Genomic DNA, 57,671 nt, shown 5'->3' on the forward strand with positions numbered 1-57,671 from the left:
TCAGAAGAAGAATTCCCTTATACGATCCGTTTAGTGGCAGAAGTACTGGAATCGAATGGTTCATCTTCTCAAGCAAGTATCTGTGCCGGAACATTGGCATTGATGGATGCAGGTGTGCCGATCAAAGCACCAGTTGCCGGTATTGCTATGGGATTAGTCTCTGATGGCGAAAACTATACGATCTTAACTGATATCCAAGGCCTAGAGGATCATCTTGGCGACATGGACTTTAAAGTTGCTGGTACGAAAGATGGAATCACAGCTCTTCAAATGGATATCAAGATCCAAGGAATCACCGAACAAATCTTGACTGAAGCATTGACTCAAGCAAAACAAGCACGTATGGAAATCTTGGAAGAGCTGACATCAACGATCGCAGCTCCTCGTGAAGAATTGAGTCCTTACGCACCGAAAATCGAAATGATCCAGATCGAACCTGCCAAGATCAAAGATGTGATCGGTAAAGGGGGAGATACGATCAACGGGATCATCGAAGAAACAGGTGTGAAAATCGATATCGATCAAGATGGAAAAGTAAGTATTGCTTCAGCAGATGCAGAAATGATCAAAAAAGCAATCAAGATCATCGAAGATTTGACGAAGGAAATCAAAGTCGGCGAAGTATATCTAGGGAAAGTCGTTCGTATCGAAAAATTCGGTGCATTCGTCAACTTGATCAAAGGAAAAGACGGACTTGTCCATATCTCACAACTAGCGAACGAACGTGTGAACAAAGTAGAAGATGTTGTGAAGCTAGGCGATGAGATCCTTGTCAAAGTGACAGAAATCGACAAACAAGGTCGAGTAAACCTATCTAGAAAAGCAATGCTGAACGAAGATGGTTCAACAAAAAGTGAAACAAAATAAACAGTGATTCGTTCGATCCAGTAGAAGCAATAGCTTCTGCTGGATTTTTTTGTTTGGATACGTTGATGCAATTCTTTGGAGTACACCTGAATAAAGCGTAAAATGAAAAGAGAGGGATCAGCAAGGAGGGGAAAAAGATGCTTCATTTTTTATTCTCGTTGATTGTTGGAGGCGTGATTGGACTGATTGCCGGTCTGGTCTTAGGAAAAGAAGTACCGGGTGGTGTCACCGGCAACATCGCGATCGGTTTCTTAGGGAGCTGGCTAGGTGAGTTCATCCTTGGCGATCTAGGGCCGGAGATTGCAGGATTTTACTTGATACCTGCACTGTTAGGCGCCATTTCTTGTTTAGGTATCTATTCCTATGCCGCAAGGAGATTTCGAGAAAAATAGGTGCAAGAATTTAGTATTTAAAAGAGTTGACAGGTGCAGTAGTTACTTGGATAATAAGAAGCAATTTAGGGGAAAGACGGGAATCTTTGACACGGAAAAAAGCGTTTTTCCCCTAAATTTTATACAGAAAGGAAATGAGGGGGAAATTTGACTACGAAACACAATACCAAAAAAATCTCGATGGCTGGTCTTTTAGTAGCCATGGGTGTGGTTTACGGAGATATCGGGACAAGCCCGCTTTATGTGATGAAATCGATCGTGGAGGACAACGGCGGACTCAGAGGCATCAATCCTGACTTTGTGATCGGCTCTGTTTCATTGATTTTTTGGACGTTGACTTTATTGACCACGATCAAATATGTCGTCATTGCATTGAATGCCGACAATCATGGAGAAGGCGGGATCTTTTCGCTTTATACGCTTGTGCGAAAAGGCGGGAAATATTTGATCATCCCTGCCATGATCGGAGGAGCTGCATTACTCGCAGATGGCGTTTTGACACCAGCGGTCACAGTGACGACTGCGATCGAGGGTTTGCGTGGCATCCCGCAGTTTTTTGACCGATTCGGCAATAACCAGAACGTGATTGTGATCATTACTTTAGTTATTATCTTAGTGTTATTCATGGTCCAGCGTTTCGGGACAGAGATCGTCGGGAAAGCTTTCGGGCCGATCATGTTCGCGTGGTTCACTTTTTTGGGGGTCATGGGGCTAGTGAATTTCAGTCAAGACTGGACGGTGATCCGCGCGCTGAATCCTTATTATGCGGTACAATTGTTATTTAGCCCGGATAACAAATTAGGTTTGTTTATTTTGGGCAATATCTTCTTAGCCACCACAGGAGCAGAAGCACTGTATTCTGATTTGGGGCATGTCGGAAAACGGAATATACGTCTGAGCTGGCCCTATGTTAAAGCTTGCCTAGTCATCAATTATTTCGGACAAGCGGCTTGGTTGCTGAATGTGTATCAAAATCCGACTGTACAAGAAATGGAAAATCTCAATCCATTTTTCCAAATGATGCCAAAAGGCTGGATCGTGATTGGTGTCGCTTTTGCAACAGTGGCTGCGGTAATTGCTTCTCAAGCTTTGATCACTGGCTCATTTACGCTAGTCTCTGAAGCAATCAAATTGAAGTTGCTTCCTCGATTGAAAATCATGTATCCAGGAAACAGTATCGGACAGATGTATATCCCAGCGGTCAATCTGATCTTATGGATCGCTTGTTCGTTAGTGGTCGTAACGTTCAGGACTTCTCACCATATGGAAGCGGCTTATGGTCTATCCATTACAGTGACGATGCTGATGACGACGGCATTGCTTTACTTTTATCTTATCCAAAATGGGCATTCTCGTTGGTTTGCTTATATAGTGACAGCTTTCTTTGGCGCAGTCGAGGTGGTCTTTTTCATCTCCAGTGTCGTCAAATTCTTCCGTGGCGGTTTTGTTGCTGTACTGATCGGTCTGGTTATCTTAGCAGTCATGTTTATTTGGGAACAAGGAAATATCATCAGAGAATCAGTAGCAGAAGATGTCTCTTTGAAAGAATATATCCCTCAATTAGCTCAGTTGCGAGAAGATACGACCCTTCCTATCTATCAAACGAATGTCGTCTTTTTAGTTCCGGATATGGCGGATGGAAAAGTCGGCAGACAATTTGTCTATTCGATCTTGGACAAACGTCCTAAACGTGCCAAAGTTTACTGGTTTGTCCATGTAGAAGTCACGGACGAACCATATACGAAAGAATATCAGATCGATATGATGGATACCGATTTTGTCGTTCAAGTGAATTTGTTCTTAGGATTTCGCGTGCAGCAAGAGATCAATGTCTATATCCGTCAAATCATCCATGATTTGATGAAACAGGGACGGCTGCCCAAACAGTCACAAAAATATTCATTGACACCAGGACGTGAAATCGGGGACTTCCAGTTCGTTCTGATCGACGAAGTGGTTTCAAATGTGACAACGCTTGGCAAATGGAAACGTCAGATCATGCAGGCTAAACTAGCCATCAAAAAAATCGCTACGACGCCAGAGACTTGGTTTGGGTTAGAATACAGCGAAGTCAAACATGAAACCGTGCCTTTGCTGATCGGGGATACGAGGAAAACTTGGTTGAAAGAGAGGTTGTGATCCTGCCGTTTAACTCTGAGGCACAAGGAACGATTTCAACAAACAGCTTCTCATGTTTTCCATCTGTTTGGACTTAGTGCCGCAGATGCAAGCTTTTGAACACCGTATATCAGAGGTCATGAAAAAGCTGTTCTGCTTCTAGCAGCAAAACGATTCTTGGAAAAAGCACCCCGCTTTTTCGAACAACGAAGATCCTGATTCCAAGGAGCTGCGCCTGAAAAGAGGTCGCAGCTCTTTTTTTGTTTGAACGGCTAGTGCGCTTTATTCACGATTTTTTACAGAAAAAGGGTACAATAAAAGAGAAAAGGAAGGCGGGAAATTATGCTGTTGAATTTTGTGATTTTATTTTTGATGATTGCAATCACTTCATTTTTTGTAGCGAGTGAATTTGCATTGGTAAAAATACGGCGTTCGCGATTAGAACAGCTGGAAAAAGAAGAGGTGAAGAATGCCAAGCTTGCTCTTCATGTCACGCACCATCTGGATAACTATTTGTCTGCGAGCCAATTAGGAATCACTTTGACTGGACTGATCATCGGGTGGGTCGGCGAAGGATCCGTTGCTGCACTATTAGAACCAGTAATCGGTAAATTACCATTCAGCTCAGCAATCAGCGGGACGATTTCTGTAGCGCTTGGGTTTATTTTAGTGACTTATGTCGATGTGGTGATTGGTGAACTTCTGCCTAAAAGTTACAGTATCGTGAATACTGAAAAAGTCGTGCTGTTCGTTGTGAAACCTCTGCACTATTTCTATAAGCTGATGTTTCCTTTTATCTGGGTACTGAATCACTCAGCGGCTTCATTGGGAAAGCTTTTAGGCGTGCGCCTAGTTTCTGAAGGTGAAGAAACCTTGTCCCAAGAAGAGCTGACTTTAGTCGCATTGAATTCGTATGAAAAAGGGGAACTGACAAAAGAAGAGTATCATTATCTAGAAAATGTCTTCGAGTTCGATGATACTCTTGCTAAAGATATCCAAGTCGATCGTACTTCGATGCAAGTCTTTGAAGCATCAGATACCGTGAAAGAGGCGATTCAAGCATCGATCAAACAAGGACATACTCGTTACCCTGTGATTCTGGAATCGAAAGACAATATTCTGGGCTATGTGACTTTACCAGATTTGATCAAGCAGTCCTTTGTCGATGATCAGCTGACTGTCGAGCATTTGATCGAAGAACCGATCGTGACAGGGGAGACGATCCCAATCAAGAAATTATTGACGATCATGCGAAAAAAAGGAAAGCATATCGCAATTTTGAAAGATGAATATGGCGGTACAAGCGGGTTAGTGACGATCGAAGACATCTTAGAAGAAATCGTCGGTGAAATACGAGATGAAACAGATCTGGATGAAGCTTTGGTAGCTAAGCAGACAGATGGCAGTTACATTGTCTCAGGAAAATTGACCTTGGATGATTTTCAGCGTTATTTCGATGCGGAGATACCGGAATTTGAAGAGACGAATTTCACCACACTTGCCGGATTCATCTCTAGTCAGTATCGGGAAATAACTACAGGATCAGTCATTGAGATCGACCGCTTTCGTTTGACAGTCGTTGAGTACCAACATGCGCATATCGATTATTTCAAAGTAGAGATCTTGGCAGAAAAAGATCATAAAAAGAGGTCGTGAACCTACCGTTTATTCGAAAAAAGGAGCTACGACAAGACGTTTGTCATAGCTCCTTCATTATCTGCAAAACAATTTTTTCGGTAAAAAGGTAAATAATTTTCATACATCTCTTTCATTTTTTTCCAAAAGAAATTTCCTTTTATTTATAAGCTTTGTTATCTTGCTTCGATCTGCTCAAGCGTGTAATGCTGTTCTGCATCCAACTGCTTCAATTGTTTCATCGAACGCATATAAGAGTAAAGTAAGACAGCGACAGATCCAGCCCATGCAAGCGGAGAAGCAGCAGCGGCTCCTGTATAGCCCCACAAACCGGTCAAGATGATCGCGGCAAAGGAACGCATCAGCAATTCCATCATCCCGGCAATCGTCGGCACCTTGCTTTGTCCAAGACCTTGAAGCGTATAGCGCAAGATGAACAAGGCTGCTAAGATCCAGTAAAGGGAACCATTGATATTGAAATAAGTCTGTGCCAAATCAAATACTTTCGATTCTGTTGGGCTGACGAAAAGCTGGACGAATGAGTGTCCGAAGAAAATCACGACTGCACCCGCCAAAAGACTGAATCCGCCACTCATCAGTAGAGTTTGACGTACACCTTGCAAGATCCGGCCATATTCTTTTGCACCATAGTTTTGTGCCGTGAAAGTTGCCATTGCAATACCAAAGGACATCATCGGCTGTGTAGCAAATTGGTCGATACGACCAGCAGCAGCTTGTGCAGCAACGACATCGGTACCTAGACTATTCAAGGCAGCTTGGAGAACGATAGCACCTACTGCGATGATGGAAGATTGAAAAGCCATTGGCAAAGCGACATTTAGATGTACACGAAATTCTTCTTTTTCAAATTTGAAATCTTTTTTACGTAACTGCAGCAATGGGATTTTTTTCTTGATATAAAACAAGCAGAGCACGCTAGAAGAGATTTGCGCAATCACTGTAGCGAAAGCTGCTCCTTCAACGCCCATACCGAAGTAGAGAATAAAAATCAAATCCAGCACGACATTGATGATCACTGCGATAATCAAAAAGAATAACGGTGTGCGACTGTCGCCAAGCGCACGAATAACATTAGAAAGCAGATTGAAACTGACGGATGCAAAAATCCCTACCAAGATGATCGAGATAAAGGTTTGTGCCTGATCCAGGATTTCTGGAGGAGTTTGCATCAACTGAAGCATCGGACGAATAAATACAAGACTAAGGACAGTTAGAATCAAAGTGACAACAAGACTGATCAATACACTAGTGGCAAAACTTTTCTTTAAACCCCGATAGTCTTTCGCGCCATAACGCTGAGCAGTGATGATTGACAAACCAGCTGTTAACCCTTGGGCAAATCCAATGATGAGGAAGGTCAGACTTCCTGTAGATCCCACGGCAGCTAGCGCATTCTTCCCTAACGTCTGGCCCACGATGATCATGTCGACCATGTTGTAAAACTGCTGAAAAACATTTCCGATCAGTAAAGGAACAGTGAACATCAGAATCAGTTTAGCGGGGCTTCCTTTTGTTAAATCGCGCATCTTTTGAACTCCTTATTTCTTTAAAATTTAGTTAGTAGTATATAGTGTTTACCCTGAGAATACCAATTAGAAATTGATGATAACACATAAAAAGAAGCCAAGAATTGAATCAAAGAATCAACAACTTGGCCTTATATAAAAACAAAGGGTATCCATAGAAAGAAAGATTACCTTAGTACTGTTTGATCTCACTAGGCAAAAGGATCGTTTCTCGCGTGCCGTCATCGTAGGCGTACACTTGCGCAGGAAATTGAGTAGAATAGGTAAACGGCAGATCAATGGCCATCTCTACGCTGCTTCCTGCTTGAGAAAAATGCATCGTCACTTTTCCGTGATTATCAATCAGGTCAAAGGCTAAAATATTATCTAATGGAATAACTCCCTTAAGGTCTAAGTCAATAATAAACCAGATACTGTCGATCAACTCATCTGGCAAACTCGATACAACGCCAACTGAGGCATACCGGTTGCGACTGCTATCAAAACTTTCAAACATCTGTTTTTACCTCCTTCGTTTTACCGAATGTTTTTTTCCTGCGAATCATGTCATAGGATAAACTAAAATACTTACTTCAACGAGGGTTCATTCTAATAAAGAAATAGAAAAAATGCAACAATAATCGCATACTTTTTTTCAAATTATAAATTTTTATAAAGGTACGATAAAAAGTAAACGCAAGAACCGCATGACACCAATGTTTCAGCTTGTTCGTACGATAGAAGCATCGTTAGAAATCACTCGTCAAAAACAAAAAAGGCATGTCAAAATCAGCTGAATCTGCTTCTTTTGACACACCTCCTTAAGTGAAAGATTATTCTTCGGTTGAACCGATTACTTCTGGCTCGCTTCCTTCACCTGTACTTGCTTCTTCTTCGCTTTGAGCGACAACTGCAGCAATTTGTTCTTCGCTGTCTGTGACGATCGTATAGTCGCTGTTTTCTGGAAGATCCGCAACAGTGATGGAATCACCCAATTCCATGTTTGTGATATCTACTTCGATACGTTCAGGCAATTTGTCTGGCGTAGCGGAAACGATCACTGTATACAGGTTTTGAGCCAATACACCGCCGGATTTCACACCAGCAGATTCACCAACAAGAACAACTTCTGTTTCAACTTCTGTTTGTTCTGTCATATTCACGGATAAGAATTCAACATGTTCAAAATGCTTAGTGAAAGTGTTTGTTTGGACTTTGTGAACCAATGTGTTGACTTTTGTTCCGTCGATATCCATTGTGATAACTGTGTTTGCACCGTTGTCACGCAAGATTTTGCTAAGGATTTGTCCGTCAAATGAGATTGGTGTGCTTTCTACATTGTATCCATAAACGATAGCAGGGACCTTTCCTTCATGACGCAACTTGTTTCTTAACGAACGGGGACGTACTTCTCTTTTACTTACTTCTAATGATACTGACATAACCAAAATTCCTCCTTAAAATGTGACTGTCTGCTTTGGTGTCAGACAGATTTTTTTTAAGTGAATTTTCGATGGCTATTCTCTTGCACATTATTGGGCAGGGCGCTTAAAAAAACGCAAAAGGGCAGATTTGCGCATCTGCCCTTAGAAAGTCAGGATTCAACTTTTCTCCACCAGGTCATTACGCTGTGTATGAGAAATCCAATTCACTTTACTCTTTAACCCTAGCGCTAATTCCAGCTTAAGTCAAGGAATAACGATGGTATTCTTATTTTCAATAGAAGTGATTCGGGTTATAATTCTTTTAGTGTAGGAAAGGAACCAATGATGCGTTTAGATAAATTGATTGAAGAACGAATGAAAACCACTAGAAAAGAAATGAAGCGTCTCTTCGCCTCAAAGCAAGTCACAGTTGATGGCAAAGTAGAGTTTCAGCAGAATCGAAATGTCGACAGTCTGCTGCATGTGATCGAAGTAGCTGGCCAGCGTCTCGAAACGAATGAGTCTTATTTTCTTCTCAACAAACCGAAAAAATCAGTCACCGCTGTGAAAGATGGAGAAAAAATGACGGTGATCGATCTGATCGCTTCAGGAGACCGCCTGAAGCCGCTTTATCCTGTCGGACGTCTTGATCGGGATACCACAGGACTACTTTTGATTACTTCTAATGGGCAATTGGGTTATGAGATGCTGCTTCCAGAAAAAAAGGTCTCGAAAACCTATCAGGCCGTCATCAACGAGGAAGTGACGATGGAAGACGTCACTGCTTTTGACGAGGGAATCGTGTTCGAAGATGGCTATCGCTGCCGTCCTGCTGACCTGGAGATCCTTTGTGCAGGAAAAAAAGAAAGCCTCGTTTCACTGACGATCCAAGAAGGCAAATTCCATCAAGTCAAAAAAATGTTTCTTGCTCGAGGGAAAAAAGTGACCGCCTTGAAACGAACAGGGATGGGCCCCTTGCAGCTAGACGAACGTTTGGCTACCGGAGCGTACCGGTCATTGACGCTGACAGAATTGAAAAAACTGAAGAACTATTTCAAATAGGAGGGAAAAGATGAAGTATAAAACATTGTTGTTTGACGTAGATGATACATTACTAGATTTTCAAATAACCGAAGCAAAAGCCTTAAACGCCCTATTCGCTGAACAAGGGATCGATCTGACCCCAGAAGTAAAAACAAGCTACAAAGCGTTGAACCATCATTTATGGCGTGAATTCGAGAACGGGAAGATGACAAGAGAAGAAGTCACAGGAAGCAGATTCGGACGACTGTTCCAGCAGTTCGGTCAAACAGTGGATAGCTTGGAAATGGAGAAACGCTACCGTCATTACTTGAATCAGGGGCATGATCTGATTCCAGGAAGTCGTGAGCTATTAGAAACTTTAGCACCAGAAGCAGATCTGTATATCGTGACGAACGGGGTCTCACAGACACAGCACCAGCGCTTGACTGATTCCGGCTTGCTACCTTATTTCAAAGAGGTTTTCGTCTCAGAAGAGGTAGGAGCGCAAAAACCGATGAAAGAATTTTTTGATTACGTATTTGCCCGGATACCTGAGATAGAAAAAAGTAAGACCGTGATCATCGGAGATTCATTGACTTCTGACATCAAAGGCGGGAATTCAGCTGGGATAGACACTGTCTGGTTCAATAAAAACCAGTTGCCTGAGATATCGGAGATACAACCTACTTATCGTATCGATTCACTGAATGAGCTTCTTCGTGTTTTGGAAATCGAAAAAGACTAATTTTCAGAAAAATATAGCATTTTCGCGTTTTTTCGCTATAATAGATTAGAATGAAAAAACGGATATGAAAGAGGTTTTAGTCAATGACAAAAAGCAAGCCAATTATCATTGGTGTGACGGGTGGATCAGGAAGCGGGAAAACAAGTGTCAGCCGCGCCATTTTTAATAACTTTCCAGACCATTCCATCATGATGCTTGAACAGGATTCTTATTATAAGGATCAAAGCCATTTGAGTTTTGAAGAACGATTGAATACAAACTATGATCATCCCTTTGCCTTTGATAATGATCTGCTGATTCAGCATGTGGAAGAACTACTGAACTATCAAGCCATTGAAAAACCAGTGTATGATTATGTCGAACATACAAGAAGTCAAGCAACGATTATCCAAGAGCCAAAAGAAGTCATTATTTTAGAAGGAATCTTGATTCTGGAGGACGAGAGGCTTCGTGATTTGATGGATATCAAAGTATATGTGGATACAGATGATGACATTCGCATTATCCGACGAATCAAGCGAGATATGGAAGAGCGGGGACGGACATTGGATTCAGTGATCGAACAGTATCTTACGGTCGTCAAACCGATGTATCATCAATTTATCGAACCGACAAAACGCTACGCAGATATCATCGTTCCAGAAGGCGGAGAAAACCACGTCGCCATCGATTTGATCACGACGAAGGTTGCTAGCTTTTTAAACCATGATTGATAGATAACCGTTTCATTGCAAACAGTTGAATGGACTGCAGCGGTCTAAAGAATTTTTAGCCAGCACGTCAGTCAACTGTTTTTTTGTTTCTGTTCGATCTGCGAAAAAAAGACGAGGAGTTGCCATGATTAAACACACATCCAGTTTACAAAAGTACATACGGCTGATACCGATCATCGGACTGCTTTTCTTTTTGGCACTGATTATTTATGCGTATAGGCACGGGATCTTCCAATCGACTGAGTCGCTGCAAGCCTTTATCCAGCAGTTTGGACAGTATGCAGTGGTCATTTTCATCCTTCTGCAGATCATTCAAGTGATCATCCCGATATTGCCGGGAGGGATTTCTTCTGTAGTTGGGATGTTGATGTTCGGTAATGGATTTGGTCTGTTTTACAGTTGTATCGGTCTGGTGATCGGTGAAGCGATCGGTTTTTTGCTTGTGAGGTATTACGGAGTCGGTTTCGTCCAGCTGATCCTATCACCAAAAAAATATCAGAAATTCGATCAGCTGCTGACTCGAAAAACAAAGGACATCAAAAAAGTACTGGTGGTGACACTGCTTCTTCCTTTTGCGCCGGATGACTTGATCTGTCTGGTCGCAGGGCTTACGAAGCTCACCTTCAAAGAATACATGCAGATCGTCATTTTGCTGAAGCCATGGTCTGTAGGAGCATATAGTATGATCATGCTCTTTTTGTTCCACAAAGCACAAGGACATTTATAACTTGGTGAAAGAAAGGGATGCAGAGACATGGAAAAAATCAACGTAACAGAAAATGAGCTGGATGAGCTGATCGCTATCATACAAGAAGTATGGCCAGAAGCGTTCGTACCGATCATCGGGCAAGCACAAGTTGCGTATATGCTGGCAACGTATCAATCAAAAGAACAGATCAAAAAAGAACTGGCAGAAGGTGTCGCTTATTTTTTATTGAAACAAGAGGGTGAGACTGTCGGCTATACAGCCTATGAACATATTGACGGAAAGATCTATCTGAGCAAATTGTACCTACTGGATCGCGTACGCGGGCAAGGATTGACGTCTTCTGTGTTTCGCTGGTATGAAGAACTGGCTGCACAGACTGAGAAGAAAGAAATCTTTCTGCGGGTGAACCAAGGAAACAAACAAGCGATCGAGGTCTACAAGCATGAAGGCTTCATCATAACAGGAGAATTGATTTCAGCTATTGGCCAAGGATTTCAGATGGTTGATTATAAAATGGAAAAATCACTCGCATAAACGGGCAAACTATGTTAAAGTAGCTTTATGCGACGGGTCGAGAAGGCCTCTGGTTTACAGAGCGCCTAATTGATTTTGGAGGCACATGATAATGCATGTTATCACCTGCCGGATGCAGGGGTGTCGGGTGAAGACTTTTGTGGAAAAGAGCTTGCCTGCTTGAGTGATCAAGTACCAGTTAGAGGTTGGAACATAGCTTTTTAAGTTATGGTTCAGCCTCTTTTTTTCGCTTAAGTGCCAAATCTTGCACTTCAAAAATGTAGTTTTTCTTTCTTTAATGGTAAAATCGACGTTAAGCTGGATGGTTCAGCTAACTTGTTAAGGAGCTTTTTGTTATGTTTGGAAAACTGAAACAATTTGGGCGTCAATTTACAGAGACAACGCCTTTTATATTAAGTAACACAGTGATTTTTATTCCCTATCTTTTGTTTATGGGATTGAGTAACGGGTTTGGCTGGCAGTTGATCCTGCCTTTCACGTTGTTTTACACCTTTCGGATGACCGGGTTGTTTTTAATCAGCGGGATTCGTTTTGGATTAGATAGTTATACACTGCTGATGATCTCTCTTTTGATCGGCGGAGCAGGATCGCTTGTCGGGATCTTCGGGATGTTTTATTTCCCGCTCTTTTATTTTTCCAGTGTCTTGCTAGGATTGAGTGCTGCTTGGCTAGTTCCGGCAAATGTCACTGTCAATAGGCATGAGAAGCAGCAAGGGTATGTCAACATGAAAGGCAGCAAGTATTTCTTTGCTTTGTTTTTGCTGTTCATTTTATTTCGAGCGATCGAATTGCCTTATCCGCTCCAAGCGGGTGTGACACTTTCTCTTTATACGGTGTTTTATATCATGGCGTATCACACAGTGAGTCATTATCCGAGATACGAGCTGGATTTCAAAGACATCAAAAAGAATCTAGTCGTGACAAAAGAGCTCGTTTTGTTTGCGGTTTTCTTTGTTTTGTTGTTTGTCTTGCGAAATGCGCGGCTATTGGTGGATACAAAGCTGTTTGACTTTGCGATATTCGGATTTCTTCTTTTGTTCATCGTTCTCACTTTTTATCTCGGTCGTGCGAGAAAAAACTGGAAACTGCCTGATTGGTTGAATCTATTGACCTTTTTGAATGGAATGATCGGAAATTTCCTTTTCTTGTTCAGTACGATCTATATAGGAAGGGTCTATGGATTTGATAAGATCGCGATGCATATGTATGTCCCTTATATCACAGGGATGCTTCTTGCGAAGATTCTCGGTCAGTCAGTGCTGCGACGAGTGTCTAGTTCCCCTGTTGTACTGCAATTAGCCGGTATGCTGTTTTCTCTATTTGTTTTGCTGATTCCACATGGCTTTATCGTGGGATTGTTCTTGCTGAGTTTCTGGCATGCGGTGACCGGTAGCTGGCTGAATCAGGAATATTACGCGATCGAGACAGCTATACCTGCAGACCGTCGAGTGATCACGAAATATACCACACAAAACAAAGGGAGCGTGATCCATCAGTTCCTGTTGATGACGATGCTGTTCGGTACGGCATATCTGATGGATGAACCTCTTAATCTTTTGCTTCGACTGACTGGAAAAGGAAATGTCCCAGCTTCTGGTCTCGAGCTTTTGATCTATGTCAAATGGCTGAATATCGGTTTATTGATCTTGGGCGTCATTTCAGTTTATGTTTTATGGAAAAGAGGAGAGAAACATGCGTCTATTCGTTGATGGAGATGGATCGCCAGTAAAAGACGATGTGATTCGGATTGCACAGCGCTACGGGCTTGAGGTGGTCATTGTCACGAGCGTCGATCATTATACGACAAAAGAATATCCGGCAAATGTCCAACTGGTCTACGTCGATCGGGGAGCTGACAGTGCTGATTACAAGATCGTTGGGTTGATCCGGGAAAAAGATATTCTAGTCACACAAGACTATGGATTGGCTTCACTGGTCTTGCCGAAAGGGGTCAGAGTATTGCATCAAACGGGAAAAGAGTTTGATGAGAGCAATATTGGCACGCTTTTAGAACAGCGTTATTACAGTGGGAAACTGCGAAAAGCCGGGATGCGGACAAAAGGACCTAAAGCATTTACGGAAAAAGATCATATGACTTTTTCGCAAGCGCTGAAAACAGCGATCGAACAGGAATTGGCACGCAAAAAAGAATGGGAAGAGGGCTAGTCTGCCTCATCCCATTCTTTTTGTTTTTAGTTGAAGAAAAACAGTTTTTCAAGGGGTCGCTCATTTTCTTTTCTTATACATCTGGATCAATGCGTCGATCGCAAGGATAATGATGACAAGTGCGGCTATGGCGTAAGTGAAAATCCCAAGCAAGGAAACGACTTGCAAGTTCTCAACAGGCGCTGCTTGGACCAACAAAGAAGAACCCACGATCAAAGCAGCTAAAACGAGGCCGAACACCAGCCGATTGACCATATTTTCGATTCGATTCAACAGACTGTCCTGTTTTTTTAGTTCTAAATTCACTTTTCCTTGTCCAGATGCCCAGAGTTCCAGTAAATGGTGGAGTTGCTGCGGGATTTTCGGTGCGGCTTTTAACCCTTCCAGTAAATCCAGACCACTTTGCTTCAACGAATCCTCTATGTCCAAGTGCGAAAGGAAGTAGCGCTGTGCAAAAGGAGAAGCGACTTCCATCAAAGAAATTTCAGGGGCGAGAACTCGTATGACGCCTTCCAAAGTTCCGAATGCCTTCAACAATAAGGTGATATCTCTGTCAAACTGGAGATTGTTCTGGTGGCAGATCACAACGACTTGGGTAAAGACTTCCTGCAAATCGATTTCTTCAATGGGGGAGTCATAATATTGCTCAAGAAACGTAGTCAATTCTTCATGAAAATGACTTTCATCAAAAGGACCTTCTTGCTGACACAGCCGAAGAACTGCTTTTTCGATACGATAGGCATCTTTTGTGTATAAAGCAAGAACGGCTTCGGTCAGCTTTTGACGTAAAGTGACAGATAGACTGCCCATCATTCCAAAATCAATGTAACTGATCACGTAAGGCTGTGAAGCTGTTACCTGTTGCGTCGTTGCTTGCAAAGTGATCGGGCCGATCTCTTTTTGATATTCAGAAGCAGTGGTTGTTTGTGCGTGTTCCTGCTCTTGTGTCGACAAAGGATGAAACAGCAGGTTCCCAGGATGCGGGTCAGCGTGGAAAAACCCATCATCAAATACTTGTTTCATGAAATTCTCGATCAGAAGGTGTGCGATCTCCTGTTTTAGCTGCTTGTTGTTTTTTTCTGGAATCGGTGAAGGCTTGTCGTTTTCCAGCATCATCAACTGATTGAGATTCTCTCCTGGCATGTCTTCCATCACGATCATTTTTTCAGAGCAGAAGGCTTCATAGATTTTAGGGCTTCGGATCTCATGCCAGTGATTGTTTTTTTGATAGAAGGCTTCGCCGTTCTTACTTTCTTTCAAGAAATCCAGTTCATTACCCAATGATCGTTTTACTTCTTGCAAGACCCCTTTCAGGTCAACGACACTCGTCTCAGGAATATATTTGATCAAAGGGATCGCACGTTCAAACAATTGAAGATCGAGCGTGATCTCTTCTGCGATATTGGGATGCTGGACTTTGACGACTACAGCTTCACCATTCTTCAGTTTTGCCCGATGTGCTTGTCCCATGGATGCAGAAGCAAAAGGTGTTTTTGAAAAATCCTCGAAAATATCAGGAATAGACAATCCGAGCTCTGCTTCGATCGTTTGCTTCACGGTTGCAAAGGTATCGCTAGGCACGCTGTCTTGAAGCGTCTTGAATGTTTGAGTGAAGGAAGTCGTGAGCAGATCTTCTCTGACAGAAAGCATCTGTCCGATTTTGATGAAAGTAGGACCTAGTTCTTCAAATGCTTTTTTCACTTGTTCGGGATTCTTTTGTTGCACAAGATTGGGGACCACGCTATATTTGACGAAGATACGGACGATCTCTGCCAACCGACTGCGGGAAGTTGTTTTCGGCATGTATATCCCTCCTTTTCTTTATCATAACTTTTAATAGGGAATGCGACAACTATTCTGTTGAGAGGAGATGGAAGCGGCTGTAAGCTGTTTTTTAGGAGAAGGCTGTTTTTTTATAAATAAGGTGGTCGCTTAATTTTATTTTGTGCTAAAATATGAGAGTAAATCACTGAACGATTTAGAATACAGGAGGACAATCTTTTGAAGATTACTTTATTATACGGAGGACGCAGCGCGGAACATGATGTTTCCATCCTTTCAGCGTTTTCAGTCTTAAATGCGATTTATTATGCCTATTACCAAGTTCAGCTCGTATTTATCAGTAAAGATGGACAATGGGTCAAAGGTCCGTTATTAACAGAAAAACCTGCCAGCAAAGAAGAGCTGCATTTGACATGGGATCCAAGTGGCCGGATCACGGAAGGATTTACTGGAAGAGTCATCAATCCAGGGGAGATCAAAGAAGAAGGTTCGATCGTTTTCCCTGTGCTCCATGGGCCGAATGGCGAGGATGGTACGATCCAAGGATTCCTTGAAACGTTGAATATGCCTTACGTCGGGGCAGGTGTACTGACAAGTGCCTCTGCGATGGATAAGATCATGACGAAATATATCCTGCAAGCGGCAGGTGTACCTCAAGTGCCTTACGTGCCTGTATTGAAGAACCAATGGAAAGAAAATCCAAAAAAAGTGTTCGATCAATGCGAAGGTTCACTGCTTTACCCAATGTTTGTCAAACCAGCGAATATGGGTTCTAGTGTAGGGATCTCAAAAGCAGAAAATCGAGAAGAACTGCAAAATGCTCTAGCAACAGCTTACCGCTATGATTCACGTGCGATTGTAGAGCAGGGGATCGAAGCGCGGGAAATCGAAGTTGCAGTGCTGGGAAATGAAGATGTTCGGACGACCTTACCTGGTGAAGTCGTGAAAGATGTCGCTTTTTATGATTATGAAGCAAAATACATCAACAACAAAATAGAGATGCAGATCCCGGCCGAAGTACCAGAAGAAGTCCATCAAAAAGCGCAGGAATACGCAAAAATCGCGTACACGATGCTAGGCGGAAGCGGATTGAGCCGTTGCGACTTTTTCTTGACGAATAAAAATGAATTATTCTTGAATGAATTGAATACAATGCCAGGTTTTACAGAATTCAGTATGTATCCATTATTATGGGAAAATATGGGATTGAAATACGGCGATCTGATCGAAGAACTGATTCAGTTAGGGATCAACCGGTTCAACCAAAGACAAGAATTTTTTGAAAATGAATAAAGAATAAACATAATGGCAAGGAAGCCGGAGCAAAAGTTGAAAGACGATTGTTCTGGCTTCTAAATGTGAACAGGGACTATTTGATAGGATAGTCATGTGGTTTCTTATCACGACTGCACGTGAAGATGATCATACCGCTTTGTTCACAACCTTATCCACGGTGTTCAAGAAGCTGACTTTCGGCACTAAGTCAAAAACGAGCAGAACATGGGGAGCTGTTTCACTCATTTCTTCCTTACTGCTCAAGTCAAAACGCTTCTTTCACAACCTTTTCTTAGGAGAGATCTCAATGAATCTAACAATACAAGAAATTGCTCTGGCTACGGGCACACGTTGCACCTCACAGACAGAGATCACGAATGTAGAATTCGACAGCAGAAAAATCACTAAAGGCAGTTTATTCGTACCACTTGCTGGTGCGCGAGATGGACATGAATTTATCCAGCAGGCCATCGATAATGGGGCTGTGGCTTCTTTTTGGAGCTGGGATTTAGAGAAGGCACCAGAAGGGATCGAGATCATTTCTGTCCCTGATCCGTTAAAAGCGATGCAAGATGTCGCCAAATATTATCTGGAGAAAACAGGAGCAGAAGTCGTCGCCGTTACTGGAAGCAACGGAAAAACTACAACGAAAGATCTGACCGCTTCTGTCCTGGCTCAAAAATACAAGACATACAAAACACAAGGGAATTACAACAACAATATCGGGCTTCCTTACACGATTTTACACATGCCGCAAGATACGGAGAAAATCGTTTTAGAAATGGGGATGGATCACGCCGGGGAAATCAGTGAGCTTTCACGAATGGCTCCTCCTCAAGCAGCTGCGATCACTATGATCGGCGAGGCTCATATCGAAAATCTAGGCTCGCGAGAAGGAATCGCAAAAGCAAAAATGGAAATTACAGAAGGCATGTCTTCTAAGGGCTTGCTCGTGATCCCAGCTGATGAACCCTTGCTGACGCCACTGACAGAATCACTTGAACAAAGAATAACAACCTTTGGCATCGGTACAGGTGATGTAGAGGCAGTTTTACGATTAGAAAGCAAAACACGAACTGATTTCGAAGTGGAAGGCGAACGATTTATGATCCCATTGCCTGGAAGCTATAATGTGACCAACGCACTTATTGCTTACACGATCGGACGGTTCTTCGAGGTCTCGATCCCAGAGATCCGCCACGGTCTAGCCAATGTCTCTGTGACGCAAAACCGGACAGAATGGCTGCAAGCCGGCAATGGCGCTTCGATTTTGAGCGATGTCTATAATGCAAATCCAACGGCGATGGGCTTAGTACTAGATACTTTTGCGAATTTGCCCACTGACGGCAGACGATTAGCTGTACTTGCAGATATGCTGGAACTAGGGGAAGATTCTTTGCAGATGCACGCAGCGATGGCTGAACATATAGACCCAGACAAGTTTTCAATCGTCTTTTTATATGGCTCTCAGATGAAAGCCTTGAGAGATACACTGGCTGAGATGCATCCTAGATTAACTGTTTTTTATTTCGAGAATGAAAAAGAACAGCTGATCAATACAGTCAAAAGCTATTTGGAGCCTGAAGATAGCATCGTGCTGAAGGGCAGCAACAGTATGGGACTTGTTGAAGTCGTCGAGCATTTACTGCAAATGAAATGAAAATCTGTAAACTTGCAGAAAATGATAGAATATGTTAGAATAACCTATTGCCGAAAGATGAAGAGAAATTGGACTGGTTTTGTAATTGGTTGCAATTGCTAAAGCCAGATGTCATAACAATGATAAAGCTGAACGCGACCCGTTTGGCTTTTCTAATGCCTAAACTTCGCAAAGTGATTTTTCGGTGGTGCCACAGGGGCTAGGAATGAGATAACGTACGTGGCCACTGTCAAAAAAAGAAACAACACACTTTGACCGAACAAATCGACGGGGTAGCAAAAAAAGCTACATCCTCAGTTAACAACCACATAGGAGGATTCATTTGAAATTTAAAGAACTAGAATTATCACCAGAATTGTTGAAATCAGTCGAACGCGCTGGTTTTGAAGAAGCAACGCCAATCCAATCGGAAACGATCCCGTTAGCATTGGATGGAAAAGACGTTATTGGACAAGCACAGACAGGGACAGGTAAAACAGCAGCATTTGGTTTGCCAATGTTAGAAAAAATCGATCCGCAGCGTAATGAACTTCAAGGATTAGTCATCTCACCGACACGTGAGCTAGCAATCCAGACGCAAGAAGAACTTTACCGTTTAGGACGCGATAAAAAAGTCCGCGTACAAGCTGTTTACGGTGGCGCAGATATCGGTCGCCAGATCCGTGGATTAAAAGATCGTCCACATATCGTTGTCGGAACACCAGGACGTATGCTTGACCATATCAACCGTCACACATTGAAACTTGGCACAGTCCAAACATTAGTATTGGATGAAGCAGATGAAATGCTGAATATGGGCTTCTTGGAAGATATTGAAAAAATCATCTCTCAAGTACCTAGCGAACGTCAAACCTTGCTGTTTTCAGCAACTATGCCACCAGCTATCAAAAACATCGGTGTCAAATTCATGAAAGATCCGCATCACGTGAAGATCAAGACAAAAGAAATGACAGCTGATCTGATCGACCAATATTACGTACGTGCTAAAGAATACGAAAAATTCGATATCATGACTCGTCTGTTCGACGTGCAATCACCAGAATTGACGATCGTGTTCGGTCGTACAAAACGCCGTGTCGATGAACTAGCACGCGGATTAGAAGCGCGTGGCTATCGTGCAGAAGGAATCCATGGTGATTTATCTCAGCAAAAACGGATGAGCGTATTGCGTTCATTCAAGAGTGGACACTTAGATATCCTTGTTGCGACAGACGTTGCAGCACGTGGGCTTGATATTTCAGGAGTCACACATGTTTACAACTACGATATCCCTCAAGATCCAGAAAGCTATGTTCACCGTATCGGACGTACAGGCCGTGCCGGAAAAGGCGGAATGTCAGTTACATTTGTGACACCGAATGAAATGAACTACCTGCATGTTATTGAAAACTTGACGAAAAAACGGATGACGACATTACGTCCACCAACCGAAAAAGAAGCTTTCAAAGGACAATTAGGTGCTGCGGTCGAACAGATCGAAGCAAAACTTGAAGAAAACGGGTTAGATAAATATCTGCAAACTGCGGATAAATTACTGGAAGAATATTCTGCACAAGACCTAGTTGCTTTGTTATTGAAAACAACAGCAAAAGATCCATCTGATGCAGTACCAGTGAAAATCACCCCAGAACGTCCATTGCCAATGCAGAAAAAAGGGTACAACAAAAATGGCAAGCGCGGAGGCGGGAACAACCGTAACCGTCGTGACGGTGGAAGCTACCGAGGCAACAAATCAAAAGGCAGCTACAACAAAAACAACAGCAGCCAAAAAGAAGGCGGAAAACGTCACAATGACAAGAAACGTGGATTTGTGATCCGTACGAATAACGACTAAAAATCGCGATAGTATGATTTCGCTTCTCGAATCGTCCATCTTATCGGGTGTAGTGCCCTAGATGTGACTTTTGAGCTGAATCTCTTAATAGGACAAGACTGATAGAGTCTTGTCCTATTTTTTTATTCCGGAAACAAGTCGCTATTGTGTTTTGTAAAACTTTTTCTTTATGATGAGATGGGGCAAAAAACGAGGAGACAGACCGATTATTTGTCTTGTTGTCTTCTTTTTTTGGAAGGCTGTTGGAACGGCAGTAGTTTATGTTTTTTATAAATAGAAGCTATCATTTTTGTTATTTGTGTACTTATTTGTGGCAAAATGCCCAGAATTTGGTAGAATGAGAGTGTTCTAAATTTGTTGAAGAGAGAAAATCAGATGATAAAAGGAATTGGAATTGACGCAGTAGAGCTACCTAGGATCGCCAGGATCATCAAAGAAAAGCCGCATTTTGTCGACCGGGTACTGACCCCAAAAGAGATCGAATTGTTCCATATATTGCCTTTTCATCGGCAAGTGGAATTTTTAGGGGGACGCTATGCATGTAAAGAAGCTTTTTCAAAAGCATGGGGGACAGGTATCGGAAAAGTCACTTTTCAGGAAATCGAGATTTTGAAAAACGAGGCTGGTCAGCCCGTTGTCACGCAATCCCCTCACACTGGAACGGTTTGGGTCAGTATCACGCATACCGATGAAGTCGCTTTTGCACAGATTATTCTAGAAGAATAGAAAGAAGGAAGAATGATGGTAGTCGCTTGGCATCGTCCAACAAAAGCAGTTATACATACACAGGCTATTACAGAAAACGTAGCAAATGAGCTTGCAAGGCTCCCTGAAGGAAAAGAACTATTTGCTGTGGTAAAAGCAAATGGCTATGGCCACGGTGCTGTTGAAGCAGCACAAGCGGCAGTGGCAGGAGGTGCGACCGGTTTTTGTGTGGCGAATTTGGATGAAGGGGTTGAATTGCGAGAAGCTGGTTTTACACAGCCGATCCTCGTATTGAATATGATCCCATATGATGCCTTGACTTTAGCAGTTGCACACGATCTTTCGATAACTGCCGGTACATGGGAATGGCTGCAAAAAACGGCTGCTGTTTTAGAAGAAAGCAAAATGGATCATCCGCTTCGCCTTCATCTGAAAGTAGATACTGGGATGGGGAGAATCGGTTTCCTGACGCCTAACGGAGTAAAAGAAGCTGCGGAGTTTATCCAGAAAAATCCGTATCTATATTGGGAAGGTCTGTTCACTCATTTTTCGACAGCGGATCAGGCGGATGATACTTACTGGAATCTTCAAAAACAGCGATTTGAAGACGCAGTTGCGGTGCTTCCTGAATTGCCTCGCTATGTCCATGTCAGTAACAGTGCGACTGCGTTGTGGCATTCAGAGATTATCGGTAACATGATACGATACGGTGCAGCAATGTACGGATTGAATCCTTCTGGACATGCGTTGCCCGAGGTCTATCCATTGAAGCCGGCACTTGAGCTTGTTTCCGAGCTGATTCAAGTCAAACAGCTAGCTGCAGGAGAAGGGATCGGATATGGTGAAACATATGTCACCTCGCAACCAGAATGGATCGGTACAGTCCCAATCGGCTATGCAGACGGCTGGTTACGGAAAATGCAGGGTTTTTCACTATTGATTGACGGAAATTACTGTGAAACTGTAGGACGTGTATGTATGGATCAGCTGATGGTGCGCCTGCCTCATGAAATGCCTGTAGGAACAAAAGTGACACTGATCGGAAAGAATCAGAACGAAGAAATCACGATGCAAGATGTAGCAGATCAACTGGGAACGATCCACTATGAAGTAGCTTGTATACTAGGTTTGCGTATACCAAGAGAATATCAAGATTAAGGAGGATCCTATGGTAAAAAGAGGAGATATATACTTTGCTGATCTTTCTCCAGTCGTGGGATCAGAACAAGGCGGGACACGTCCTGTCTTGGTGATTCAAAATAACTTGGGTAACCATTTTAGTCCAACGATCATTGTTGCTGCGATCACAGCGAAAATGGCGAAACCGAAACTGCCGACGCATATCGGGATCAAAGCAACTGGGACTGGGATCGAACGTGACTCGGTTATTTTACTGGAGCAGATTCGAACGATCGATAAATCGAGATTGAAAGAAAAAGTCTGTCATCTCGAACGGTCGATCATGATGGAAGTAGATAAAGCATTAAAAATCAGTGTCGGGATCGAAGCGCTGACACCAGTGACAAAAAACTGCTGAGACTGCCAACAGCCTTTACATATAAAAGGATCAGTTAAATGGATAAAAAAAGATACGTCCTATCCAACGAATGTTTGGATGACGTATCTTTTTTGCGGCTGAAAGGAGTAATCCATAAAACTTCCTCCTTTGTCTGCTTTACTATTTTCTTACCAGCTTGCTTTTTTGACTCCAGGAATCAGCCCTTGATGTGCCAGTTCACGGAATTTCACGCGAGACATACCGAATTTACGCATGTAGCCGCGAGGTCTTCCGTCGATTAGATCACGATTTTTCAATCGTTCTGGTCGTGCATCCAAAGGCAGTTTGCGCAAGCCTTCGTAATCTTTTTGCGCTTTTAATTCTTGACGCAAAGCTGCATAGCGTTCAATCGTTTCTTGCTGTTTCTTTGCTTTTGCGATTTTTGATTTTTTAGCCATAAACAAATTCCTCCAGTTGATTGTATTGGTTGTCTAAAAACGTAAATCGTAATCATTACGCTTTTAGATACATAATTTACCACATTTCGAAAGAAAAGACAACTATTTTGTTTCTTGTGTAAACGATTCGAACGAAGACGATTTTTTTGTCAAAACAAGCCGATACTCGTAAACTGAAAGAAAAAAGGAGCGTGAAGATCATGCGCAGATTCGCAATGACAGATTACGGAGAAGCACCAGCTGTTTTTAAAGAAATCTCTGCCGAGCCCCGAGAAGTTACTGCAGGACATATCCGAGTAGCAATCAAAGCATTCGGGATCAATCCTTACGATGTGGCACTCCGTTCAGGAAAAATGAAAGAAGTACGTACCTTGAAATTTCCGTATGTTCCCGGAAACGATGGAGCCGGCATCGTCACAGAAACGTCAGCGGATGTGGATTCAGTCAAGATCGGTGATCGAGTCGTCATCCATACCGTAGGAGGAACCTATGGAGAAGAAGTGGTCATGCCTGCTGCAAAGGCGGCGAAAATACCAGAAAAGATGAGTTGGGCAGAAGCGGCAGGTATGGTAACAACGGGATTGACCGCTTATAATCTCCTCAATCACTTGCTGGATCTCCAACCGACAGATACAGTGATGGTACAAGGTGCATCAGGCGGCGTAGGAGCAAGTTTACTGCAATTGCTACATGAAAAAGGAATCAGAGTACTTGCCAGCGCATCGAAGAAAAATGAAGAAAAAGTACGGAAACTCGGTGTATCAGAGTTTACAGCTTATGACGAAACTGATCCAGCCGAGAAATTCGAAAATCAAGCAGATGTCGTGATCGATGCAACAAAGGGGAGTATCCAGGGAGAAACTGGGATTCGTATCATGAAAGAAGGCGGGCGTTACATTGCATTGAACGAACTGCCGGATCTGGCATTACGCCAGAAAAAAGAAGGCTTCTATGAATCTTACGTACCGCGAAAAGAATACCAAGATAAAGAAGCTTTTTCCGGTTTGCTGCATGCGTATGAAAAAGGTCTCTTTACTATTCCAATCGCTGAAGAACTGCCTGCGACACTAGATCATGTCATTTGGGCACACCAACAGCTGGAAGGTCATCCACCTGCTGGGAAGATTGTTCTGTTGAATAAATGACAGAGAACAAAGAAGATAATCAAAAAAAGCTGGATCACATCAGGTGGTCCAGCTTTTTGATTGAAGTCATCAGATGAAGTGCTCAGCGTAAAGTTATCTTTCTGATTTGTTTCATGATAAAGTAATTCTATAAATCTTAATTATTTATCAAGATGTAAGAGATTACAATAGGACAATTTCAATCATATGTCAAAAATCTTTGTCTTTTTGAAAATTGACGATTGAAAACAGCGTGGTTTACATGGTAAAGTAATTCAGCTGAAAAAAAGAAGAAGGGGATAACTATGCAGTCAATCAAAAATACAATCAAACTTTATCTACTTGACTGGAAGAGAATTTTCAAAAACCCGATCGCAACACTTCTGATCGTTGCTATAATGATTATTCCATCGCTTTACGCGTGGTTCAATATCAAAGCTCTATGGGACCCATATGGCAATACTGGTGAATTGCCAATCGCTGTTTACAGTGCGGACAAGCCAGCCGAATTCCAAGGAGAAGAAGTGGCTATCGGAAAGCAAGTGATCGAATCGCTCCATAAAAACAAACAATTAGGATGGAAGTTCGTTGGTTCCGAGAAACAGCTGGAAGATGGCGTACGTTCGGGAAAATATTATGCAGGGATCTATCTGCCAGAAGATTTTTCCGAAGATCTGTTGAGTTTTACGAGCGGTGACATCAAAAAACCGAAAATCGAGTACACAGTCAATGAAAAGATCAACGCGATCGCACCAAAAATCACAGATAAAGGGGCATCGTCCATACAGGCCCAAATCACTGATGAATTCACTAAGACAGCCAGTTCGACTTTACTGACGGTGTTCAACGAGATCGGTTATGACCTCGATTCTAACCTAGTCAGCATCAATAAAGTCAAAGACATGATCCTGTCCACGGATGAAGACCTAGATACGATCGATGGCTACACGCAGCAAGTACTAGAATTGCAAGGCCAATTGCCTGAGATCAAAGAAAAATTGAACAAAGCCAATGAGTTCGTCGATTATCTGCCGAAAGTAGATGAGATGGGCGAGAAGGTCGTTGCGCTCAATGACAAAATGCCTGAGCTCAGAGAACAAGGGAAAATCATTTTAGATTTGCAGACAAAAATCCCAGAGATCCAAAACGCCGGTAAACAATTAGCGGAGATCGACAGCGATTTTTCTTCGATCCAAGACACGATGAACCAAGGGATCGATGAAGCCAAACAAGGCCTGACGATTATCCAACAAGTCCAAGACATCTTGCCAGATGTGAAAAATCTGGAAACGCAGGCGAACAGCTTAGCTGACCAGACAAAAGCGGGAGCTACTCAATTGAAAGACGCTGTACCAAGCATCACAAGCAGCGTGCAAGTGACGTTGGATTCGATTGGTCAAGTAGCGACAACGACGGGCTCGCTAATAGATTCCATCCAAGTTGGAACTGAATTAACAGATGAGCAAAAACAAGCAATACAAACTATCATTGATAGTATTCCACAGCAACAAGCTACTATTGACAAATTGATTCAATTTTTAACTGAATTGCAGAATAATGCCGGAAATGATAAATTACAGGGGATTATTGACAAGTTGACTCAAGGCAAAACGTTATTGGATGTATTGAAAAACGCCTTGAATACTGCTGTTCAGGCAGGAAGTATCAGTCAAGACCTCTTTAAAGAAATAAAAGATGCTATATCTAACGTGGAAGGTTTAATTAACGGCATTGATGTAAACAATGTCAGTTCTACTGTAACTTCCCTACTAGACCAAGTGATCAACACGATTGGAACTGCACAAGGCGCACTGAGCAAAGCAGACCAGATCGATTTTGAATCGCTACTAAGCTCCACGAAAGCGACTGTCACGAACGCTGTAGCGATCCTTGAGAAGTATCAGAAAGAGATGCCTGCGATTGGTCAAGAGGTGCATGACGCCAATACCATGCTGAATGGCAACATGGATACGATCGTCAATGGTATCAACCAAGGCGCAGACCTGTACAACAATGAGTTGCCGATATTAGAACAAAAACTTGGTCTTGCAGCAGATTTCATCCAAAATGACTGGCCGACTCTGAAAACAGAGATTACCAGCACATTGGGAACTGTCAATGAAAAAATGCCAGAAGTAGAAACAGCAGTCAATGCGGCCGCTGATCTGATCAATAATGATTGGCCAAGTATCAAGAGTGGTATCCAAAAAGCAGCAGATGCGATCCGAAAAGGGGAAAAAGAAGTCGATCTAGGCGAAGTCATCAAATTATTGAAGCTTGATGCGACGAAGGAAAGTGACTTCTTTACGAACCCAGTGGATCTGCAGACAAATGCCTTATATCCGATTGCGAATAACGGCTCTGCAAGCACACCATTTTACACAGCTCTTTGTTTGTGGGTAGGTGCCGTCCTTCTTTCAAGTGTAGCAACAACTGACTATTATCTTGGGAAGAAAGACCGCAACCACTTCACGAAACGTGAACAATTCGTTGCACGGATGCTGACTTTCTTGACGATGGCGATCGCTCAAAGTCTGATTGTTACGCTAGGAAATATCTTCTTGCTGGGCGTTGATGTCCAAAATCCAGTGTACAGTGTGTCCTTTGCGGTATTGATCGCTTTGGCATTCATGATGATCGTCTATGTCTTAGCCGCATTGTTCGACAATGTCGGAAAAGGGATCGCCATTATCATCTTAGTACTGTCGATCTCCGGCGGTGGGGGGAACTATCCGATCCAAGTTTCCGGTAAGTTCTTCCAAATGATCAACCCATTCCTGCCATTCACTCATGCAGTGAATCTGCTTCGGGAATCTGCAGGTGGGATCTATTGGCCAAATGCGACAAAAGCCATTTGGATCATGATCGGATTATTCATCGTGTTCGGTATCGTTGGAACAGCTGTTTATCCATATATCGAAGAAAAAATGACCAAATTCAAAGAAGCAGCACATGAGAGCCACATCTTCCATTAAGAGGTTGTGAGCCTGCTGTTTAACTCTGAGGCACAAGGAACAATTTCAAAAACAGCTTCTCATGTTTGATGTATATTGTGACTTGTGCCCGAGGAGTTGGCAGGAGAACACCGTGAATCAGAGGTTGTGACAACTGCGTTCTGCTTTAAGGAATAAGGGCACTGAACAGAAAATAGCTCCTCATATTTTCTTGTTCAGTGAACTTATTGCCGAGAAGCAGCAGTTGGAACACTGTTTATTCGGAAAAAAATGGCTGTGACAAGACTTTTGTCACAGCCCCCTGTAGATCAATTTATAGCGAAAAAAGGATAGAACCTGACTCGAAATGTCACGTTCTATCCTTTTGCTATAGTGTGTCGGAAAGGAGTAGAATAGGGCTTGATCTGACGTGCAATAAAGCGTTTGAAAGGACGCTTGATATTTTTCTGTTTTTTCCCAAATATTTTGTCAAAGTTTATTGACTTTTAAGGTGGGTGAGCGTACTATAACATCTTGTTTACTATAAATTTTCGACCATCAATTTTGAAGCAAATATGTGTGTAAAGGAGTTTAAAAATTGGACTACTTAAAAAGGTTATTAGTAGGTAAGCCTTTAAAATCTGCTGAAAACGATGAGCACAAATTGACGAGATTTGCTGCTCTTGCGTTATTGTCTTCTGATGCGTTATCGTCCATTGCATACGGAACGGAACAGATCGTTGTCGTGCTAGTTGCTTTGTCAGCTGCCGCTATCTGGTATTCTTTGCCTATTGCAGCATTTGTTATTATTTTATTGATTTCTTTGACGTTATCGTATCGCCAGATCATCCATGCTTATCCTCATGGCGGTGGCGCCTATGTCGTAAGTAGTGAGAATCTAGGAAAAAATGCAGGTCTGATCTCTGGTGGCTCACTCCTGATCGATTATATGCTGACTGTTGCTGTATCTGTATCAGCCGGAGCAGAAGCGATCACTTCAGCGATACCTGCTCTTTATGGGCATCAAGTGGCCATCTCGGTGACGATCGTGATACTCTTGATGATGCTGAATCTCAGAGGATTGAGGGAATCTGCTTCTTTTCTGCTCTTTCCGGTGTATACGTTCATCCTCGTGATCTCGATGCTGATCGTTGTCGGTTTGTTCAACATTGTCACTGGTGCGGTGCCACTGCATGCGACGGCTCTTCCAGGAGCTGCGGTCCCAGGGGTCTCGATCGCGCTGATCTTGCGGGCGTTCTCCTCGGGTTCTTCTTCTTTGACAGGGGTCGAAGCGATCAGTAATGCGGTGCCGTTCTTCAAGAAACCGCGCGCTAAAAATGCTGCGGCAACATTGACGATGATGGCAGTTATCTTAGGGTTCTTCTTCGTTGGTATCACTTTTATCAATTACTGGTACGGAATCGTTCCAGAAAAAGAAGTGACAGTATTAGCACAAATCGGTCAAGCAGTCTTCGGACACGGGATCTTGTATTATATCCTGCAATTTGCCACGGCATTGATCTTGGCAGTCGCAGCCAATACCGGGTTTTCTGCATTCCCAGTGCTTGCTTACAATTTGGCAAAAGACAAATTCATGCCGCACATGTATCAGGATCGCGGCGATCGTTTAGGCTATTCGAACGGGATCATCACATTGGCATTAGGTTCGATCGTCTTGCTGTTTATTTTCCATGGCTCGACGGAACGATTGATTCCACTTTATTCGATCGGCGTATTTATCCCATTTGCTTTGTCTCAAACAGGGATGGTCGTCAAATGGAAAAAAGAAGGGAAAAACTGGCTTGGAAAATCCATTGCCAATATCACAGGTGCCTTTATCTCCTATGCGATCATCGTGATTTTGTTCATCTATCGTTTAGGCGATATCTGGCCATTCTTCATCATCATGCCGATCGTGATGTTCATCTTTTACAAGATCCACGATCACTATAAGAAAGTGGCTGAACAGCTTCGTCTGGAAAAAGATGCGAAACTACATGATTTTGACGGAAATACTGTACTTGTTTTAGTCGGTAATGTGACGCGGGTCAATATCGGCGCGTTGAATTATGCGCGTTCGATCGGCGATTATGTCGTAGCGATGCATGTTTCATTGGATGAGGATGTCGAGAAGGAAAAAGAAATCGAAGCAGAGTTCAAGAAACATTTCCCTGATGTTCGTTTTTCTGTTGTCCACTCATCTTATCGCTCAATCGAAAATCCGATTATCCGCTATGTGGATATCGTCAGCAAGAATGCAGCGAAGCAAAACTATACGACGACTGTTTTGATCCCGCAATTCGTACCAAACCGCAGATGGCAGAATATCCTGCATAACCAAACAAGTTTGCGGCTTCGATTACGGCTTTCTTGGCGGGAAAATATCGTCATCAGTACGTATAGCTACCATTTGAAGAAATAGAACCAATAAGAGAAGCTGTGACAAGACTTTTGTCACAGCTTCTCTTTCGAATAAACGGTGTTCCAACTGCTGACCTTCGATATTAGCTCATAAAAATGCAAAATATGGGGAGCTATTTTACATTTTTTCTCTCTAATACTCAGGTCAAAACGCAGTTGTCACAACCTCTGATTCACGGTGTCCCCCTGCCAACTCCTCGGGCACAAGTCACAATATTCATCAAACATGAGAAGCTGTTTGTTGAAATTGTTCCTTGTGCCTCAGAGTTAAACGGCAGGCTCACGACCTCTCTAAACGGTGTTCCAACTGCTGCTTCTCGGCAATAAGTTCACTGCACAAGAAAATATGAGAAGCTATTTTCTGTTCAGTGTCCTTATTCCTTAAAGCAGAACGCAGTTGTCACAACCTCTCCACTAAATGGTGTTCAAAAGCTTGCATCTTCGGTAATAAGTCCAGCCAAACGAAAAATATGGAGAACTATTTTTGTTTGGCTGTTCTTATTACTTGATGCAGGGCAACTTTTTCACAACCTCTGATTCACGGTGTTCCAGAAGTAGCTTCTTCGAAAATAAGCCGAAATTCCACAAAAATTTGAAAAGCAATTTTCGTCAATCCCTTCTTATTTCTTGAAGCTGCCCACTTCTTTCACGACCTCTTTTTAATTGTTCTCAAATGCTCATCCAGCAATTACCTGACGGATGGAATAGATGGAGTATAGATCGTCTTTTGCTCGTAAAGTGCTTGGGTGATACCAGAAAGGAAATCTGCCGAGTTAGAAGCTTTCAGATTGTACATCAAAAAGATCCCATAATTCTCTTCTAACGTCCGTTTTGCAAATTGGACACTCTGGGCTTTATTCTGATCCACCTCAACCGCAGCAGCGCTCAAACGTGTTGTATCCATTCCAGGGAATTCAGGCGCACTCCACGTTCCGTAGTATGGATTCCAAGCGTAGTCGACATTTTTCGATACGCGATCGTCGAATCTGGAATTTTCAGCAGCTGGTCCAATGTTATAGAGGGTGATCAGTTTGTCATCGCCTAGACGTCCACGTAAAGCCTGCAGAAGCCAGATAAAAGACTGGTCATTCGGCATCGGTGTCTCATTTTTTCCGTATTCCGCATATTCATCATCGAAGTCGATCCCATCTAACCCATATTTCTCTACGACTTGCGCCAGTTCTGCAGCAAAAGCATCTGCGTTTTCATAGCTTTCGAAGTTGGCGAATCCTGCACCTTGATGATTCCCTAAAATCGACAGAAGGACTTTTGTCCCGCGTGCTTGTAATGGCTGTATCTGTTCCTCTTTGTCATTCAATGTTCGTTCGACTTGTTCATTCAGATAGAGATATGGCTTTTTTGTTTCCGAGTTATAATTGATATTTGCGGCGAAAATGATGCCTATATCGATTGCTGGTTTGTTTGAGCCTTCTAAAGTATACTTGCCGATATTATTAAACTCGTTATCATTCACCTCGACATACATGACCGTCTTTGGCACTGTTCTTTGTACATCTGCATTGCCTTTTACTGAAAACCCCAATAAACCAACGCCAAATAACAATAAGAACGCAAATGCTGGCAACCATAAAGCTGTACCCTGTTTTTTCATAAAAAAACCTCCTCCTGAATTCAATAGTTGGAATTTTAGAAAACGCTTCCTTTTTTATGATATCGATTATTGTGGTATCTGGCAAGGAGTTTTTTCGAGAAATGACTATCCATGTTTCTTGGAGACGAGGAAAGTGCTGATCGGAGTAGAGAAGAAGAGGAGAGTTAGGTACAAAAAACTAAGACTAGAAAATGGAATCAGCTGCCACTTCATCCATCACTAATCTTAGTCGTTTTTCTTTACTTGTATGGTTTATTCCAATTGAGATTTCTTTGATGCAGGATCAAGTCTTCGTTCCAATATACCTAGTACCCAGTCAGTGATGATCGCCATCAATGCGGTGGGCAGAGCACCTGCCAGAATGATCGAAGTCCCGTCTGTCGCATTTGTTCCGCGGATGATGATATCACCAAGTCCTCCTGCACCGACAAAAGCGCCAATCGCAGTGATTCCGATCGCAACGACCAGAGCATTTCGTATACCAGCCATGATGACGGAAACAGAAAGAGGCAGTTCGACCATGAATAACCGTTGTTTGGCGGTCATGCCCATTCCTTTCCCGACATCTAAGATATTTTTGTCGACTTGGATCATCCCAGTATACGTGTTCTTGATGATCGGCAGGAGTGAATACAAGAAGACAGTGACGATCACGACATTGACACCAAGCCCTAGACCAATCATCAAAATCGAGATCATGGCAAGAGAAGGGATCGTTTGGATAATATTGGCAAAGCGGATCACCCAATCAGCTAGTTTTCGCTTGCGTGAGACCAAGATACCAACAGGGATGCCTACGATCGCTGCAAGTAGAACGCCATAGATTGAAATCAGAAAGTGTCGGATAAACTGGGCGAAGACATAAGCGCCGTTTTCTTGGAAATAATAGAAAAACTGTTGGAATACATTCATTTTATCCATGAGCTTCACTTCCTTCAAAATAATGGTGTTCTTTCAAGAAACGTTCAGCAACGACAGAAGGTTCCACCAGATTGTTGTCTGCTTCGTAGTTCAGCTGCTGCATCTCTTCTGTAGTGATCGTATTCCCTAATTTATTCAGTGCTTCTTTCAGTCGCGGTGTGTCTTCGAGTATTTTATTATCGACAACTGGCGCAGCATCATAGGGCGGAAAGAACTGTAGATCATCTTCCAACATCACTAGGTCATAGCTTGCGATACGGCCATCTGTCGAATAGCCTAAGACGATATCCATTTTGCCTGCTTCCACTGCATCATAGACTAATCCGATCTGCATGGGCAAAATCGAATCAAAGGAGAAACCATAAGTTACTTGGAAACCGTCATAACCATCGCCTTTTCGATTGATCCAGGAAGTATCGACACCGGCAACTAGCTTGTCCGCGACATTTTTCAAGTCACTGACTTTTTTCAGATGGTATTTCTCTGCGGTATCTTTTCTTACAAGGAAGACATACGTATTTTCAAAGCCATAAGAAGGGAACCATGTTTGATCGTATCTTTTCTCAAACTCTCGGGTCACGATATCAAAGGCTTTCTTCGGATCTTTTTCAGGAGGAAGATTCAGTGTAGTCGTCAAATCAGTTCCTGTGTAACGAGCAGCTGAGATCGATGCATCGCCGTTCATCATTGCCTGATGATTGATCGTCGTTGTCGCTAGATTGTTGATGATCGCTGTGTTCTTATCTGTATAATGCTCCACCATACCGGCTACAAGACTGGCTAAGATCTGTGCTTCGGATGTGATCCCTCCTGTGATGGAGATCGTGTCTTCATCCGTGTTGCTTGCAAGACCAGGGAAGGAACAGCTGGCGAGGAAGAAGACAGTGAAGAATAGGATCATCGTATGTTTAAGGATTCGTTTCATTCGTCATTCTCCTCTCTAAGGGCGATCGGTGTCAGGTATTTTTCTAAGAGACCTAATAGCCAATCAGCTAAAAGCGCTAAGATAGTGACGGGGATCGTTCCAGCAAAGATCAGGTCAGGCTGATAGTTGTTCAGACCACTGAAAATCAAATCTCCAAGTCCGCCAGCACCGATGTAAGAGGCTAAAGTTGCCCATGCAATGACGTAGACTGCTGCCAAGCGTATACCTGCCATGATCGTTGGCATGGCGATCGGAAGTTCGACCGAGGTGATGGATTGATAATTCGTCATACCCATTCCTTTTGCTACATCTCGATAGTTCCAATCGACATTTTTCATGCCGATATAGGTATTACGCAGAATCGGCAACAATGAATAGATAAATAAAGCAATGATTGCAGGTGTTTTCCCTACACCGAACAGTGGGATCATCAGAGCGAGCAAAGCAAGAGAAGGGACAGTCTGCAAGGCACTCGTGATGCCAATCACGATGTTCGCGACTTTTGAAAAACGGGTCAGGAGCACACCGAGAGGAACAGCCACAAGGATCCCTAGAACTAAAGCGATACTTGAAATATAAATATGTTCAAGACTTTTGGAAAGTATCTCGGAGCCGTGCTGATTAAAAAATGCTTGCATCAGTTATCCCTCCTTTGCTTCGTCAGAGTCTGCAGAGCCGATCGCTTCAGTGATGGAATGGTCTTCTCCCCAGATCACGTCATAGACGATATCGACAAGGGAAGCACGTGTCAAGATGCCAACTACTTTGTTTTGCTCGTTGACGACAGGCACATATTTCAATCCGCGTTTCAAGATCCGCTGCAATGTATCACGAAGATAGGCGGACTCTTTGACGTAAAAGACATCTTTATTGAGGATATCGCCTACACTAGAGACTTTCCCACGTTTTTTATTCAGCGTCTCGACGTCGATAAATCCTTTGAGTACATTCGAGTTATCTGTTACAAGTAGCGTATCGACACGTTTTTCTCTCATGAGGCTGATCGCTTCTTGTAGGGATTTTTCCGGTGTGATCGTGATCGCTTTATTCAGCATCACTTCGCCTACACGAGTCGTGTCTGGTTTTGCCTGCAAGAGACGATCTTCACCGATCAGCTCTTCTACGAAATCGTTTGCAGGATGACGCAGGATATTTTCCGGCGTATCGAATTGGATCACACGTCCTTCACTCATGATTGCGATTCGACTAGCAAGTTTGATCGCTTCGTCCATATCGTGGGTAACGAAGACGATGGTTTTACCAAGTCGTTCTTGCAAATCTTTGACCAGATCCTGAAGTGAATCGCGAGTGATGGGGTCAAGGGCACCAAATGGTTCATCCATCAGTATGATATCTTGGTTGGCTGCCAAGGCACGCACGACACCGATCCGTTGCTGCTGACCGCCTGAGAGTTCGTGGGGATATCGGTCCAACATTTCACGAGGAAGTTCGACCAGATCGATCATTTTTTCTGCTGTTTTATTTCGCTCTTCCTGGCTGACTTTCAATAATTTCTGGACAAGGGTGATATTTTCGCGGATAGTCATGTGAGGCATGAGGCCGATGCTTTGGATCACGTAGCCGATTTGTCGTCGTAATTCAACGGGATTGATCTCTTGGATGGATTTTCCATCGATCAGGATTTTTCCTTTGGTCGGGTCAGTCATTCGGTTGATCATCCGCATCGTCGTGGTTTTTCCGCTGCCACTCGTACCGATAAAACAGATGAATTCGCCTTTTTCAAATGATAGATTGACGTCTTCGACAGCGATTTTTCCGCCTTTGTAAATCTTTGAGACATTCTGGAATTCAATCATGGTGCCACCTCTTCTTTTCATTTTCAGTGAAGATTCTCCTACTACTAGTATGCCTAAAAGAACGCCAGATTACAAATGAGGAATATTTTTGCAGCTATTCTGCATGTTTGTATTGAAGTAAAAGGGAGAAGCCAAGGAAAATCAGTCGCCGTTTTTTGCCAATACAGCACGAAAAATGGTAGAATGATTGAGCACATGATAGAAAGTGAGTGACGATATGTTAACAACAGAAGATTTTGATTTCGACTTGCCAGAAGAACTGATCGCTCAAACGCCATTGAAAGATCGCGACCAGTCACGCTTGCTTGTCTTGAATCGTGAAACAGGAGAAATGGAAGATAGACATTTCCATGACATTATCGATGAGTTGAATCCAGGCGATGCACTGGTGATGAACAATACACGCGTTTTGCCCGCACGTTTGTATGGGGAAAAACCAGAAACAGGTGCCCATCTAGAGGTATTGCTTCTAACGAATACAGAAGGCGATACATGGGAAACCCTGATCAAACCAGCAAAACGTGCCAAAGTCGGTACACGGATCTCATTTGGTGACGGACGTCTGCAAGCTGTTGTCAAAGAAGAGCTGGAACATGGCGGACGGATCATCGAGTTTGAATATGACGGTATATTCTTAGAGATTCTTGAATCATTAGGGGAAATGCCTTTGCCGCCGTATATCAAAGAACGTTTGGAAGATCCAGATCGTTACCAGACAGTCTATGCAAAAGAAAATGGTTCGGCAGCTGCACCAACTGCTGGTTTGCATTTTACAGAAGGATTGCTGAAAGAAATCGAAGCAAAAGGCGTTGAACTTGTGTATCTGACACTCCACGTAGGGTTAGGTACATTCCGTCCTGTCAGCGTAGATAAAATCGAAGAGCACCATATGCACAGTGAATTTTATCGTTTGACGGAGGAAGCCGCTGACCGTTTGAACCAAGTACGTAAAAATGGCGGGAAGATCGTTGCAGTCGGAACAACTTCGATCAGAACATTAGAAACGATCGGAACGAAATTTAACGGAGAGATCAAAGCCGATAGCGGCTGGACAGATATTTTCATCACACCTGGCTATCAATTCAAAGTAGTTGAAGCTTTCTCGACGAATTTCCATTTGCCAAAATCGACCTTAGTGATGCTGGTCAGTGCCTTTGCAGGCAGAGAACTGACGTTGTCTGCGTACCAGCATGCGATCGAGGAGCGTTACCGGTTCTTTAGCTTTGGTGATGCGATGTTTGTGAAATAAAGGATAGATATAAAGAGGTTGTGAAAAAGCTGCCTTGCATCAAGTAATAAGAACAGCCAAACAAAAATAGATCTTCATATTTTTTGTTTGGTTGGGTTTATTACCGCAGATGCAAGCTTTTGAACACCGGTAACTAGAGGTTGTGACAACTGTGTTTTGACCTGAGTATTAGAGAGGAAAAATGTAAAATAGCTCCCTATATTTTGCATTTTTATGAGCTAATATCGAAGGTCAGCAGATGGAACACCGTGAACCAGAGGTTGTGAGCCTGCCGTTTAACTCTGAGGCACAAGGAACAATTTCAACAAACAGCTTTTCATGTTTGATGAATATTGTGACTTGTGCCCGAAGAGTTGGGAGGAGAACACCGTTTAGTGAAGAGGTTGTGACAGAAGTGGGCAGCTTCAAGCAATAAGAAGGAATTTACGGAAATCGCTTTTCAAATTTTTGTGGAATTTCGGCTTATTTTCGAAGAAGTTACTTCTTGAACACTGTGTGTGAGGTTGTGACAACTGCGTTCTGCTTTAAGGAATAAGGACACTGAACAGAAAATAGCTTCCCATATTTTCTTGTGCAGTGAACTTATTGCCGAGAAGCAGCAGGTGGAACACCGTTTATTCGGAAAAAGAAAAAGCCGAGCTCTCGATTAGCTCGGCTTTCTTGTATCTCGGAAGGAATCAAATAAACAGAAATGAGTGTAACTTTCCATCATACATGTAAAGTACGTTGTTGAATTTCTTCTTGATAAACAAAAAATCTTGTTTTCGTTACATCTTCAACAGTTGAAACATCTCTCGTTTCGTATTCAATTTTCAGACGTTTACGTTATTCAATTGTTACGTATCGTTTTACTTCTTGTCTTGGATGTTGATTGATCCAAACAGCCATACGCATTCACTATTTATAAGGGTGTACTCCACACGCATGTCTAGGTGAAACTTGTACTTCTAACAACTTTGTTTGCTTATTCTGATCTATCGAGAAATTCTTCTGCTTATTTGATGGTATCCTCCTTCCTTACACTCATAATATAGCATGGATTGGTAGCGTTTTCAAATAGAAAGACTTCGATTTTTACCTTTTCTTAAACAAAGTGTGTGCCAAATAGGGTAATTGTTTGAAGTAATTAAAAAAAGCGTGTTATAGTAAAATAAGTACCTTTTTTTGTGTGTACAATTTTGAAGGAGGAATAGGATGGAAGAATACAAGCAAACAGTGGAAGAAGTAAAGGAAAAAACAAAGACAGATGTAGCAGACGGACTGACCTCGCAAGAAGCAAAAGAGCGAGGGAAGAAACAGGGACTGAACAAATTCGACGAAGCGCCGAAAGAACCGTTGATCAAGAAGTTCATTCGAAGTTTGTCTGATTTTACAACGATCGTTCTACTTGTCGCAGCGGTGATTTCATTTTACACCGCTTTTGCGACCGAACATGGTGACTTGTTTGAAGGACTGTTGATCATTGCGATCGTCATCATCAACTCGGTGTTAGCGATCGTGCAAGAAGGCAATGCAGAAAAAGCGCTGGAATCTTTACAGGAAATGAACAAGCAGACAGCTTCTGTTTTGCGAGATGGAAAAGTGATGGAAATCGAGGCAGAACACTTGGTTGTCGGGGATGTGCTCATTTTGGAATCTGGAGCAGCGATCGCAGCAGATGCCCGTCTGGTAGAATCCTCTCAACTACGCGTAGAAGAATCTGCATTGACTGGAGAAAGTGAAGCGGTTGAAAAAGATGCAGATTATGTTGGTCAGGAAGATGAATCGCTTGGTGACCAGATCAATATGGTGTTTAAAGGCTGTACAGTCGCAGCTGGTAGAGGGAAAGCAATCGTCACAGCAATCGGGATGGACACGGAGATGGGTAAAATCGCCGGACTGCTGAATGAAGATACAATGCAAAAAACACCATTACAGATCCGCTTGAACCAATTAGGGAAGCGAATCAGTATGATCGCCTTGGCAGCCGCAGCTTTAGTTTTTGTTATTGGTGAATTACAAGGCGAACCGTTACTAGAGATGTTCATGACGTCCATTTCGTTAGCGGTTGCTGCAGTGCCAGAAACATTGACTGTCATCGTGACCTTGACCCTTGCCTACGGAGTACAGAAAATGGCAAAAAAACATGCGATTATCCGGCAGCTTCCCGCTGTAGAAACGTTGGGTACGGCAAATGTCATCTGTTCAGATAAAACAGGAACCTTAACGCAAAACAAAATGCGCGTCCGGCGTGTCTGGAGCAAAGAAGACGAAGTGACAGATATCGAAGATTCCATGACGAACAGCGCGATGGAAATACTGAAAATGGCCGCACTATGTACCGATGTCACCGTCGAAAACGAAAATGATGACCTGATCATCAAAGGAAACCCGACAGAAGCTGCCATCGTACGCGCAGTTGAAGAAAATTATCACACAAAAGCAGAACTCGATGAAAAATATCCGCGTGTCAATGAACTGCCTTTTGATTCTGAACGGAAAATGATGACAACGGTCCATCAAATGGGCGAAAAGTATATTTCAATCACAAAAGGGGCATTCGATGTACTTGCGCCTCGGTTCAGCACAGGCGATGTAGAACAAGCCGCGATCGTCAATGATCATTTTGGCAGACGAGCCTTGCGAGTGATTGCTGTAGGATTTGCTACTTATGATGAAGAGCCCAAAGAAATCACATCAGAAGCATTGGAAAACAACCTTCGTCTGATTGGTCTGATCGGGATGATCGATCCGCCGCGTCCAGAAAGTAAAGGCGCGATCAAGCGAGCGAAAAAAGCAGGAATCAAAACCGTGATGATCACAGGGGATCACGTGGTGACAGCAAGCGCGATTGCTAAAGAACTTGGCATCCTCACAGACAAATCAGAAGCACTTTCTGGAGCAGAGCTGCATCGGTTATCCGATGAAGAATTAGATGAACGCGTGAAGGGTCTGTCCGTTTATGCTCGAGTAACGCCAGAAGACAAAATCCGGATCGTGAAATCCTGGCAGCGGACAGGCGCAGTAGTTGCGATGACAGGTGATGGGGTCAATGATGCGCCAGCATTGAAAGCAAGTGATGTCGGTTGTGCGATGGGGATCACAGGAACAGATGTCGCACAAAGCGCTTCAGATATGATCTTGACAGATGATAATTTCGCGTCAATCGTCGATGCAGTGAGCCAAGGACGCTCAGTGTATCAGAACATTCGTAAAGCAATCAATTTCCTGCTAAGCTGTAATATCTCTGAGATTTTTATCGTTTTGATTGCGATGCTAGTAGGATGGGGCGCACCTTTCACAGCTGTGCAGCTATTGTTCGTCAACGTTGTAGCAGATGGTCTCCCAGGATTTGCCTTAGGAAGAGAACCCGCAGAACATGGCATCATGGATCAGCCGCCGATTCCTAGGAATGAAGGAATATTTGCGCGTGGTCTATTGAAAAAAATCGCGATAAATGCTGGAATCTTCACGATCGTCACCTTGTTTGGTTACTATCTGGGGACGTTTGTAGATACGATCAGTCCTTGGGTCGATGCAAGTCAAGAAGTAGGACAAACCGTGGCATTCTTAGTCTTGGCGTATTCTTCGATCTTACATGTATTCAATGTGCGGAGTAGCCAGTCGATTTTCAAAGTCAATCTTGCGACGAACAAATCTTTACTAGAAATGGCTGTACTAGCTTTAGCGATCACGACAGCTGTAGCGTTACTGCCATTTACTCAAACATTATTCGGATTGGTGCATATCAGCTTGAATCACTGGTTCCTTGTCGGTATCTTATCGATCGTGCCAATTGCGGTCAACGAACTGATCAAGTTCCACCAATTGCCAGAAGAAGAGGAAGCAGAAGAAGCATAAGGAAATCATTTAAAAAAAGAGGTTGTGAGCCTGCCGTTTAATTCTGAGGCACAAGGAACAATTTCAAAAAACAGCTTCTCATGTTTGATGAACATTGTGACTTGTGCCCGAGGAGTTGGCAGGGGAACACCGTTTATAGAGGTTGTAAAAAAGCTGCCCTGCATCAAGTAATAAGAACAGCCAAACAAAAATAGTTCTCCATATTTTTCGTTTGGTTGGGCTTATTACCGCAGATGCAAGCTTTTGAACACCGTTTAGCGGAGAGGTCGTGTAAGAGACGTTCAGCCTTGAGCGATAAGAAGCGATTTTTGAAAAAATAGCTTCCCATATTTTTACAAAATCGTGCCTTATTGCCGATAGGCTGTTTCTTGAAGACCGTTTATTCAAAAAAAGAAGTTGCGACTCAATAAGAGTGTGCAACTTCTTTTTCGTTTATTTCGTTAGGACTAACAGACCATTTCGTACAGTGTAATTGTAAGTGCCTGAATTATTATTCTTCAAATCAGGATGGTTGACTGCTAAACGAGTGTTATTTGCTTCTCGATGGGTGATCGTTACGGTATCGCCGTCTTGCAAGTCAATCGTGTCTGTTTTTGCAGGGTAATTTTTATTTCCGATGTAATCTTTCACATAAATTGTCTGACCAGCTCGTTTGATGGTGATGCTTGCATAGTTGTCGGTAAAGTAAGCGTGAGGTTGTCCGCTATTTGTTCGTACTGTGGCAATACTATCAGCAATATCGAGTGTAGCAAAATTCCAGTTGCCTAGCCCTCCGAATGTGAATTCTTGTAATTGGTTATAGGCTTCTTCCAGTTTTTGCAATAGTTGCTGTTTTTGCGGACTTTCTGGAAGTGATTCTACTTTCTTCTTTACGTCAGTGATATCTTTTTGCATAATTGATGGCTTGATTTTTGTGTCATGATTTGTCTGGAACAAGTTATCAACTGCTTCTTTCACTGGCTTCAGATAATCGACCACTAATTTTCCATCTTGAATGATGTAATGGTAAGTTCCAGAATTATTGTTCTTCAAATCAGGATGATTGACAAAGAACCGGTGAGCTTCTTTAGTGGTGATCGTTATTGTATCGCCATCTTTTAACTCAATTGTCTCGGTTTGTTCAGGGTTATTTTGGGTACCGATATATTCTTTAGTGAAAATATTTTTCCCATCTCTAGCAATTGCGATACTTGCATATAAGTCAGAGATATAATAGTGAGGTTTTCCTTTATATGTTCTAAGTGTGCCCACTCCATTGGCAACGTCAAAATCGGCAAAGACCCAATCTCCTATCCCTTTAAAGGTAAGTTCTTGTAATTGGTTGTAAGCTTGGTCTAATTTTTGAAGAAGATTTTGTTTTTGATCACTTTCAGGTAGTTCATTGACCTGTTTCTTTACATTATCAATGTCTTTTTGCATGATTGTTGGTTTGATTTTTGTGTCACTATTTGTTTCGAATAAATTGTTTACAGCTGCGTCAGCTTCTTTGAGATAACTGTTCAAAGAAATATTTATTGTCGCGTTATCTTTCACAAAAATATATGGTTTCTTTATATAGCCAGTATCTGTTTCAAGTTCAAGTGAGTAAACACCGTTTGGCATATTATCTATAATAACTGGGCCTTGTCCTAATGTGATTTCTTTGTACAATTTATCGCCGTCCAAAATCCGTAATTTCATCCCATCGAATAGATTCTCATCTGTGAATTTCAGAGTTACATTGCTTTTTAGGTTCAAGGCACTCAATTCTTGATTTGTCACAAGTGACAATACAGAACTCAAACGATTGTTTTGAGTCAACTGAGTGATTGCTTCATTTAGCTTATTGTCTGGTACGACTTGTGCTAAATGGGCAACTGGGATATCACCATTCTCTTTTGCTTGCTTCTTCGCAGCCTTGGATACAGTCAAGCCCCAAGCTGTCAAAACCGCTGAGAAGTCGTATTTTTTTGGTGTACCAAGATTAGCCGCCAATAAATCAGGCAAAGGATATTTTTCTGCTTTAAACCCAGGTGTATTAGCTAGTTCACGGTATTTGATATAGAAATTTTGCAATCCTTCATTCCCTGCTTTATCAATGATGTTCGATAAAATGATTAATTTATTTCTCAATCCTTGCTTGTTGAAATCAGCAGAAGGACTATTGATCGTTGCTTTCAAACTGTTCTCAATAGCTGTTTTGTTCCCGTAATCATACAGCCAGGAGTTTCTGTCTGCTTCTATTTTGCCCATGTGTTGATAAGTATAAATCACGCCATATATATTATTCCACACTTCTCCGACAGTCATCCCACGGTTCATAAAACTTCCTTGATATCCATGTCCTGTTTCATGAAGGCCCCCCCAGCCATCAGATAACCAGTCACTGGCAGATGTGCTTGTTTCTGCCGCCCAATTACCGCCATAATACAATCCGCCAGCACCATGAGCATCTGCTTTATAGAAATAGCGCCGTTCAGAAGATCGGTTCAATGAGTTGGTATCGTTGTCCTTCAAACCAATCAGTCCATTATAAAAACCGATAATATCGTTATCGTAAAGATCAATCACTTTATCTAGATCGGTATTCAATGCTTGGGCACGATTTTCTTCGGGGAGAAATGTCTGGAATCTTTTTCCTTGGACTAGAGCATATCCTTTTGTTTGGTTCCATTCCTTTTTAAAAGCCTGAATGTCATTGTTCTTGCTGTATTTTGGCAGTGTCAAAGTTTCGCCTTCTACCGAAAATTCAATCGTTGGTTTCTGACCGTTTGACTGGTTGAATGGGGTGTCAATAAATGGCACTGCTAATTCTTTTGCAGTCAGCACAGCTTCGTTTTTGGAAAAGTCAACGGAGGACTCGGTATGGGAATCATTTGTCAATAATCGTAAGGTCAATGTACCTGAAAAATTCGGATTAGTCTGTTTAACAGTAATTTTTGCTCCTTTTTTCAATTGGATCCCTAAGTCTTGGCGATCATGACCTTGTCCCATCAAGATACCAGCATTTGCAGTGTTTGCTGGATAAGGTGTTGTTCGGATCACTTGTGTCTGGACATTTGGAGTGATTGTCAAGTCTTTTGAAACGAGTAGTTTGTAGCTTTTATTGTACAAAGAAATAGTTATTTGATCATTTTTTTTTAAGCCGGTTAGATAGTACTTGAATGTTCCTTCTGGTAAACCAGACATAGGGATCAGGGCTTCTTTTTTGCCGTTGACGATTACTTGCATGTAAGCTGCGCCGCTTCCTGTATATGTTCCAGTGACAAATTGTGATTTTCCTTCGATATAAGGAGCGACATTGGTGATTTTGACTGATTCGGGGGCTTCTGTTTTTTTGATAGTCATGGGTACATTCGCCACTTGCTTGTAAGAGGCATCGAAGAGCTGGATAGAGACATGATCGGTCGATTTTAGATTATCTGCAAAGTACTTGAATGTTCCTTTTGCTAGTTTTTTCGTGGAAATCAGCGTCTTTTTCTCTCCATTGACGACGATGCGGATGTAAGCTACTCCTTCTCCTGTGAAGGTACCGGTAATGAACTGAGTTTGGCCTTCTGTGTAAGGATCGATATGAGTGATTTTTATAGGGGCGGTTGTTTTTACAGGCACTGCCTTTTCAGCTAATTGATGATAAGAATTGTCGAATAGCTGGAGTGTGACTTTGTCCGTTGATTTCAAGCTAGAAATATAATACTTGAATGTTCCCTTTGGCACTCCTTTCATAGATACTAGCGCTTTTTTTTCGTCATTGACGACGACTCGGATATATGCAGCTTCTTGACCAGTATACGTTCCGGAAATGAGCTGGCTTTCGCCTTCAATATATGGACTGATATTGGTGATAACAGATTTTTGACTTTCCTCAAAGGCTTGTTGTGCAGGCTTTTCTTTGGGATCTAATTCTGAAGCGTAAGCAAATGAAGTGCTTGGACCAACCGTACTTGATAGAAGAATGATTCCAGTAGCTGATGCAGATAACAGTTGTTTTTTCAATTTTTTCTTTTTCATCTTTTTTGTGTCAGACATAAAATTCTCTCCTTAACAGATTCTTTTTATACGTTAATCATAGGGGAGGGAGAAGTTAGATTTTTCCTTGTTTTTGAATCTTTTCTATCAAAGATTATTCTAAAAAGAAAAATTGATAAGGTTTGTTCACTATACTTTTAGATAATCATAGAAAGGAGGAGCTATTTCGTGAAACGAAGGATTAGTCGGGAGTTTTATTTATATTTAGGAATTTGCCTATTTTTGATTACAGATGTCCTTTACTATATCAAACCTCTAACAGGTTTAGATACCGAACTATTGTGTGGAGCAAGAAACAGATTCTCTTTATTTCATCCAGTGTTTTTATGGATCGCTAAATACATGAACCTGTATATACTCACGCTGTTGGTTGTAGTTTTTCTTTATTTTATGAAAAAGAAAACTATTGCGTATTGGTTAGCAGGAAATACAGTGATCGTCGGATTGGGTTTCAACTTTGTGTTGAAAAATATTTTCCGAAGAGAAAGACCAACTATCATACCGCAACTAATACAGGAACATTCATTTAGTTTTCCCAGTGGAAGTACTTTGGTAAGTACATTACTATTTGGTGGCTTACTCCTTGCAGCGCCTAAATTGGTAAAGAGGACATATGGACGGGTATTATTGCGTATGAGCATGGTCGTACTGATCCTCTTAGTTGGATTAAGCAGGATCTATGTAGGTGTCCATTATCCAACTGATGTGATTGCCGGTATCTGTTTAGGTTTTTCGTCACTTTTCATTTCTGGATATTTTATCGAAAAACAGAATCGGCCAAATGGTTAGAGAAAAACTGTTTTTTTATTTTTTCATTTATTTTTAGGATCGAAATAATTTTAAGAAAAAGATACGTATCGAGAAATGTTAGTATCCACTTGTTAAAAAAATAACTACAAATAACTACATTAGGAGGATTCATCACATGAATTACAAAAAAACAATGTTGTTTACTTTGTTGTCAGTTTCCATGTTAGGAGCAACGATGACAACAACGCATACTTTTGCTGAAGAAAACGCAAAGGCAGGTCTTGCAAGCCAAACCAAACAAAGCGTAGCGATCACGCTAAACGACTATGTCATTGGACGAAGCACAAATATCACAGGGACATACAATGGGACGAATGCAGTTTACATGCGCGCCGAAGTAAATGGGAAAAAAGAAGGCTTAGTCACATCAAAAGAACTAGCAAGTGGTAAAATCAACTATTATGTAGGGAATCTGAAAGCCGGAGATAATGCACAGATTGTCTTATTTGACAAAAACTACCAAGAAATTGGCCGTCAAAAAGTAACATTGACCGAACCAGTGAAAACACAAATCACTTTAGACAATTATGTCATTGGACAAAGCACAAATATCACAGGGACATATAATGGAACGAATGCAGTTTACATGCGTGCCGAAGTGAATGGGAAAAAAGAAGGCTTAGTGTCATCAAAAGGCTTGGCAAGTGGTAAGATCAACTATTATGTAGGAAATCTAAAAGCTGGAGATGATGCACAGATTGTCTTATTTGACAAAAACTACCAAGAAATCGGCCGTCAAAAAGTAACACTGACTGAACCAGTGAAAACACAAATCACTTTAGACAAATATGTGGTTGGACAAAACACAGAGATCACAGGAACATATAATGGGACGAACGCGGTCTATATGCGTGCCGAAGTGAATGGGAAAAAAGAAGGCTTAGTGTCATCAAAAGGCTTGGCAAGCGGTAAGATCAACTATTATGTCGGTCAATTGAATACTGGAGATAATGCAGAAATCGTGTTGTTCGACAGTAATTATCAAGAAATCGGCCGTCAAAAATTAACGATCGAAGGTCCTGCACAAGTAGGCATGACATTAGATAAATATTATGTGGGACGCAGCACCAACATTACCGGAACATACGAAGGAAACAACGCCGTTTATATGCAAGCCGAAGTAAACGGGAAAAAAGAAGCTCTTGTTCAGTCAAAAGAATTAGCAAGTGGCAAAATCAATTACTACGTAGGCAATCTGAAGCAAACAGACAAAGCAGAAATCGTCTTGTTTAACAAATCCTACCAAGAAATTGGTCGTCAGCAAGTCACATTAGCAGAACCAGTACAAGCCAAAATCAATTTGGAAAACTATGTTATCGGTAAAAGCAATACCATCACCGGAACATATGACGGAACGAATGCTGCATATATGCGTGCAGAAATCAACGGGAAAAAAGAAGGGTTTGTTTCATCAAAAGGTTTGGCAACCGGCAAAATCAGCTACTATATCGGGAATTTGAAACAAACAGATAATGTACAGATCGTGTTGTTTGACAAAAACTACAATGAGATCGGACGTCAAAGTGTGCCGCTGTCAGTCAATCAGGTATTTAATATCAAAGGAGTGTCCGTTTATGGAGAGGAACAAAAGCTTTTAATTAGCGTAGAAAACCAAAAATTAAATATCAAAGAAAATTATTACCCCGATAAGGTTGTAAATGTTCATGGTGGCTATGGCAACAGTAAATACTTTTCAATTAAAATAACAGGTCCAAATAATAATAATATTTATACGCATACTTGGATCGGAACAGATAAAGTCTCGGCTAATGATCTAGGCACATATGATGTGCCAAATGGCAGCACGGTAGAAATGTACCATGCAGAAGGATACACACGATTTGATACAAACGATAATGCTGCTTTGAGAAGCAAGACAGGTACAAATTATATTTATAAAATGGAAAACAACCGCTTAGTATTGGTGAATGTCATCCAAGGTTAATTTTAGCCAGTCTTAACGATAATAGGAGCTGCGACAAAAGTCTTGTCGTAGCTCCTTTTTCCGAATAAGCGGTGTTCCAGAAGTAGCTTCTTCGAAAATAAGCTGAAATTTCACAAAAATTTGAGAAGCAATTTTCGTAAATTCCTTCTTATTTCTTGAAGCTCTCCACTTCTGTCACTACCTCTTTTTTGTTACTCGTTTATCTGATTTTTTTACTGTAAATCGCTAAATAAATAAAAAATAAAGAAAATTCATATTTCCTTCTTCCTTATACTTAAGTAGATTTTTACATTCCTATTTCATGGATAGATTGGAAAGGGGGGATGAAATTGGAACGATTTACTCGGGAAACATTATTTGACATACAGATCGATGCCGTAACGATGGAAGAATTGGTTTCAGTAATCGATGAAAAGATAAGGACCAGAGAACCTACGCATATCTTGGGGATCAATGCAGACAAAATCAACGCTTCACAGGAAAATGATTCATTGAATCAGGTGATCCAAAAGGCAGAGATCATCCATGCAGATGGGGTATCGATTTTATTAGCAGCTCGTTTACTAAATAAACACATCCCAGAAAGAGTTACCGGGATCGATCTGATGCAGCAACTGTTAGACCTAGCAGAAGTCAGTCATTATACAGTTTATTTTTTAGGTGCAAAGCAAGCGGTCATCGATAAAATGCAGGAACAACTGCTGAAAAATTGGCCCGGTCTTTCCATAGCGGGTGCAAGGAACGGTTACTTTTCTGATGAAGAATGGCCTGAGATAGCAACTGAATTGAAAGATAGCAATCCTCAGTTAGTCTTTGTGGGAATTACTTCGCCCAAAAAAGAATATCTGATCGATTATTTGATGACTCATGGAATCAATACAGTGTTCATGGGTGTCGGCGGAAGTTTTGACGTGTTATCTGGAGAAATCAAACGAGCGCCTCTTTGGGTACAGAATTGCCAGTTGGAGTGGTGCTTTCGCCTGTTGCAGGAACCAAAAAGGCTGTTTAAAAGGTATTTGTTCGGGAACCTCAAGTTTTTGAAACTTACCGTTCTGGAAAAAGTCAAATCTGCAAATAAAAAGTAATTTACTGGAAAAGAGAGTGGTGAACAGTCGGTTTGGATAAAAAAGAAGTGATGGCAATTTTAAAGAAAAGTATCATTCCAATCATTTTACTTGCTTGGATGACGGCATTTGCAAGTGTGGTTGCAGTGAAGTACTTTGATCTATTGCCGAAAACCTATGTCGTTCAAAGTCAGTTGGTCGTTAATCCGAAAATAACAGATAAAGAAGATAGTGTGAATAGTATGGATCTTCTGAAATACAACGAGAACTACAGTCTTCTTGTCTACAGTTCTTCTTTCTTGGATAAGGTAGCGGAAAAATTCAATAATGAGCAATTCAAAGATCCGCTGAAATTAAAACCAAAAATCAAAGTCTTATATTCTGCTACCTCACAAGTCCTAACGTTACAAGTTAGCATGGACAATGAACAAGAGGGGATAAAATTATCGAATATCATGCTAGAAGAACTGCGTACAGAAGGAAACAAGCTTTTTACTCATAGTGATTTATCGGTTCTTAGTCATGCGGTGACGACAAATGAACTCACTTATAGTACAAGCCTGCTTTTAGTGATCTTAAGCTTTGTTTTCTTTGCGATCTATTTGTCCGCCGTCTTGTTTTACGGTTATAGACAAAGACATAAACATAATCAGAACAAAAAAAGACGAAGTTAAGAAAAATTGGTGTGATAGATGATGAAAGTAAGACTTAATAAAGTAATTCTAATTGTTTTTCTCCTAATGCCGGTCGTAGAATCTCTCAATGGTTACTTTTACGGCAAGGGCATCTCCGATATGTACCGACTTCTTCTTCTGGTTCTGATCGCAGGTTATTTTTTACGGTATGTGGAACGTTTGTCTAGTAACATGCTCAAACTCATGCTTATCGTATGTACGCTGCTAGTGATTTTATTACTACAGTTTTTCTGGCTCCATAAAAATCAGGGAATCTTTTTGTCAGATATCAAAAGTACATTGAGGATTTTATTGGCACCAATTTATTTTGTGTTCTTTTATGAAGCAATACGATCGAAGGAGATCAATCGTGAAGAACTGAGGAAACTGCTTCTGGGCTATAGTCTGCTGTATGGTCTGTTGGTCGTCATTCCTTATTTGCAAGGAGCAGGTTACGTTAGCTATGACGTTGACGGCAATGGGTTGATGTCAAAAATGTCAGAGGTAAAAGGTATAGGGTGCAAAGGTTATTTTATCGAACTCAATTCATTGATTGCGATTTTAAGCGCCTGTTCTTTTTTCATAAAAAATATGATCATACACACCATCAACAAGAAACAAAACAGGCAAACGTTACTCGCAGCAAGCATTTATCTTCTTCTAGTTGCTGCTTTGTTTATTACCGCTACGAAACTAGGGATCGTACTTGCCTTGTTATGCACCGGTATATTGATCGTCCAGATCGTCCAATGCCAGGTAGCTTCTCGTTATAAATGGGGGATCGTGCTGTTTATCGGTTCCTTTTTACTCCTTATGCGCTTTTTGCTAGGGAACTTATTTACAGAAGTACTTAGTCGATTGGATTACTTTTACGGACAATCAGACGGGGATATTTTAAATGTGATCACTAGTAACAGATTTAGTTATTTAATTGAAAGCATGAAGCAAATCGATCAATCTGGCCATAGCTGGTTTATTGACTTTTTTGGTGCAGGGTACTACTCCTCTTTTTCATTAGACGGATTCAAGAGAAGTATTGTGGAAATGGATTGGTTTGATCTTTATTTTTCTTATGGAATCATCGGTTTCACTGCGTATTTGTACTTTTTTAAAGATGCATTATTCTCATTGTTCGTTTCAAAAAACAATGTAATGAAAAGTATGTTGCTTATTTTCTTTATGTATAGTTTTTTAGGTGGACATATCATCGTCAACTCCATGACAGCGACATTTTTAGCGATTTGCTTGAGCTATTCAAGTGATGCCTGATGACAATGTACGACATGTCTGCTGTTGAGAAAAAATAAAAAGGAGGTCAGTCGGATGATATTAGTCGTATCGAACATGTATCCATCAAAAAAATATCCTAATTATGGCGTATTTGTAAAAAATTTTTATGAACAGTTATCTTTATCTGAAAAAACAGACATCATCTATCTCCATAAAACGACAAGCAAAGTGCAAAAACTCATCAAGTACTTGGAATTTTATGGCAAGACGTTCAGGCAATATGCATTTGGCAAATATGAAGTTGTCTATGTTCATTATGCTGGGTATAACGCGCCCCCGATCTTGCTTGCAAAAATGTTCAACAAATCAACAAAGCTGATCGTGAATGTTCATGGCAGTGATGTCACACCAGAAAAAAAATTGGAAGAAAAGACCAACTTTTTAACTAAATATCTAGTCAGAAAAGCTGACTTGACGGTTGTACCTTCCAGTTATTTTGAAGAGGTCGTTATAGAGAAGTATGGGGAAAATAGTCCTATCTGGATCTCTCCGTCTGCAGGTATTGATTTCAGTCTTTTTAATCATCAAAACAAGAAAGTAGAAAATGAAGTATTCACGATCGGCTATGTCAGCAGGATAGATAAAGAAAAAGGCTGGGATACGCTACTCTATGCGTTTAAAAATCTAACCCAGCATAACAAAAATATCCGTTTGATCATGGTGGGAGACGGCGCACAAAATGACGAGGCATTGGCATTGATCAAAGAGTTAGGTCTTGAAACGTACGTGGAAAAACATAATTGTTTGACACAAAAAGAATTGGTCGGCATCTATTCAAGTCTAGATGTATTTATTTTTCCTAGCACAAGAGCAGGTGAGAGTTTGGGCTTAGTAGGGTTAGAGGCCATGGCTTGTGGCACGCCGGTGATCGGAAGCAACTTAGGCGGGATCAAAACGTATGTGAAAGATGGGAAAAACGGCTTTTTGATTGCTCCTGGCAACCAGAAAGAACTGGAAACGGCTATTGAAAACTATAGAAATCTAACAGTTGAAGAAAAGAAGGAATTTTCTCAATATGCAGTTGAAACAGCCAAAAAATATGACAGTACGAAAGTAAGTCAGCAATTGATCGAGAAAATCAGGGAAGTTTCTGAGAAGAGGTAGTAGATTGAAATCGATTTATTATTTGTTATTTTATCTCACGAATTGTTTTTCTGTTCCGTATCGATTAACTGCAATCGATTATTTTTATCGGAAAACAAGAGAGAAAATCGCCAGAAAACTGTTTCGTTACGCAGGAAAAGAAGTAGTGATTCGCCCAAAATTGAAAATCTCGTATCTAAGCGAAATTTCTATAGGGGATCGTTCTTCTCTGGGTGACAGGAATATGATCGTGGCCTCCGGAGGATTGACGATTGGAGCTGATGTGATGATCGGTCCGGAAGTCATGATATTCACGCAGAATCATGCTATTCCACCAATAGGAAAAAAGCTGATCGAGGGTGAAGTGGTAACGAAAAAAGTGACGATTGGGGACGATGTCTGGATTGGTGCAAGAGCTATTATTTTACCTGGAGCGAAGATTGGAAAAGGCACCGTTGTCGCTGCAGGCACCATTGTACCAGGGAAAACGTATCCGGAAAATGTCGTTCTAGGAGGGAATCCGGCAAAGATCATCAAGTCCAGAGAATCTGAAGTAATGCATTAAGAAAGGAGTATCCGATTGAAAAAAATAGGGATCATCACATTGAATGGTGAATTCAATTATGGGAATCGACTACAAAATTTTGCCTTGCAAAAAGTATTGCAAAGCTACAACGTACAAGCAGATACGATCGTGATCAAAACGAACAAGTTGGATAAACTCAAAAAAGATCTGTGGTTTGGAGGGATCTATGGAATAAGTGATCTGAACCAAATGGTGAAGAAAAATTTTTCTAAGATGACTCCTTCGAGCATCGAAAGAAGAAAAAACTATAAAGCGATGCAAGCAGCAAAATGGGGAATCATTGGCCGATTCAGTCGAAAGAATATCAGTACGCTTAAAGTTGAGAAAAAGTACTTACCCCATCTGCAACAACATTATGATCTCTTTATTGTAGGAAGCGATCAGGTTTGGAATCCCAATATCATCGAGTTTGATCCAACACATTTTTTGGACTTTACATCAAAAGAAAAAAGATACAGCTATTCCGCAAGCTTTGGAGTCGATCAGCTACCAAAAAGCCCGCATGGTTTAAAGGAACACTATAGACGATATTTACAGCAAATGGCCTACCTCTCTGTCAGAGAAGCTTCCGGTGCAAAGCTAGTAGAGGAACTGACAGGAGAAAACGCAGATGTTGCACCTGATCCAACGTTATTATTGAGTAAAGATGAATGGTATCGTGAATTGGACATCACAGGTGGAAATGAGTCACGTTTTTTGCTGATTTACTTTGTGAGTGAACTCTCCACTGAGATCTATCAAGAGATCAAACGATTTGCCAAGGAAAAACAATTGCCGATCGTCCAGATCATGGGGGATACGTTTGGAAAAGATCGAATAGTGGCAGATCCCCAGCAATTCGTCGAGCTGATTGACCAAGCACAATATGTCTTCACCGATTCTTTTCACGGGAGTGTCTTTTCGATCATTATGCAAACCCCATTCTTTGTCTATGAGCGTACAGACCACAAAGGAACCTATACAAGGATCGAAAGTCTGACACGTCAGTTTCAGATGGAATGTGCGATTGTCTCAGTAGGGGATGAGCTGTCAGAAAAAGAGGATCTATTCGATTTTGAGCGATCTGAAAGGTTACTGGAAAATGTACGAGGACGGGGAAGACAGTTGATCGAACAAAAAATTCTGAATCATAGCAAGGCTGAAAAATAGATGACGAATAGGAGCAAAGGAATCATCCTATCGTATCTGACTGTGATCGTCAAAAATATCTCGTTACTGATCTATACGCAACTGCTTTTGAGGTTTTTCGGAAAAAGCGAATATGGGCTGTATCAAATCGCTAATTCGATTATCAGTAATCTGACATTGCTGAATCTAGGATTTTCATTTGCCTATATCAAATTTTACACTGGTTTTTCCATAAAAAAAGAAGAAGCGCGTATACGTAAGTTAAATGGAACATATCTGCTCTTTTTTGCCGTGATTTCAATGATTGCGTGTTTGATCGGTGCTATTCTAATGCAAAAAAGTGCCTATTTTTTATCCTCGTCTTCTGTTTATGAGCAAGAAATGCTAAAGAAACTCATGTTCTTTATGATCATGAATGTTGTTTTAACTTTCATGGGCTCTACGTTCGAATCCAATATCTTAGCGAATGAACGGTTTGTTTTCCAACAAGTCAGGCAAATGCTTCAATCCATTCTTTTGCCAGTCATGACGGTACCTGTCTTACTCTTCTTTCATACAAATGTCGTCACAATCGTAGTGGTCCAGACAGCCATCACGTTTGTCAGCCTTTTGTCGAATGTTTATTTTTGTATCAGCAAAATAAAAATGAAATTCTCCTTTAAAAATCTGGAGTTTTCTTTTATGAAGGAAGTCGGTATTTTTTCGTTTTTTATTTTTCTCAATCAATTATTCAACCAAATCAACGATAGTGCTCCAATATTTACACTAGGGATTTTGGCAAACACCAGACAAGTAGCTGTCTATTCTGTCGTGAATCAATTAAAGGCGTTGTTTCTAACGTTCTCTCAAGTATTATCGACAGTTTTCATTCCAAAGGTCAATCGGCTCGTCCATCAATCAGATGATAGCAGCGAATTGACAAAGCTGATGATAAAGATCGGTCAATATCAAGTATTGATCTTAGGTTTGTTTTTGGGCGGCTTCATTCTTTTAGGGAAGACATTTTTGTATCTGTGGCTAGGGAAAGGATTCGACGAGGCCTATTATCTATTGATTTCGATCGTTATTCCGCTAGTGGTTCCTTTATCTCAAAATATCGCTATTGAGATCCAGCAAGCACGCAACCAGCATTTTTTCCGTTCGATCATGCTGACTGTCTTTTCTTTTTTGAATATAGGCATCACGGCAGTTTGCGTGAAAATGTTTGGTATAAATGGTGCGACTGTCGGCTATATTTTCAGTTTGGTATTTGGCTATGGTTTGGTAATGAACTGGTATTACCAGAAAAAGATGAAATTGGATATGAAGTGGTTTTGGCAAAAGATGCTTCCTGGGATGATTCCCGTTATTTTGTCGGTGATGGTGGGAAGGGTATTCCTGAAGTTGTTTAGTACAGAAAATATCTTTTCATTCGTCTTAGTGGGCAGCGTATATTGTATCATCTATGGTTTCTGTACGTTTTTGTTCATGCCGCATATTTTCCAGCAATTTCTCCGGGTATTTGCTAAAAAAGAAAAGAGGAAATGAGATGTACGATAAAGTAAAGAATCGTTTACCGTATCCTGTGATAGATAAATTAAAAGCAGTACGTAATTATGGACGTAGTGTGTATTCGTTCAGAAAGGACAAACAACGTTTTTTAAAAAATTTCTCGCGAAAAAACACCGTTGAAGAAGAACAGCTGAAAGCTCGCTTGTTATTTTACAGTCACTCTGTAGAGAAGGGCTTATCCAGAGAGAATCTGCGTTATGGTTTCGGCAAAACTGTAATCCCAGAATTATATGATTTGGTCAAGATCTATCATGCTCAAGAATATAATCCTTACAACGTCGTGTATTTGAACGCATTGTCCGTCTTGAACCAGTATATCAATCTTCATCAAGAGAGAGGATACGATATCGAGAATTTGATAGACACGGAAGAATTCACTGCTATGTATTTAAGTTATGATTTCAAAATCGGTGGAATGAATGAGATCAAATGTGAATCTATCAATGAAAAAAAGAACAAGAATTTCAAGGAGCTAGCTCTTGGCAGAAGTAGCGTCCGAGACTATCAGAATTCAGTTGTAGACTTGAAAAAAATCAATGAAGCGATTGAAATCGCTACGAAGTCTCCGTCTGTCTGCAATCGGCAAAGCACACGAGTACGAGTGATCCACAATAAGTCTGTCATCAAGCAGGCATTACGTATTCAAGGTGGTTTCAACGGATATAGCTGCCCGCCATGTTTACTGCTGATCACCACCGATACTAGATATTTTATTGATGTAACTGAGCGGAATCAAATATATGTAGATGGTGGTCTGTTTGCGATGTCTCTTTTGTATGCACTGGAGTATGAAGGTCTTGCTGCATGTGCTTTGAATACGATGTTTGATCCGAAGAAAGAAGCGGCTACAAGACAATTGCTAGCGGTCAGTGAGGCGGAGAATTTCATTATGTATATGACAGTGGGCAATTTTGAAAAGGAATATAAAGTACCTAAATCGCACAGATTAAGTGTAGATGAAATAACGACTTATATATAAGGAATAAAGGATAGGAGGTAAGGACATGAAACGTATTTGTGTATTATCGGTCTTTGGCACGAGACCTGAGGCAATCAAAATGGCTCCATTGATTAAAGAATTGGAAAAAGACAAGCGTTTTGAATCTAAAGTAGCAGTGACTGCACAGCATCGGGAAATGCTTGATCAAGTTCTTGATGTATTTAAGATAACGCCAGATTATGACTTGGATCTTATGAAGAAAAACCAGACACTTCTGGAATTGACTTGTAAGATTTTAGAAGGACTGACACCGATCCTGAAAAAAGAAAAACCGGATATCGTGCTTGTACATGGAGATACGGTCACGACGTTTGCCAGCGCAGTCGCAGCCTTTTACGAGAAAATCAAGGTTGGACATGTAGAAGCCGGTCTTCGGACGAGAAACAAATGGTCTCCTTTTCCAGAAGAAATGAATCGACAGCTAACTGATGTGATCAGTGACCTTTATTTTGCTCCTACGATTGAAAGTAAAAGAAATCTTATAGAAGAACATCATTCGCCAGAAGCTGTTTTTGTCACAGGGAATACAGCGATTGATGCGATGGCTTACACCATTGACAAGAACTATCAGCATGAAGCGTTATCTGAAAAGAATGAAAAACTGATCTTAGTAACGATGCATCGTCGGGAAAACTTGGGTGAACCGATGCAGCAAGTATTTCGAGGGATTGCTCGAGTTGCGGTGAATTATCCCGAAGTGCAGATCGTGTTCCCTATGCATTGTAATCCCAATGTACGAAAAGAAGCACAATTAATTTTAGGGGAAATAAATAATGTTCGCTTGATCGAACCCTTGGAAGTCGATGATTTTCATAATTTTGCGGCCAAAAGTTTTCTTATTCTAACCGATTCCGGAGGCGTGCAGGAAGAAGCACCTTCTTTAGGTGTACCAGTATTGGTTTTACGGGATACGACTGAACGGCCAGAAGGTGTAGCCGCAGGAACACTGAAGCTGATTGGGACCAAAGAGGAGACTGTTTTTCAAGAAGTCGTGCGATTACTCGAAGACGAAGAAGTGTATCAATCAATGGCACGAGCCTCCAATCCATATGGTGACGGAAAGGCGAGTGTACGTATCTTAGATGCCATCTCGGAGTACTTTGAGAGAAGAAATAACTAGAAGATTTTTGAAGTGGATCTTGATAACTTTAGATATAAATAAAAGACGAAGGTTTTTCTCCTGAAGAGATAACCATCCGTCTCTATGAAATAAGATAACTTTTGGAAGAGATCCATCTTATACATAGTATTATATCTGTTTTTTTTATACTCTTTTTCTTTATTTTTAAAACTTTATTTTTGAAAAGATAAAAACAAATAAACGAAGATCAGCTGAGAAAATCATCGTATTAGCGATAATTTTGCTTTTTACAGAAAAAATAAAAAAAACAAAAAAGAATTCATTCTTTCTACTTTTTATAATTATTTTATAAATACAGTTGATATAGGAGAAAAATTTATGGAATTAAAAGTAGGAATGAACATAGCTGCAACGGCGGTGACAGGAGAATTCGTAAAAGGAGAAGTCACAGATATCTTGACTCATGTCGTCATTCTAGAAGCTGGTGTGGCTCACTACGTAGTAAAAATAGCGGATCTGATTAACGAAGGATATGTACTAGAATTCTCTTGCTGACCTTGCTAATAAAAAAATAGACCTCCAGAGGACAAAAATAAATAGGATCTATTTTTCCTCTGGAGACCATTTTTTAACCAAGATTCATAATACAAGATGCAATGTGTTTGATGTCATCGGACAACGAACTTAATGAGATGGGAAAAAGATTCTCACTTGCCATACTTTCTTCATCAAGTAGTGTGCGTTCGCAAATAATCAGATGCTCTGCTTTCGTAATGTACTGTGGAACATCATGTAGGGAATAATAGAGTGTACTATCAAGAATGACATCGCTCAAAGACAATTTTTTTTCCAGACATTTTCGAAATGTAATATGAGAAGTTTCGCTTTCTGCTACGATGACGACGCCAATCTTACTTTTGCTCCCATTGGTCAAGATGAATGAAGTCAATTGACAAAAAGCCTGTAAGTGGAAATAAGGGATGTATTTAATCGGTGTCTCCATCTCCTGGTTCCATTTTTTTAATATCAGTTTTACTCGGTTCAATAGCTCCATTTGTTCATCACTTAAAAAAGTGTGTTTCGTGACAAGAAAGTTCCCGATATTCAGTGCGCAAGTATAAAGTAAATTGAACAAAGGAACTTCAAATAAAATATCCCCGTATAGGCTTACCCCGAACTCTTTCTCAAACAACTCGATCAATAAATCGATTTCTTTGAATTCTGTGATCAGTCGACTTCTTACGTACTGGTAATCAATATCGATCATAAAATAATTAGGCGGATTGTATGGAAGTGTCCGATAAATGATCGCTAAGTAAGCAATCTCTTCATCGGTTAATTCTTTTTCTGACTCGTTTGTCGTGAATATATCTTGGAACATATTAAAAATAATTCCTTTTTCCATTATTTCCATGGTATCTGCCGGGATAATAATAGGGTGACTTTGACGTCGACACAAAGATAAATAAATCGATAATTTGAAGAAAGTATATTGTGTTTTATTTAGTCGATTGGATAAGATGTTCAATATTTTATCAGCATATT

Annotated in this window: 47 protein-coding genes (2 of these 47 cut by a window edge); 35 read left to right on the plus strand and 12 right to left on the minus strand. The window is 41.4% G+C overall.

From position 1 onward, the window contains the following. From pnp to G7Y42_RS03845, 4 genes are all read left to right on the plus strand, one after another. Positions 1-867 carry the end of a polyribonucleotide nucleotidyltransferase gene (gene pnp / locus G7Y42_RS03830; RefSeq protein WP_165004177.1) on the plus strand. Its footprint begins 1,260 nt before the window's first position, so only the last 867 of its 2,127 coding nucleotides appear in the window; its start codon lies beyond the left edge, outside the window; it ends in the stop codon at positions 865-867. A 137-nt stretch (positions 868-1,004) separates the two neighbouring features. Next, positions 1,005-1,259: a GlsB/YeaQ/YmgE family stress response membrane protein gene (locus G7Y42_RS03835; protein WP_165004180.1), complete on the plus strand. Its 255-nt coding sequence runs from the start codon at positions 1,005-1,007 to the stop codon at positions 1,257-1,259. Positions 1,260-1,406: 147 nt separating this feature from the next. Continuing rightward, the gene (locus G7Y42_RS03840) at positions 1,407-3,398 is read left to right on the plus strand and encodes a KUP/HAK/KT family potassium transporter (RefSeq protein WP_165004182.1); all 1,992 of its coding nucleotides are present in this window, start codon (positions 1,407-1,409) and stop codon (positions 3,396-3,398) included. Positions 3,399-3,719: 321 nt separating this feature from the next. Then, positions 3,720-5,033 (plus strand): hemolysin family protein, encoded by a 1,314-nt coding sequence (locus G7Y42_RS03845; RefSeq protein WP_165004185.1) that lies wholly within the window; start codon positions 3,720-3,722, stop codon positions 5,031-5,033. Positions 5,034-5,188: 155 nt separating this feature from the next. On the opposite strand, the gene G7Y42_RS03850 is transcribed toward G7Y42_RS03845, so the two are convergent. The 3 genes from G7Y42_RS03850 to G7Y42_RS03860 form a co-directional block, all read right to left on the minus strand. Next, a complete protein-coding gene (locus G7Y42_RS03850; protein ID WP_165004188.1) occupies positions 5,189-6,559 on the minus strand; it encodes an MATE family efflux transporter in 1,371 nt (456 codons plus the stop codon). A gap of 172 nt (positions 6,560-6,731) precedes the next feature. Beyond that, complete coding sequence (locus G7Y42_RS03855; protein WP_165004190.1) at positions 6,732-7,055, minus strand: DUF960 domain-containing protein; 324 nt, start codon at positions 7,053-7,055, stop codon at positions 6,732-6,734. 316 nt (positions 7,056-7,371) lie between these two features. After that, positions 7,372-7,980 carry a 50S ribosomal protein L25/general stress protein Ctc gene (locus G7Y42_RS03860; protein WP_165004193.1) on the minus strand — a complete coding sequence of 203 codons (609 nt, stop codon included), beginning with the start codon at positions 7,978-7,980 and terminating at the stop codon, positions 7,372-7,374. A gap of 327 nt (positions 7,981-8,307) precedes the next feature. On the opposite strand from G7Y42_RS03860, the gene G7Y42_RS03865 reads away from it, so the two are divergent. From G7Y42_RS03865 to G7Y42_RS03895, 7 genes are all read left to right on the plus strand, one after another. After that, positions 8,308-9,024 (plus strand): 16S rRNA pseudouridine(516) synthase, encoded by a 717-nt coding sequence (locus G7Y42_RS03865; RefSeq protein WP_165004494.1) that lies wholly within the window; start codon positions 8,308-8,310, stop codon positions 9,022-9,024. A gap of 10 nt (positions 9,025-9,034) precedes the next feature. Next, entirely contained in the window at positions 9,035-9,730 is a 696-nt protein-coding gene (locus tag G7Y42_RS03870) for a YjjG family noncanonical pyrimidine nucleotidase (protein WP_165004196.1), read from the plus strand. Between the two features lie 83 nt (positions 9,731-9,813). Further along, the gene (gene udk / locus G7Y42_RS03875) at positions 9,814-10,443 is read left to right on the plus strand and encodes a uridine kinase (protein WP_165004199.1); all 630 of its coding nucleotides are present in this window, start codon (positions 9,814-9,816) and stop codon (positions 10,441-10,443) included. Positions 10,444-10,567: 124 nt separating this feature from the next. After that, positions 10,568-11,170, plus strand: a complete 603-nt coding sequence (locus tag G7Y42_RS03880) for a VTT domain-containing protein (protein ID WP_165004202.1) — start codon at positions 10,568-10,570, stop codon at positions 11,168-11,170. 27 nt (positions 11,171-11,197) lie between these two features. After that, positions 11,198-11,686, plus strand: a complete 489-nt coding sequence (locus G7Y42_RS03885; protein WP_165004205.1) for a GNAT family N-acetyltransferase — start codon at positions 11,198-11,200, stop codon at positions 11,684-11,686. Between the two features lie 335 nt (positions 11,687-12,021). Beyond that, positions 12,022-13,395, plus strand: coding sequence for an MFS transporter (locus tag G7Y42_RS03890; protein ID WP_165004208.1), 1,374 nt, complete (start codon positions 12,022-12,024; stop codon positions 13,393-13,395). Continuing rightward, entirely contained in the window at positions 13,379-13,852 is a 474-nt protein-coding gene (locus G7Y42_RS03895; RefSeq protein ID WP_165004211.1) for a YaiI/YqxD family protein, read from the plus strand. Before G7Y42_RS03890 ends, G7Y42_RS03895 begins: the two co-directional genes overlap by 17 nt. Positions 13,853-13,912: 60 nt before the next feature. On the opposite strand, the gene G7Y42_RS03900 is transcribed toward G7Y42_RS03895, so the two are convergent. Then, on the minus strand, positions 13,913-15,655 hold the full coding sequence (locus G7Y42_RS03900; protein ID WP_165004214.1) for an AarF/UbiB family protein: 1,743 nt from the start codon (positions 15,653-15,655) through the stop codon (positions 13,913-13,915). A gap of 198 nt (positions 15,656-15,853) precedes the next feature. On the opposite strand from G7Y42_RS03900, the gene G7Y42_RS03905 reads away from it, so the two are divergent. The 6 genes from G7Y42_RS03905 to G7Y42_RS03930 all read left to right on the plus strand — a co-directional run bounded on the left by G7Y42_RS03905 (position 15,854) and on the right by G7Y42_RS03930 (position 22,645). Continuing rightward, the gene (locus G7Y42_RS03905; protein ID WP_165004216.1) at positions 15,854-16,927 is read left to right on the plus strand and encodes a D-alanine--D-alanine ligase; all 1,074 of its coding nucleotides are present in this window, start codon (positions 15,854-15,856) and stop codon (positions 16,925-16,927) included. 289 nt (positions 16,928-17,216) lie between these two features. Continuing rightward, positions 17,217-18,569 (plus strand): UDP-N-acetylmuramoyl-tripeptide--D-alanyl-D-alanine ligase, encoded by a 1,353-nt coding sequence (murF, locus tag G7Y42_RS03910; RefSeq protein ID WP_165004219.1) that lies wholly within the window; start codon positions 17,217-17,219, stop codon positions 18,567-18,569. 322 nt (positions 18,570-18,891) lie between these two features. Beyond that, on the plus strand, positions 18,892-20,403 hold the full coding sequence (locus G7Y42_RS03915; protein ID WP_165004222.1) for a DEAD/DEAH box helicase: 1,512 nt from the start codon (positions 18,892-18,894) through the stop codon (positions 20,401-20,403). A 375-nt stretch (positions 20,404-20,778) separates the two neighbouring features. Further along, positions 20,779-21,129: a holo-ACP synthase gene (gene acpS / locus G7Y42_RS03920; RefSeq protein ID WP_165004225.1), complete on the plus strand. Its 351-nt coding sequence runs from the start codon at positions 20,779-20,781 to the stop codon at positions 21,127-21,129. Positions 21,130-21,144: 15 nt separating this feature from the next. Next, positions 21,145-22,266, plus strand: coding sequence for an alanine racemase (alr, locus tag G7Y42_RS03925; protein WP_165004228.1), 1,122 nt, complete (start codon positions 21,145-21,147; stop codon positions 22,264-22,266). A 10-nt stretch (positions 22,267-22,276) separates the two neighbouring features. Beyond that, complete coding sequence (locus tag G7Y42_RS03930; protein WP_165004231.1) at positions 22,277-22,645, plus strand: type II toxin-antitoxin system PemK/MazF family toxin; 369 nt, start codon at positions 22,277-22,279, stop codon at positions 22,643-22,645. Positions 22,646-22,794: 149 nt separating this feature from the next. On the opposite strand, the gene rpsN is transcribed toward G7Y42_RS03930, so the two are convergent. Further along, the gene (gene rpsN / locus G7Y42_RS03935) at positions 22,795-23,064 is read right to left on the minus strand and encodes a 30S ribosomal protein S14 (RefSeq protein ID WP_165004234.1); all 270 of its coding nucleotides are present in this window, start codon (positions 23,062-23,064) and stop codon (positions 22,795-22,797) included. A 200-nt stretch (positions 23,065-23,264) separates the two neighbouring features. Between rpsN and G7Y42_RS03940 the strand changes: the two genes are divergently transcribed. The 3 genes from G7Y42_RS03940 (at position 23,265) to G7Y42_RS03950 (ending at position 29,543) form a co-directional block, all read left to right on the plus strand. Then, a complete protein-coding gene (locus tag G7Y42_RS03940) occupies positions 23,265-24,209 on the plus strand; it encodes an NADP-dependent oxidoreductase (protein WP_165004237.1) in 945 nt (314 codons plus the stop codon). Positions 24,210-24,493: 284 nt separating this feature from the next. Next, complete coding sequence (locus G7Y42_RS03945; protein WP_165004240.1) at positions 24,494-27,163, plus strand: YhgE/Pip domain-containing protein; 2,670 nt, start codon at positions 24,494-24,496, stop codon at positions 27,161-27,163. A gap of 556 nt (positions 27,164-27,719) precedes the next feature. After that, on the plus strand, positions 27,720-29,543 hold the full coding sequence (locus G7Y42_RS03950) for an amino acid permease (protein WP_165004243.1): 1,824 nt from the start codon (positions 27,720-27,722) through the stop codon (positions 29,541-29,543). 687 nt (positions 29,544-30,230) lie between these two features. On the opposite strand, the gene G7Y42_RS03955 is transcribed toward G7Y42_RS03950, so the two are convergent. The 5 genes from G7Y42_RS03955 to G7Y42_RS03975 all read right to left on the minus strand — a co-directional run bounded on the left by G7Y42_RS03955 (position 30,231) and on the right by G7Y42_RS03975 (position 34,817). Beyond that, on the minus strand, positions 30,231-31,154 hold the full coding sequence (locus tag G7Y42_RS03955) for an endo-beta-N-acetylglucosaminidase H (RefSeq protein ID WP_165004246.1): 924 nt from the start codon (positions 31,152-31,154) through the stop codon (positions 30,231-30,233). A gap of 252 nt (positions 31,155-31,406) precedes the next feature. Beyond that, a complete protein-coding gene (locus tag G7Y42_RS03960) occupies positions 31,407-32,084 on the minus strand; it encodes an ABC transporter permease (RefSeq protein ID WP_277424417.1) in 678 nt (225 codons plus the stop codon). Beyond that, positions 32,068-33,000: an osmoprotectant ABC transporter substrate-binding protein gene (locus G7Y42_RS03965; protein ID WP_165004249.1), complete on the minus strand. Its 933-nt coding sequence runs from the start codon at positions 32,998-33,000 to the stop codon at positions 32,068-32,070. The genes G7Y42_RS03960 and G7Y42_RS03965 overlap by 17 nt, the downstream gene beginning before the upstream one ends. Then, the gene (locus G7Y42_RS03970) at positions 32,997-33,638 is read right to left on the minus strand and encodes an ABC transporter permease (protein ID WP_165004252.1); all 642 of its coding nucleotides are present in this window, start codon (positions 33,636-33,638) and stop codon (positions 32,997-32,999) included. The genes G7Y42_RS03965 and G7Y42_RS03970 overlap by 4 nt, the downstream gene beginning before the upstream one ends. A 3-nt stretch (positions 33,639-33,641) precedes the next feature. Further along, positions 33,642-34,817 carry an ABC transporter ATP-binding protein gene (locus G7Y42_RS03975; RefSeq protein WP_165004255.1) on the minus strand — a complete coding sequence of 392 codons (1,176 nt, stop codon included), beginning with the start codon at positions 34,815-34,817 and terminating at the stop codon, positions 33,642-33,644. 217 nt (positions 34,818-35,034) lie between these two features. Here G7Y42_RS03975 and queA point away from each other — a divergent pair, with 217 nt between their 5' ends. The 3 genes from queA (at position 35,035) to G7Y42_RS03990 (ending at position 39,906) form a co-directional block, all read left to right on the plus strand. Further along, positions 35,035-36,066 carry a tRNA preQ1(34) S-adenosylmethionine ribosyltransferase-isomerase QueA gene (gene queA / locus G7Y42_RS03980; RefSeq protein WP_165004258.1) on the plus strand — a complete coding sequence of 344 codons (1,032 nt, stop codon included), beginning with the start codon at positions 35,035-35,037 and terminating at the stop codon, positions 36,064-36,066. Between the two features lie 238 nt (positions 36,067-36,304). After that, on the plus strand, positions 36,305-36,481 hold the full coding sequence (locus G7Y42_RS03985; RefSeq protein ID WP_165004262.1) for a hypothetical protein: 177 nt from the start codon (positions 36,305-36,307) through the stop codon (positions 36,479-36,481). Between the two features lie 779 nt (positions 36,482-37,260). Beyond that, on the plus strand, positions 37,261-39,906 hold the full coding sequence (locus tag G7Y42_RS03990; RefSeq protein WP_165004265.1) for a cation-translocating P-type ATPase: 2,646 nt from the start codon (positions 37,261-37,263) through the stop codon (positions 39,904-39,906). A gap of 432 nt (positions 39,907-40,338) precedes the next feature. Here G7Y42_RS03990 and G7Y42_RS03995 read toward each other — a convergent pair whose 3' ends face one another. Next, entirely contained in the window at positions 40,339-43,914 is a 3,576-nt protein-coding gene (locus G7Y42_RS03995) for an immunoglobulin-like domain-containing protein (RefSeq protein ID WP_241161903.1), read from the minus strand. Positions 43,915-44,082: 168 nt separating this feature from the next. Here G7Y42_RS03995 and G7Y42_RS04000 point away from each other — a divergent pair, with 168 nt between their 5' ends. The 12 genes from G7Y42_RS04000 to G7Y42_RS04055 all read left to right on the plus strand — a co-directional run bounded on the left by G7Y42_RS04000 (position 44,083) and on the right by G7Y42_RS04055 (position 56,681). Then, positions 44,083-44,703, plus strand: a complete 621-nt coding sequence (locus G7Y42_RS04000) for a phosphatase PAP2 family protein (protein ID WP_165004268.1) — start codon at positions 44,083-44,085, stop codon at positions 44,701-44,703. A gap of 136 nt (positions 44,704-44,839) precedes the next feature. Then, positions 44,840-46,669: an immunoglobulin-like domain-containing protein gene (locus G7Y42_RS04005; protein WP_165004272.1), complete on the plus strand. Its 1,830-nt coding sequence runs from the start codon at positions 44,840-44,842 to the stop codon at positions 46,667-46,669. Between the two features lie 323 nt (positions 46,670-46,992). After that, a complete protein-coding gene (locus G7Y42_RS04010; RefSeq protein ID WP_165004275.1) occupies positions 46,993-47,754 on the plus strand; it encodes a WecB/TagA/CpsF family glycosyltransferase in 762 nt (253 codons plus the stop codon). A gap of 32 nt (positions 47,755-47,786) precedes the next feature. Then, positions 47,787-48,407: a hypothetical protein gene (locus G7Y42_RS04015; RefSeq protein ID WP_165004277.1), complete on the plus strand. Its 621-nt coding sequence runs from the start codon at positions 47,787-47,789 to the stop codon at positions 48,405-48,407. 21 nt (positions 48,408-48,428) lie between these two features. Beyond that, positions 48,429-49,676, plus strand: a complete 1,248-nt coding sequence (locus G7Y42_RS04020; protein ID WP_165004280.1) for an O-antigen ligase family protein — start codon at positions 48,429-48,431, stop codon at positions 49,674-49,676. A gap of 54 nt (positions 49,677-49,730) precedes the next feature. Beyond that, positions 49,731-50,801, plus strand: coding sequence for a glycosyltransferase (locus G7Y42_RS04025; RefSeq protein WP_165037820.1), 1,071 nt, complete (start codon positions 49,731-49,733; stop codon positions 50,799-50,801). A gap of 4 nt (positions 50,802-50,805) precedes the next feature. Continuing rightward, a complete protein-coding gene (locus G7Y42_RS04030; RefSeq protein ID WP_165004283.1) occupies positions 50,806-51,345 on the plus strand; it encodes a DapH/DapD/GlmU-related protein in 540 nt (179 codons plus the stop codon). Between the two features lie 15 nt (positions 51,346-51,360). Further along, the gene (locus tag G7Y42_RS04035; RefSeq protein WP_165004285.1) at positions 51,361-52,515 is read left to right on the plus strand and encodes a polysaccharide pyruvyl transferase family protein; all 1,155 of its coding nucleotides are present in this window, start codon (positions 51,361-51,363) and stop codon (positions 52,513-52,515) included. Beyond that, on the plus strand, positions 52,516-54,021 hold the full coding sequence (locus tag G7Y42_RS04040; protein ID WP_165004288.1) for a lipopolysaccharide biosynthesis protein: 1,506 nt from the start codon (positions 52,516-52,518) through the stop codon (positions 54,019-54,021). A 1-nt stretch (position 54,022) separates the two neighbouring features. Next, positions 54,023-55,024 (plus strand): nitroreductase family protein, encoded by a 1,002-nt coding sequence (locus G7Y42_RS04045; RefSeq protein ID WP_165004291.1) that lies wholly within the window; start codon positions 54,023-54,025, stop codon positions 55,022-55,024. A 25-nt stretch (positions 55,025-55,049) separates the two neighbouring features. Next, positions 55,050-56,165, plus strand: a complete 1,116-nt coding sequence (gene wecB, locus G7Y42_RS04050) for a UDP-N-acetylglucosamine 2-epimerase (non-hydrolyzing) (RefSeq protein WP_165004294.1) — start codon at positions 55,050-55,052, stop codon at positions 56,163-56,165. Between the two features lie 339 nt (positions 56,166-56,504). Then, positions 56,505-56,681: a hypothetical protein gene (locus G7Y42_RS04055; RefSeq protein ID WP_165004297.1), complete on the plus strand. Its 177-nt coding sequence runs from the start codon at positions 56,505-56,507 to the stop codon at positions 56,679-56,681. Positions 56,682-56,754: 73 nt separating this feature from the next. On the opposite strand, the gene G7Y42_RS04060 is transcribed toward G7Y42_RS04055, so the two are convergent. Further along, positions 56,755-57,671, minus strand: partial view of a helix-turn-helix domain-containing protein gene (locus G7Y42_RS04060; RefSeq protein WP_165004300.1) — the 3' portion only. Its footprint extends 526 nt past the window's final position; 917 of the gene's 1,443 nt are visible here — the last part of the coding sequence; its start codon lies beyond the right edge, outside the window — the gene reads right to left on this strand; the stop codon is at positions 56,755-56,757.

The sequence above is a fragment of the Enterococcus sp. ZJ1622 genome (genome assembly GCF_011038845.1).
Classification (GTDB): Bacteria; Bacillota; Bacilli; order Lactobacillales; family Enterococcaceae; genus Enterococcus_B.

Excerpts from the sequence above, each read along its gene's own strand:
- G7Y42_RS03835 (WP_165004180.1), top strand. The coding sequence starts at position 1,005 with ATGCTTCATTTTTTATTCTCGTTGATTGTTGGAGGCGTGATTGGACTG.
- G7Y42_RS04055 (WP_165004297.1), top strand. The coding sequence starts at position 56,505 with ATGGAATTAAAAGTAGGAATGAACATAGCTGCAACGGCGGTGACAGGA.
- G7Y42_RS03850 (WP_165004188.1), bottom strand. The coding sequence starts at position 6,559 with ATGCGCGATTTAACAAAAGGAAGCCCCGCTAAACTGATTCTGATGTTC.
- G7Y42_RS03955 (WP_165004246.1), bottom strand. The coding sequence starts at position 31,154 with ATGAAAAAACAGGGTACAGCTTTATGGTTGCCAGCATTTGCGTTCTTA.
- G7Y42_RS03985 (WP_165004262.1), top strand. The coding sequence starts at position 36,305 with ATGGAACACCGTGAACCAGAGGTTGTGAGCCTGCCGTTTAACTCTGAG.
- G7Y42_RS04020 (WP_165004280.1), top strand. The coding sequence starts at position 48,429 with ATGAAAGTAAGACTTAATAAAGTAATTCTAATTGTTTTTCTCCTAATG.
- queA (WP_165004258.1), top strand. The coding sequence starts at position 35,035 with ATGTTAACAACAGAAGATTTTGATTTCGACTTGCCAGAAGAACTGATC.
- G7Y42_RS03855 (WP_165004190.1), bottom strand. The coding sequence starts at position 7,055 with ATGTTTGAAAGTTTTGATAGCAGTCGCAACCGGTATGCCTCAGTTGGC.
- wecB (WP_165004294.1), top strand. The coding sequence starts at position 55,050 with ATGAAACGTATTTGTGTATTATCGGTCTTTGGCACGAGACCTGAGGCA.
- udk (WP_165004199.1), top strand. The coding sequence starts at position 9,814 with ATGACAAAAAGCAAGCCAATTATCATTGGTGTGACGGGTGGATCAGGA.
- G7Y42_RS03880 (WP_165004202.1), top strand. The coding sequence starts at position 10,568 with ATGATTAAACACACATCCAGTTTACAAAAGTACATACGGCTGATACCG.
- G7Y42_RS04025 (WP_165037820.1), top strand. The coding sequence starts at position 49,731 with ATGATATTAGTCGTATCGAACATGTATCCATCAAAAAAATATCCTAAT.
- G7Y42_RS03870 (WP_165004196.1), top strand. The coding sequence starts at position 9,035 with ATGAAGTATAAAACATTGTTGTTTGACGTAGATGATACATTACTAGAT.
- G7Y42_RS03895 (WP_165004211.1), top strand. The coding sequence starts at position 13,379 with ATGCGTCTATTCGTTGATGGAGATGGATCGCCAGTAAAAGACGATGTG.
- G7Y42_RS04010 (WP_165004275.1), top strand. The coding sequence starts at position 46,993 with ATGAAATTGGAACGATTTACTCGGGAAACATTATTTGACATACAGATC.
- G7Y42_RS04040 (WP_165004288.1), top strand. The coding sequence starts at position 52,516 with ATGACGAATAGGAGCAAAGGAATCATCCTATCGTATCTGACTGTGATC.
- G7Y42_RS03995 (WP_241161903.1), bottom strand. The coding sequence starts at position 43,914 with ATGTCTGACACAAAAAAGATGAAAAAGAAAAAATTGAAAAAACAACTG.
- G7Y42_RS03885 (WP_165004205.1), top strand. The coding sequence starts at position 11,198 with ATGGAAAAAATCAACGTAACAGAAAATGAGCTGGATGAGCTGATCGCT.
- acpS (WP_165004225.1), top strand. The coding sequence starts at position 20,779 with ATGATAAAAGGAATTGGAATTGACGCAGTAGAGCTACCTAGGATCGCC.
- G7Y42_RS03945 (WP_165004240.1), top strand. The coding sequence starts at position 24,494 with ATGCAGTCAATCAAAAATACAATCAAACTTTATCTACTTGACTGGAAG.
- murF (WP_165004219.1), top strand. The coding sequence starts at position 17,217 with ATGAATCTAACAATACAAGAAATTGCTCTGGCTACGGGCACACGTTGC.
- G7Y42_RS03865 (WP_165004494.1), top strand. The coding sequence starts at position 8,308 with ATGCGTTTAGATAAATTGATTGAAGAACGAATGAAAACCACTAGAAAA.
- G7Y42_RS03930 (WP_165004231.1), top strand. The coding sequence starts at position 22,277 with ATGGTAAAAAGAGGAGATATATACTTTGCTGATCTTTCTCCAGTCGTG.
- G7Y42_RS03845 (WP_165004185.1), top strand. The coding sequence starts at position 3,720 with ATGCTGTTGAATTTTGTGATTTTATTTTTGATGATTGCAATCACTTCA.
- G7Y42_RS03965 (WP_165004249.1), bottom strand. The coding sequence starts at position 33,000 with ATGAAACGAATCCTTAAACATACGATGATCCTATTCTTCACTGTCTTC.
- G7Y42_RS03890 (WP_165004208.1), top strand. The coding sequence starts at position 12,022 with ATGTTTGGAAAACTGAAACAATTTGGGCGTCAATTTACAGAGACAACG.
- G7Y42_RS03940 (WP_165004237.1), top strand. The coding sequence starts at position 23,265 with ATGCGCAGATTCGCAATGACAGATTACGGAGAAGCACCAGCTGTTTTT.
- G7Y42_RS04005 (WP_165004272.1), top strand. The coding sequence starts at position 44,840 with ATGAATTACAAAAAAACAATGTTGTTTACTTTGTTGTCAGTTTCCATG.
- G7Y42_RS04045 (WP_165004291.1), top strand. The coding sequence starts at position 54,023 with ATGTACGATAAAGTAAAGAATCGTTTACCGTATCCTGTGATAGATAAA.
- G7Y42_RS03860 (WP_165004193.1), bottom strand. The coding sequence starts at position 7,980 with ATGTCAGTATCATTAGAAGTAAGTAAAAGAGAAGTACGTCCCCGTTCG.
- G7Y42_RS03975 (WP_165004255.1), bottom strand. The coding sequence starts at position 34,817 with ATGATTGAATTCCAGAATGTCTCAAAGATTTACAAAGGCGGAAAAATC.
- G7Y42_RS03900 (WP_165004214.1), bottom strand. The coding sequence starts at position 15,655 with ATGCCGAAAACAACTTCCCGCAGTCGGTTGGCAGAGATCGTCCGTATC.
- G7Y42_RS03990 (WP_165004265.1), top strand. The coding sequence starts at position 37,261 with ATGGAAGAATACAAGCAAACAGTGGAAGAAGTAAAGGAAAAAACAAAG.
- G7Y42_RS03970 (WP_165004252.1), bottom strand. The coding sequence starts at position 33,638 with ATGCAAGCATTTTTTAATCAGCACGGCTCCGAGATACTTTCCAAAAGT.
- rpsN (WP_165004234.1), bottom strand. The coding sequence starts at position 23,064 with ATGGCTAAAAAATCAAAAATCGCAAAAGCAAAGAAACAGCAAGAAACG.
- alr (WP_165004228.1), top strand. The coding sequence starts at position 21,145 with ATGGTAGTCGCTTGGCATCGTCCAACAAAAGCAGTTATACATACACAG.